This window comes from Pseudomonas sp. RIT-PI-S (assembly GCF_025642975.1).
In the GTDB taxonomy this organism is placed as follows: Bacteria; Pseudomonadota; Gammaproteobacteria; order Pseudomonadales; family Pseudomonadaceae; genus Aquipseudomonas.
The window spans coordinates 1-57,671 of sequence record NZ_JANZKJ010000011.1 but is presented as its reverse complement, the minus strand read 5'-3'; the positions used below and the strand labels follow the sequence as shown (position 1 = coordinate 57,671).

Here is a 57,671-nt window from a genome sequence, read left to right as displayed (position 1 = left end):
CCTACCGGTGCGGCGTCGATGACCGTCGAGCGAACCCTGGATATCGAGATCCGGCTGCTGATCGAGGCGATTTACCTTAAGTACAGCTACGACTTTCGTGATTATTCCGGCGCGTCCATCAAGCGCCGGGTGCTTCATGCGGTACGTCAGTTCGAGTGCCGGAACGTGTCTGCCTTGCAGGAGCGCGTTCTCCACGAGCCGGGGATCTTTACCGAGTTGCTGCAGTGCCTGACGATTCCGGTCAGTGAAATGTTCCGGGACCCGGAGCATTTCCTCGCCATTCGCCGGGACGTGGTGCCGTTGCTGAAAACCTACCCGTCGCTGAAGTTATGGATCGCCGGCTGCAGCACCGGGGAAGAGGTGTACTCCCTGGCGATCCTGCTGCGTGAGGAAGGGCTACTGGAGCGCACGCTTATCTATGCGACCGATATCAACCCGACCTCACTGGAGCGCGCCAAGCAGGGGATCTATTCGCTGGAAGCCATCCGTACCTATACGGAGAACTACCACCGGGCCGGCGGCAAACGCAGCTTCTCCGACTACTACACCGCCGCGTACGACCACGCGATCCTCGACAGCACCCTGCGCGAGAACGTGACCTTTGCCGACCATAGCCTGGCCACGGACAGCGTGTTTTCCGAGACGCACATGATCACCTGCCGCAACGTATTGATTTACTTCAATAAAAACCTGCAGGATCGGGCCTTTGGGCTGTTCCATGAATCGCTTTGCCACCGCGGTTTCCTGATGCTTGGGGCGAAGGAAACCATGGACTTTTCTGCTTATGCCGACCGCTTTGAAACGCTGTCCCGGCAGGAGCGGATCTATCGAAAACTATGAAAGGGCCGCGGCCATGAGGCATGCCTGTGAAGCAGTGGTGCTCGGTGCGTCAGCCGGAGGGGTCGAGGCCTTGCTAACGGTATTCAGCGCCCTGCCGGCTGCCTTCAGCCTGCCGGTGGTTGCCATTCTGCACCTGCCTGAAGGGCGCCAGAGCGAACTCTCGACGGTGTTCGAGCGTCGGCTGCGGCGCCCGGTGCGCGAGGCTCAGGACAAGGCCGTGATGGAGCGCGGGATCATCTATGTAGCGGGGCCCAGCTATCACCTGTCCATCGAGCGCGACCATAGTTTTTCACTGAGCCTGGAGCCGCGCGTGCACTTTTCCCGGCCGTCGATCGACGTATTGTTCGACTCTGCCGCCGACGCCTATGGCGCGGGGCTGGCCGGTGTGCTGATGACCGGGGCCAGCCAGGATGGCGCCAGTGGCTTGGCCGCGATCCAGCAGGCCGGTGGCCTGACGGTGGTGCAAGACCCGGCCGAGGCCAAGGTTGCCACCATGCCCCAGGCGGCCCTCGAATTGCTGCAGCCCGATCATATCCTTACCTTGCATGGCATCGGCGAGCTGCTCGCTGATCTGGAAACTGGCAAATGTTAAGTCAAAGCCCCGCCAAGCTGCTCATCGTCGACGACCTGCCGGAAAACCTCCTGGCACTGGAGGCGTTGATCAGCCGAGGCGATCGCGAAGTGTATAAAGCGCTCTCCGCGGACGAAGCGCTGTCATTGTTGCTGCAACACGAATTCGCCCTGGCCATCCTCGACGTCCAGATGCCCGGCATGAACGGGTTCGAACTGGCCGAGCTGATGCGCAGCACGGAAAAAACCAAACACATTCCGATCGTGTTCGTGTCCGCCGCCGGCCGCGAACTCAATTACGCCTTCAAGGGCTATGAAACCGGGGCGGTGGACTTTCTGCAAAAGCCGCTGGATACCCTGGCGGTGAAGAGCAAGGTCACCGTGTTCGTGGACCTCTACCGCCAGCGCAAAACCCTCAATGAGCAGCTTGAAGCGCTGGAGCGTAGCCGCAAGCAGCAAGAAGCCTTGCTCGAACGTCTGCAGGCCACCCAGCACGAACTCGAGCACGCCGTGCGCATGCGCGACGACTTCATGTCCGTGGTGTCCCATGAGGTCCGCACGCCCCTCAACGGCTTGATCCTAGAAACCCAGCTGCGCAAGATGCACGTCGCCAAGGGCAACGCCAGCGCCTTCACGCTGGACAAGATGCGCGGGATGGTCGAGCGCGACGAGCGGCAGATCCAAAGCCTGATCCGCTTGATCGAAGACATGCTCGACGTCTCCCGCATCCGTACCGGCAAGCTGTCGATTCGCCCCGGCCGCTTTGACCTGACGCAACTGGTCGGCAACGTGGTCGACCGCTTCATGCCTCAGGCGGCCAATGCCGGCATGTCCATCGAATTCAGCGCCGGGGAGCCGGTGGCGGGAGACTGGGACGAGTTTCGCATCGAGCAGGTGGTCGCCAACCTGCTAACCAACGCGCTGCGCTATGGCGGCAAAGGCGCTATCGAGGTATCCGTGGAGGCGGGGCCAGAGTGGGCGTGCGTGCATGTGCGCGATCACGGCGTGGGCATCAGCGAGGAAGATCAGCGACGGATCTTCCTGCAGTTCGAGCGTGCATCGAACCGCCATGGCATCGCGGGCCTTGGGCTGGGCTTGTTCATTTCCGAGCAGATCGTCTCGGCCCATGGCGGGCGCATAACCGTACAAAGCCAGCTGGGAGAGGGGGCGCTGTTCAGCGTTCATCTACCTCGCCGGGCATGCCCCGCTCAATGACGCAACCTCTTCCGGCGCCCGAGGTCACATGGGCAGCCCAACAAAATACGGTATAGGCAACAAGATGAGCGGAGACGCGCAAGACGTAGTGCTGATCGTCGAGGACGACGACATTATCCGGCAGCTGCTGCATGACCACTTGCAGGACCAGGGTTACCACGTGCTGGAGGCAGAGAACGGGGTCAAGGCCTTCGAAATCCTGGCGACCAAGCCGCACCTGGACCTGATGATCACAGATTTTCAGCTGCAAGGGCCGTTCTCGGGCGTGGACATCGCCGAGCCCGCGGTGAAGCTGCGGCCAGACCTGAAGGTCATCTTTATCAGCGGTTACCCGATGGAAATCCGCGAATGCATTCATCCCATCGCGAAAACCGCAACCATCGTGGCAAAGCCATTCCTGTTCGATGACCTGAACAAGGCCATTCTGCGAGAGCTCGTTTAAGGCGGGCTCAAGCCCGGGGGAAGTACATTTCCACGCGGCTGCCACGCCCTGTTTCGCTGCGCAGCGTGACGTGCCCGCCCGATTGGCGCGCAAACCCATAGACCATGGATAACCCGAGGCCCGTGCCAAGGCCCACGGGTTTAGTGGTGAAGAAGGGGTCAAACGCGCGTTCCAGGGTGTCATGGCTCATGCCGCAACCGTCGTCCTGTACTGCGATAACGACATAGTCCCCAGCTGCCAACGCCAGGCTCAGCCCGGGCTCGTCGTCTTCGATCGTGCGGTTGGCCGTTTCAATCAACAGCCGGCCACCATTAGGCATCGCATCCCCTGCGTTGATCACCAGGTTGAGCAGCGCGCTTTCGAGTTGGCTCGGATCCAGGCAGGCAAGCCAGAGTTCACCGGCCGGGCGGAACTGCAGTGCAATCTTGCCATTGAGGCTGCGCCCCAGCAGCCCGAGCGCCGCTTCTATCAGGCCGTTGACGTCCAGCACGCGGGCGTCGAGGGTTTGCCGGCGGGCGAACGCCAGCAAGCGGTGTGTGAGCTGGGAGGCGCGCTGGGTCGAATTCACGGCTACATCCAGCAAGCTATCGAGCCTGGCATGTTGGCCGTTGGCAACGCGACGCCGAATCATCTCGAGGCCGCCCATGATGCCGGTGAGCAGGTTGTTGAAGTCCTGGGCGATACCGCCGGTTAGGCGGCCAACCGCTTCCAGGCGGGTGGGCGATTCGCAACAGTCGCCTTGCCCGGCCGTGCCTTCAGGGCACTGGGCGCGCAGCTTGTCGCGAAGGGCATACTGCTTGAGCCGGCTGTTGAGGCTTGATTCGATCAACACTTCCAGCGAGGCAGGGTGGTAGGGCCGCTGCAGCAGGCGCACGTTCCCAAAGGCCAGCAATGAGGGAGGGGGTGGCAAGCGTCGACCGCCAGTCGCTGCAGTCAGTACCAGAACGGGCAGGTCCGACCAATGGGGTTGGGTTTCAAGCCAAGCCTGCATCGGCGCGAGGTCGCCGCAGGCCAGCGTCTCGCTGGTGGTGATAACCAGGTCGGCCCCGCGTTCCAGTGCAGGGTAAAGTTCTCCCGGCTCGATCAACTGGTAATCGCGACCCTGGCCGCTGTCAAGCAACGCGCAGAGTTGCTCGCGGTCCAGGCCAGGTAACGCACAGACCACAATGCCGGTTGCGCCAGCGGCAAACGCCCCAACGCCGTCGAGTGGTCGCGGGCCCTGGGTTTCGCGCCAGGCGCGGCCGCTCTGTGGTTTTGCTGTCATCACCGTTGCCGTCCCCATCCGTGCGTCGACTCACCACGCCGCGGCTTTGCCACGGCATTCAAGCTCACTCCCGTAGCTACTGGACCACGCGCGGCGCTCAGGGTTCAGCCAGCAGCGTGTTGTCCATCCCTTTACAAGCCTTGCTGCAAAGCGGGGTCGTCAGGGTTCTGCTGTTCAAGCTCCGCCAGCAGCACCTGAACGTTTTGCAACTGCCCGGCTTCTTTCCAGTACTCGATCAGCCGCAACCTGGCTTGGCGGTTCGCCGGCTGACGCCTTACCAGTTGGTCCAACTGAGCCTGGGCGGCCTCCGGTTGCTCCAGGCTATGCAGGCTGGTGGCGAGGTCGAAACGATAGCCCGCGGCGTCTGGTGCCAGCTCCACTGCACGGGCCAGGGCGAGCAGGGCGTATTCTTCCTGCCCATGGGCCAGCAGCCAGATGCCCAGTTCGTGCTGCAGAAAGGCGTCGTCAGGGTGCTCTCGCAGCGGCTCGGCCAGGGCTTCCCGAGCCTCGTCCGGCTGCCCCAGCCGATCCAGCGCCTGGGCCAGCAGCACCCTGGCTTGCAGGGCGTTCGGGCGTAGCTGCAGCACACGTTGGGCCGCCGTTGCCGCCTGCCGCGCGGCTCCTTCATGCAAACGCAAGCGGGCGAGCTCGAGCTGGGCGGTGTAGTCGCCAGGAGTGTCCTCGAGCCGCTGACTGTACGCCCCCAGCACTTCGTGGAGCCTGGCGAAATACACGCCCACGTCATCCGGGTTCAGCTCGAGCAGTGCCCGCGCGGCATGAGTGCGTATCGCCTCATCGGCGTCGTCCAGCAGCGGCCCGAGCAGCTCGGCTCGCGCCGCCCCCTCTGTCATGCCCGTCAAGGCGTCCATTGCCCCATGCCGCACAGCAGGCTCGGCGTTGTGGAGGTCGGCGGTCGCAAACCCCAGCGCACGGGCGCTAGGGTAATCGGGCAGCGACGGGTACAAGGCAGCACGGCTGGTGGCGGGCAGATCGTCCCGGGCGAGCTGTTGGTAGAGCAAGCGAGCCGCGCCAGGCGCGCCCGCCTGAGCCGCGCTCAACGCCTGCTGATAGCTGTGCTCGGGCAACGTGGGGGCGGCGGGCGGCAAGGGGCGGCTGAAATACCATGCCGCGGCGCCTAGCAAGAGGATGAAACAGGCGATCAACAGTGGGCGTAATGCGCGGGTCATGCGAATGTCCGCAAATGCAGGGCGCACAGCTTCGGGTACAAGCCTCGGCGAGTCAAACCGAGGCTGCCCCAGCAAGCTTCAGAAAATGTAATCGGTGCTGAGAAAGCCCGAGCTACGGGCCTGGATGATCTCGCTGACCAGCGCCTTGTTGGCTTCGTTGAAGCGCGTGGCCACCAGTGTGCGAATGGAAAAACTGCGAAGCGCATCGTGGACCGACAGCGTGCCCTCGGCCGAATCCTTGCGGCCGTTGAACGGGTACTGGTCCGGGCCCCGCTGACACTGGGCATTGAGGTTGATCCGCCCAACCTGGTTGGCGAAGGTATCGACCAGCCGGCCGAGCAGCAGCGGATCCTTGCCGAACAGGCTCAGTTGCTGCCCGTAGTTGGCATCGAGGACGTACTCGATGACCTGCTCGATATCGCTGAACGGCACCACCGGCACCAGGGGGCCGAATTGTTCTTCGTCGTAGACCCGCATGCCGGCGGCAACCGGATACAACACGGCAGGGTAGAAGAACGATGCCCGAACTGTCCCCCCGCCTGGGTTGACCACCTGGGCACCCTGAGCGAGCGCATCGGTGACCAGCCCCGACAGGTAGTCAACCTTACCCGGCTCCGGCAGCGGTGTGAGCGATACACCCGGTTCCCACGGCATGCCCGGTGCCAGGCCGGCCAGGCGCTCGTTGAAGCGGGCCAGGAAGGCATCGGCGATGCTTTGATGGACGAAGAGAATCTTCAGGGCCGTGCAGCGCTGCCCGTTGAACGACAGCGTACCGGTGATGCATTCGTTCACGGCGTTTTCCAGGTCGGCATCGGCCAGCACGATCCCTGGGTTCTTCGCGTCCAGGCCCAGGGCCGAGCGCAAGCGGTGGGGCTTGGGATGGAGCTTTTTCAGTTCGCTGGCTGCTTTGTGCGTGCCGATGAAGGCGAAGATATCCACCTTGCCGCTCGCCATCAGTGCACTGACCGTTTCCCGGCCACTGCCGTAGATCACGTTGATGACGCCGGGCGGGAAGCTGTCACGGAAGGCCGTCAGCAACGGGCGGATCAACAGCACTCCGAACTTCGCCGGCTTGAACACCACGGTGTTGCCCATGATCAGCGCGGGAATCAGCGTGGTGAAGGTTTCGTTGAGCGGGTAGTTGTAAGGGCCCATGCACAATGCCACGCCCAGCGGTACCCGGCGGATTTGCCCGAGGGTGTCCTGCTCGAGCTCGAAGCGGCTGGAGCGCCGGTCCAGTGCCTTGAGGGCATTGATGGTGTCGACGATGTAGTCGCAGGTGCGGTCGAACTCCTTCTCGGAGTCCTTCAGGTTCTTGCCGATTTCCCACATCAGTAGCTTGACCACCGCCCCGCGCTGCTCGCGCATGCGCTGCAGGAAGCCCTCCACGTGACGGATACGCTCGGCGACCCGCATCATCGGCCAGGCGCCACGGCCTTTGTCATAGGCGCGCACCGCTGCATCCAGTGCCTGCATGGCAGCGTCTGCACTCAAGCGTGGCGTGCTCCCCAGCTCGACCGGCTGATCGCCTTGCGCAGTGGCGAAGCATATTGGGCTCAGCACCTTGGCCAGTGGCCCGCCCCACTGTTCGAAGCGGCCATCGACCAGATACTCCTTTTGCACCTGCGGCTCGCCGAACCGCCAGGCTTCAGGAACCTCCTCAGGCGTGGGGAAAAGCCGCGGCAGCAAATGGGCCTCGCTCATGGATACCTCCGATCAGGGCAAAAAGCAGACTGTAGCAGCCCTGGCCGGGCTCGCCAGCCGAGCCGAGATAGAGGTGTTCACTGGCCGGCTAATGCCGTGCCGCCAATAACCGGCCCAGCGCACTCTGCCCACCGCGCCAGCCTTGAGCGGCGGCGATCACCACCACCACCAGGCAGGCGGCCGTGCCCAGGGCGAAGGCCAGCCAGGCGCGGCCACCGGCGACCAGGTAAAGCCCCACCCCGGTGGCCAACGCCTCGGCCAGGGCCCAGGTCAGCGTCAGCACTGCCATGGCGAAAGCCGGCCGGCCGGGGAAAATACTGAGGGCCATGACCTGATACAGCGGCCCGAAGATCATCTCGGCCAGGGTAAGCAACAGCACCGCCATTAGCGCGGCGGTAGGAGCGGCACCTGCGTGGAACAACGCCAATACCCCGGCGGCCATCGCGGCGTTAGCGCCGGCCACCAGCCAGCCGCGGCGCATGCCACCGAGCAACCGGGTCAAGGGCAACTGCAAGATCACGATCAAGCCGCTGCTGAGGGCGAACCACAGGCCGATGGCCTCTGGGTCCAGCCGTTCCCTGGCATGCAGCGGAAACACGTTATAGAACTGGCTGAAGGCGAAGAACGACAGCGCATTGACCAGTAGAAACAGCGCCACCGTCACTGGCCTGGCGTGCGCTGCTGCCTGGGCGCGCTTAGGCCGGCCCGCCTCGGCTTCGGCCGGGCCGAGTAGCACACACAACGCTGCCGTGGCCAGGCAATAAAGAAGGGGAAACGCCAGGTAGTGTTCCGGCAGATGCTTGAGTACCAGTGCCGACGCATAGGGGGTTATGCCCGCGCTGAGGTTCAGCGCAACGTTTTCCAGTGAGAAGGCTTTTACCTGATCGGTGCCCGCATGGCCGGCCGCGATATACGTAAGCTGCGCCAGCGACGCCAACGAATGCCCTAGGCCGAACAGGCAAACCAGGGGCAGCCAGGCGGCCATTGCATACTCCCCTTGGCGGTGTAGCAGGTATAACCCGGCCACCGACAGCGCGATCAGCCCCTGGGTGGCCCACAGCAGCAGGCGAAAGTCTGCCCGGCCCACCCAGCGCACGAACAGCAGCGAGCCGGCCCGATTGGTCAAGGCGATGCTGGCACCCAATACACTGATCGCGCCCGCCGAAAACGGTGCCTGGCCATCCAGCCAGACCGCGAAGAATGAAAACAGCAGGCTCCAGCTGCCCCAGGTGGTGAAGCGGATGAGGTAAATAGCCATCAATGGATCAGTCCAGGCTGTAAGCGGGGAGGGCGGGGCCGCGGTCCGTATGCAGGCGAAGCGCGCGCAAGCCGTCCAGCACATCCGCCTCGCGCCCGCTGAACATGCCGACCCAGGCGTAATCAGACGTGCCTATTGGCGGCACGACGGCGCCATCCCGGGCGAAGCGGGTATGCCGGGCCAGGTGCGGGCCCAATTCGATGCCGGTCAATACCGCCTGTTCGGCCAGCCCGTACCAAACGCCCAGCGTGGGCGTGAGGTCGTGACAGCAGGCCGACAATCGTGGGCAAAAGCCCGGCAGCGGCAGCAATAGCACATGGGCCAGTAGCTCTGCGGGAAGCACGCCGCAGGCCAGTGCTATCTGCTCCAGCACGGTCGCCCCGCCGATGCGCCCGGCATTGGTATCGATCAGGTGAATGCCGGCGGGGCCCACGATGCACTCACAGTGGAACCAACCGTCGCGATAGCCGCCGCGGCTGAACAGTTGCTCGATGCCGCTCCACCCCTGCGCCAGATGTTCGGGGGCAATGCCCTGGGCAGGAAATCGATTGGCTACCTCGGTGAGCCCGATCCGCGAGCGCCGGGACACCCCCATCCGGTGCAGTGCGCCCCCCTGCATAAAGCCTTCGAAGCTGACCAGCAGGCCCTCGAGGCAAGGCTGCATCAGCCACTGCTCGGCATTGATATGAAAGTACCGCGCCAGGTGGACCCTTACACGGCCCACCGCACCGGGGCCGCTGGCAATGCGGCCCACGGCTTCGCCACCGGAACAGCACGCGGGCTTGATTACCCAGTCGCTACCCGGGTGTTCGAGCACCTCGGCCAGGCTGTCCGGATTGCACGCGGTAAAGGGATAGCTCGGCGGCGACAACGCCTGCGCGCAAGTGGCGGCCGTGCCCTTATCGCTCAAGCGAACCGCGGCGGGCCCTGGGTAGTCCCAGCCGTGCTCCAGGGCCAGGGCTTGAACCAGGGGCATCAACTCGTCGAACAGGGTAGTGACCGCGCAAATTTCCTCGCGCAGCTGGGCGTGGTCGTTGAGATAGCGACTGACCGCCTGGCGCTCAAGCGCCACGCTGTGAAAACGCGCGGGCGAATAGGTGGCCCAGGTGTCGCCGGGGCGGCTGCGCTTGTCGCCCATCACCACAGGCTCCAATCCAAAGGGCGCCAAGGCTTGTTCCAGGTATTTGAGAGCGACGTTGCCGATGCCCAGGATCAGCAATTTGTTGTTGGCCATCTGTCAGTTTGACTCCTGTGAGCGAAACAGCACGCCGCTGACCTGCGGGGTAAAGAGCTCGGGTTGCAGCGACACCCGGGCAATCACCAGATGCTCGTTGAGCAGGCCCAGGTAGATGCACGCGCCTTGGGCGAGCAACCGGTCACGCAGGGTTTCACCGGCCTGTGGGCTGCTCAGTGCAAGGGTCATGAAGTTGGTGGCGCAAGCAAAGAAGGGCACGCCCGCCGCTTGTGCCAGTTCGGCAAAGCGGCCCCGCAGGGCCTGGTTCGCGGCGATCATCAAGCGCTGGTGGGCCGTGTCCTCCAAGGCTTCCCGCGCCAACTGCTGGGCGACCGTACCCACTGAGTAATGCACCCGTGCTTGGTTGGCGACGGCCAGCAACGACGGCGGCGCGATCGCATAACCGACGCGCAAGCCGGCCAGCCCGAACCCTTTGGAGAAGCTGCGCAGCCGGACCACATTCGGCAGCGGTTGGGCGCAGTGATGGCCGCCGAATGCCTCATAGGCCTCGTCGAGAATCAGCAAGGTGCCGGCGGGCAGCGAGCGGGCGAAGGCTGCCACCGCCTGCGCGGAATGCTCACTGCCGGTGGGGTTGTCCGGGTTGGCCAGGTAGACCACGCGCGCCCGATACACCCGGGCCTGGGCCGCCAGGGCGGCAAGGTCCGCGCGGGGAATGCCGCCTTCCAGGGAGTAGTTGACCGGCCGCAAGCGCAGCCCCAGGGAACGGGCAAAGTAGCCGGCGGTAGGGTAGGTGCCCGCCGACGCCAGCACTACGCTTCCAGGGTCGCTGAAAGCCCTGAGAAACAGAAAGATCAACGCGTCGGCACCGGCATCGACCAGAATGTCCTCGACGTTCAGCCCGTGGCGGGCGGCTATGGCCTGCCGCAGCTCGAAGGCGCAGGGGTCGGGGTAACGCCGGGCGTGTTCGAGCAGTGGTTGGCCATACCGCTCCGTAAGGGCTTCGCTGTAGAGCGGCATGGCCTCGTTGGCACTTAGCCGCGCGGTGATAGCCGTGCCCGTGCTTCTTTCCAGTGCGGCGATACCGGGAAATGGATTGCCGTGCTCCAGCTGACGCAGTTGGCGGGCTGGGCGAGGGGTTGGGTGAGTCATAACAGGTTCCGGTGCTGGCCGCTGATCAGAAGGGTTTTGAGGCAGCTGGCGGCTTTCCTGCGCAGTTCTGGCAGGGCCTTGTCCGAATAAAACGCCACGTGAGGAGACCACAGCACCTCCGGTGCGAGCATGGCCGGTGGCGGAGGGGCGGTTTCGTCGGCATAGACGTCCAGTGCCACACCGGCCAGTTGCCCGGCGGCTACGGCGGCGGCCAAGGCGTGTGGTTCGATCAGCCCGCCGCGAGCCGTGTTCACCAGGTACTTACCCGCTAGCCGGCGCAGTTCGGCCTGGCCGAGCAGGTGGGTGGTACGCAGCGTGAGCGGCAGGTGCAGGCTGACCAGGTCAGCTTCGTCGAGCAGCGCATCGAGGGTCTCGCACCGGCCCGTGCCCAGGCTTTTCTCCCAACCGCTGTCGCGGTAAGGGTCGTAGAACACGACCCGGCAACCAAAGGCCAGGAATCGCCTGGCCACTGCCGCGCCTATCCGGCCCAGGCCGATCAGGCCTATGGTCAGGTCGCTGAGCCGCGGCAATGGGCCGAGGTCGCGCCAATCCCAGCTACCCCCACGCACCGCCGCATCGGCGCGAGGCAGGCGGCGCAGCAGCGCCAGTGCCAGGGCAAGGGTATGGTCGGCGACTTCTTCGGTGCCGTAGTCCGGGACGTTGGCTATTGCGATCCGGTGCAGCCGGGCGGCGATCAGGTCGATGTTGTCGACCCCGACCGCTGCGCGAACGATGGCGCGGCAGCGGTTGAACCGGGCCAGGGCATGGGCAGGGAGGTCGACCAAATGCCAGCAGATCACCCCATCGCACGCCAGCGCCGAGGCGGGCAACGCCGCCACGGAGTCGGCATGCACAAGCGTAACCTCGATCCCAGGGCCGAAAACCTCGGCCTCGATGTCGGGCGCGGTCACATAGCTGTTGCGAGAGGAGTCGAGCACGAGGATCTTCGCGCCGTTCAGCTTGCCGGGCGTCACTGCGGGAACACGCATGCTTGGCCCTTCCAGTTGGTGAAATGGATGGCTTCGTTGCCCTCGGCGTCGGTCTCGATGCGGGTGGGCGGGCCACCCAGCTCCAGGGGCAGCGTGTGCTTGCCGGTCACGTGGGGGATGACGAACTCGGGCACCGCGAGGTTGGAAATGCGGCGTTTGAGTTGCCGCAGCAAACTGATCGCTTCGCTGGCCGGAGCGGCATAACGGGAATGACCGGGTGAGAACGGCATGAACTGATACAGGTAGTGAGGGGTGACTCCGCCCCGGTATAGCCCCATGCAAAGGTCCCGCAGGGTCTGCAGGTGGTTATTCACCCCCGCCAGGAACGGGATGTTGGCGAAGAGCAAGGGAACGGCGCGCTGTAATGCGCGCACGGCGGTAAAAAAGGCGTCGGTCAGCTCTCGCGGGTGCGCCACGTGCAGGCCGACCGCGGTGACCTGATGGCGGGCCAGGGTGCTGGCCAAGGCTTGGGTGATCCGGAACGGGTTGAACGTCAGCGCCCGGGTGTGCAAGCGGATGACGATGTCGGGGCGTACCGCGCGAATGCTTTGCAGCATCGCGTCCAGGCGTGCGTCGGAGAGCATCAGCGGCTCGCCGCCACTGAGAATGACCTCCTCCACCTCGGGGTGCGCCTCCAGATAATCGAGCGTCGCTTGCCACTCGCTCTTTTTCAGGCCTGGCTTTGGCGAGCGGATTTCCAGCGTGCGCAAGGCTTCGTAGCAAAACTGGCAATAGGCATGGCACACATTGGCCGCTCGCACGATCACCCGGTTGTCGTATTTGTGCTGGCAAATACCGGTGACCATTTCGTGGTCCAGCTCCCAGTTTTCGGTAGTGCCGTCGTACTCGAACGGGCTTGGGGCCGCGAACTCCGGAATCAACTGGGCCCAGAGCGGATCCTGTTCGAGGGGGCGCTGGGCGGCATCCGTTTGGATCAGCCCCAGGCTGTATGGCGTGAGCGATACCCGGCGGGTGTCCAGCGCGTTGCGCAAGGCTTCGAGGCGGCTGCTGCAGGCAAGGCCCGGAAACGCGCCCACCAGCTCCTCTAGCGTGGTTACGCTGTTTTGCTGCTGCCACTTCCAGTCGGACCAGCAGGGTAAACGGGTGACTTCGCTCATCTCGCCTCCTTGAGTGTCCAAGCGTGCCCCGCAGGGCATGGGGCGATCATAGGGGGCTGGTCCGGTCGTGGGCCTCACGGTGGCCGGGATAGACGCGCTAACTGTTAGCGCCCGTGGCCTAACACTGAGGGGTAGGGACCTTTTTCCCCGGCAAGGGGTTATGGTCGCGGCGATGGGGCGCTACAGTCCGGTGGCGTCCAGCAAGCGAAACGGCGAGGCAATGGTCCCTATAGGTAGTCGCGAGGGCCCCGCGCAGCGGGCCTTTCGAGAAATCAGCAAGGCGCTGGCGAACGGCACGGTACGGCCCGGCGAGCAGTTGCCTTCCATCCGCCAGTGGGCGGCACGCCCCGGCCTGAGCTTCCACGGCGTGGTGCGCGCCTATGAACGGCTCGAGGCCCTTGGCCTGGTCGTGGCGAACCCAGGGCGGGGGTATTTCGCGGTGGCCCAGGCGCAGCCGCCAGTGGCGCCCGTGGCGGTGCCCAAGCCTGCGCGGGTGAAGCGGCCAAGTACCGAACTGGACCCGTTCTGGGCGTTCTTCCAGGCCCCCGGCGAGTCGATGAAGCTGGGCTGTGGTTGGTTGCCAGCCGACTGGACCGATACTCACTCGCTGGCCCGGGTCATTCGCCGTACGGCCAACTTCGCCCGCAGTTCACTGGTGGAGTATGGGGACCCTGCCGGTTATCTGCCGCTGCGCGAGGCGCTGGCCCGCCACCTTTGCGGGCGTTTGGGCGTACCGGTGGCCCCGGCGAACATCCTCACCACGCTGGGCGCGACCCAGGCCCTGGACTTGCTGATCAGGCTGTTGGTCCAGCCGGGCGACCGGGTACTGGTGGACGACCCCTGTAACAGCAGCCTGGTGCAACTGCTTCGCCTGCGCGGGGCGCAGGTGTTGGGTGTGCCACGCCTGGGCGAGGGGCCTGACATCGAAGCGGTAGGCAGCCATTTGCGCGCAGGCCCGGTGCGGGCCTTCTTTATCAACGCGCGGCTACATAACCCTACCGGGACCTCGCTCGGCCCGCGGCAGGCGTGCGCCTTGCTCAAGTTGAGTGCTGACCACGGCATGCTGATCATCGAGGATGATGTTTACGGGGATTTTTCTTCCGAAGGTGGTCATCGCCTGGCCAGCCTCGAAGGCATGGCGAACGTGATTTACGTGGGCAGCTTTTCCAAGACCCTGTCGGCGAACCTGCGGGTTGGTTATGTGGTGGCGCAGGCCGAGTGCGTGGCCCGGCTCGCCGACCTGAAACTGCTCACCTGCGTGGCCGTGCCCAGCTTCTGCGAGCGATTTCTCGGCGCCATCCTGGCCGATGGTAGCTATGAGCGGCACTTGCGCCAGGTCCGCCGCCGCTTGCAAACCGCCCAGGCGCAGGCGCAACAGGCGCTGCAAGGGTGGGGCTGGGAGCTCTATCACCTCCCGTGCGAAGGCATGTTCCTCTGGGTTCGGCATTCCCGCTTGCCGACCACGGCGGCGTTTATCGAAGCGGCGGCGCAGCAGCGCGTGCTGTTGGCTCCCGGCAGGCTGTTCAGTGCAAGCGGGGCAGATACACCCTGGCTGCGGATCAACGTGGCCCATTTCGACCCCGTTCGGGCCCGAGCGCTGTTTGGCCTGGCGGGATGTTCGTCGCAATCCAGCGCTAAAACGCACAAGCTGGTTTAACCTTCCAGACACGCCAGCGGGCCCGGCCGCCCCAGGCTGTCATGGAGGTGGTGATGGATGAGACCCAAGCTTGTGAGGCGCTATCGGCCCTCTGCCAGCGGCTCGCCAGGGAACCGGTGCTCGCCCTGACCGGTGCCGGCATCAGTACGGCGTCGGGTATTCCCGATTACCGCGACACCGAAGGCGTTCGGCGTGGCAACGCCCCGATGATGCATCAGGAATTCGTCAATTCACTTTCTGCGCGCAAACGGTACTGGGCACGGGCGATGGTCGGTTGGCACGGGGTCGACGATGCGCTCCCGAACCCGGCTCACCAGGCGTTGGCACGGCTGCAGGCGGCTGGGCTGATCACGTCAGTGATCACGCAGAACGTCGATGGCCTGCACGAGCGTGCCGGCAGCACCGAGGTCATCGAGCTGCACGGCAATCTGCACCGAGTGGTGTGCCTGGATTGCGCTAAAACGCTGCCGCGCGCCACCATGCAAGCCGCCCTGGAAGCGGCCAACCCGTCTTTGCAGGAGGTACGCGCGGTGCTGGCACCCGATGGCGACGCCCATTTGGCGGCGACCTTCCTCGAGCAGTTCAACCTGCCGCGCTGCCCGGTGTGCGGCGGCGACCGGCTCAAGCCGGATGTGGTGTTCTTCGGTGACGGGGTTGCTCCGCCCACTGCCCGCGCCGCCTGGGAGGCGACCGAGCGGGCCGCCGCGATGCTGGTGGTGGGATCGTCACTGATGGCCTATTCGAGTTATCGTTTGTGTCTGGAAATGTCTCGCCAGGGCAAGCCTCTGTTGGCCATCAACCTGGGGCGAACCCGGGCTGACGCCTTGCTCGCCCTGAAGGTGCGCCAGCCCTGCGAGGGCGCCTTGCCCTGGCTCGCCGATCAGCTGGGCGTCGCCTGAGCTTCCCGGAGCCGCGGCTCGGCTTCGATAGGAATGACCCCATCCTTCATCCCCAGCAGAACCGCCACCTTATGGGCCTCGCCGCGTCGCCCCTTCTTGCGGCCAGACAACACCTGGTAGGTGGTTGCGGCGTCGACGCCATGCTCCCGAGCGAATTGTTGAACCGATTTCCCCTGACGATCCAGCCAAGCTCTTGCTTGTGCGGCAGTCCGTATACCGTGCATAGTTCAAGTCCGTTTCGTTTGATTTAACAGTGTTGGAGTCAACACCCCTTTGGGTGTTTCGGGAAGGATTATACATTCAAATGACTGGAATTGGTTCTCGCATCCGCGAGGAGCGCGAGCGCATGAAACTGACCCAGCGGGCTTTTGGGGAGATTGGCGGGGTGGAACCCAATGCCCAGGGCAAATATGAAAGCGGCGAGCGCTGGCCCAAGGCAGACTATCTCGCCGCGGTAGCGCAAAAGGGTGTCGACGTGCTGTATGTATTGACCGGCGAGCGCATGGCACAGCCCGCCGATCAGCTCGGCGCGGACGAGGCCCAGCTACTGGCCAGCTATCGGGCATTGCCTCAGGCCGCTCGCCAGGCCTTTGCCGGCATGGCCGACGCGGTGGCGGCCATCGCCCCGGTGAAGATGCCCGACGGCAAGCGCCGCCGTTAAATGCTGGCCGCTGTTTTCGTTTAACCCTAGGTTCGTGCCACCGAACTTTGTTAATGTACCGTCCTGAATGTAAAGCGTAACGAGAGGTGTCTGCTTGATTAGGGTGCTAGTGGTCGACGATCACGATCTGGTACGCACAGGCATTACTCGAATGCTGTCTGATATCGACGGGCTTCAAGTGGTTGGCCAGGCGGAATCCGGGGAAGAAGCGCTAAAGGCGGCGCGGGATCTCAAGCCCGACGTAGTCCTGATGGACGTGAAAATGCCCGGCATCGGAGGCCTGGAGGCCACCCGCAAGATGCTGCGCAGCCATCCGGACGTAAAAGTGGTGGTGGTGACGGTTTGCGAGGAGGACCCGTTCCCCACGCGCCTGTTGCAGGCCGGGGCAGCGGGCTACCTGACCAAGGGCGCCGGGTTGACCGAAATGGTCCAGGCCATACGGCTGGTGTTCGCCGGGCAGCGGTACATCAGCCCGCAGATTGCCCAGCAGCTGGCGCTCAAGTCCTTCCAGCCGCAAACCACGGCGTCCCCCTTCGATCTGTTGTCCGAGCGGGAAATCCAGATCGCGCTCATGATCGTTGGCTGCCAGAAGGTGCAGAATATTTCCGATCGGCTTTGCCTGTCGCCCAAGACGGTCAATACCTACCGGTATCGCATCTTCGAAAAGCTTTCCATCACCAGTGACGTCGAGCTGACCTTACTGGCCGTTCGCCACGGCATGGTTGACGCTAACGCGTAAAAATGACCCAGATTTTCGATCCGGCCGCCTTTCTCGCGACCTGCAGCGGCCACCCCGGCGTCTATCGGATGTTCGACGAGGGCGGCCGCCTGTTGTACGTGGGCAAGGCCCGCAACCTGAAAAAACGCCTTGCCAGCTACTTTCGCAAAACCGGCCTGGCGCCGAAGACGGCTGCCCTGGTAGGGCATATCGCCCAGGTCGAAACCACCATCACGGGCAACGAAACCGAGGCCCTGCTGCTCGAGCAGACCCTGATCAAAGAGTGGCGGCCGCCGTACAACATCCTGTTGCGCGACGACAAATCCTACCCGTATGTGTACCTCTCGGACGCCGAGTTTCCCCGGTTGAGCATTCATCGCGGGGCGAAGAAGGGCAAAGGCCGGTATTTCGGCCCTTATCCCAGCGCGGGTGCCATCCGTGAGAGCCTGAGCCTGTTGCAGAAAACCTTCCAGGTGCGCCAGTGCGAGGATAGTTATTTCAAGAACCGTACCCGGCCGTGCCTGCAGTATCAGATCAAGCGCTGCAAGGCGCCCTGCGTGCGCGCGGTGGAAACCCCTGAATACGCCGAAGACGTGCGCCATTCGATCATGTTCCTGGAAGGGCGCAGCCATCAGCTCACCAACGAGCTGTCGCAGACCATGGAGCGCGCGGCCATGGACCTGGACTTCGAGAAAGCGGCGGAGCTGCGCGACCAGATCGGTGTGCTGCGGCGGGTCCAGGACCAGCAGAGCATGGAAGGCGGCACCGGCGACGTGGACGTCATTGCCGCCTTCGTCAATCCAGGCGGCGCCTGCGTTCACCTGATCAGCGTGCGCGGCGGTCGGGTATTGGGTAGTAAGAATTTCTTTCCACAGGTAGGTATCGAGGAAGAACTCGACGAGGTCATGTCGGCGTTTCTGTCCCAGTACTACCTGGGTAGCTCCGAGCGCGAGCTGCCGACGGAGATCATTGTCAACACCTTGCCCGAGGACATCGAAGCGCTGGTGGATGCGGTAGACACCTTGCGTGGGCGGGAGCTTGCGGTCAGCCATCGCGTTCGCGGCACGCGCGCGCGCTGGCAACAGCTGGCGGTGACTAACGCCGAGCAGGCGCTGGCTGCGCGCTTGGCCAACCGCCAGCATGTGACGGCTCGTTTCGACGCCCTTGCCGACGTGCTTGGCCTGGACGAGCCACCCCAGCGGCTGGAGTGCTATGACATCAGCCATTCCAGCGGCGAGGCGACGGTCGCCTCCTGTGTGGTGTTTGGCCCCGAAGGGCCGATCAAGTCCGATTACCGCCGCTATAACATCGAAGGGGTAACCGCCGGCGACGACTATGCCGCCATGCATCAGGCGCTGACCCGCCGTTTCGGCAAGATCAAGAACGGCGAGGGCAAGCTGCCGGACGTGCTGCTGGTGGACGGCGGCAAGGGGCAACTGAACATGGCCCGCGAGGTGCTGCAAACCCTCGAGGTGCCGGAGCTGATCCTGATCGGCGTGGCCAAGGGGGTGACCCGCAAGGCCGGTTTCGAAACCCTGTACCTCAACGACGCCAGCAACGAGTTCACCCTCAAGGCAGACTCGCCCGCGTTGCACCTGATTCAGCAGATTCGCGACGAGGCGCACCGTTTCGCCATCACCGGGCACCGTGCGCGGCGCGGCAAGGCGCGGAAAACCTCCACGCTCGAGGGGATCGACGGGGTAGGGCCGAAGCGCCGCCGCGACCTGCTCAAGCACTTTGGTGGCCTGCAGGAACTCGCCAGGGCGAGCGTCGACGAAATCGCCAAGGCGCCCGGGATCAGCAAAAAGCTGGCCGAGTCGATTTATGCGAACCTGCACAGCGAGTAGAATGGCCGTTCAACCTGCTGCCAGTCGTGCCGATGAATATTCCTAATATCCTTACCGTCCTACGCGTCGCGCTGATTCCGATCTTCATCCTGCTGTTTTATCTTCCCTATCACTGGAGCTATCTGGCGGCCAGCAGCGTATTTGCCGTGGCGGCCGCAACGGACTGGCTGGATGGCTACCTGGCGCGGCGCCTGGAGCAGAGCACTCCCTTCGGCGCCTTCCTGGACCCGGTTGCCGACAAGCTGATGGTGGCGGTCGCGCTGGTGCTGCTGGTGCAGGCTCACGCCAACATGTGGCTGACCCTCCCCGCCGCAGTGATCATCGGCCGCGAAATCGTGGTCTCCGCGTTGCGGGAATGGATGGCCGAACTCGGCGCTCGGGCGCAAGTGGCCGTCTCCAGCCTGGGTAAGTGGAAAACCGCCGCCCAGATGGTTGCGCTGATCATCCTGCTGGGCAATCCACCGGCCCTTACTTTCATCGTGCTGGTTGGCTACGCCTTGTTGCTGATCTCTGCGGCGCTTACCCTCTGGTCGATGGTCAATTACCTGCGCGCCGCGCTACCTCACCTGAGCACTAATGTTAAAAAATAAAAGGTTTTTTGAATCAAAGGCTTGACGAGCCTTGCCGATTAGATAGAATGGCGCCCGTCAACACGACGCGGGAATAGCTCAGTTGGTAGAGCACGACCTTGCCAAGGTCGGGGTCGCGAGTTCGAGTCTCGTTTCCCGCTCCAGTTTTAACACTGGGCAGTTGTTTGCCAGGTGTTTTGAGGCCGAGTAGCAAAGTGGTTATGCTGCGGATTGCAAATCCGCCTACGCCGGTTCGATTCCGACCTCGGCCTCCATTATTGAAGCCCCGTAAATCAGCGATTTACGGGGCTTTTCTTATTCAGGCTTGCGAGAAATCATTTCCGCAATTCGAAAGCGGTTCCGCATCCCCCTCGTTATCAGAAGCCCCACGGATCAATGGTCTGCGGTTTTTTTGTTTTCCTGATCGGCGCAAGGCGCCTGTGCAGCCCATGGGCATAGGCGGTGCTATTTGCCCCCAACGGTACTGGGCGATGGCGGGGCACGACGCAAGGGGAGTTTGCGTTTAAAGGTGCGATGGGTGGAATGCCTGCGGCTCACCTATCCGGCGCCAAATCCACCGGCAATACCAACTGCTCCCCTTGGTTTCGCGCGTTTCCAACCGCTCCGCCCACTGGGAACCAGGTAAACGCCTCGCTGGCCGTGCCCAACTCTCCGGCAATCACCTCGGCTCGTTGCTGGGTGGTCGCGGGGTTCACCCATTCCCGAGCCAGGTCAGGATCGAGCACGATCGGACGCCGGTCATGGATGTCGAGTAGGCCGCCCATGGCATCGGCCGTCAGGATCACGAATCCTTCACCTTCGAGGCCGATCCCGGCGAAGAACATCGGCTCTCCGGACTTCAAGCGGATGAAATAAGGCTGCTTACGTTTCGGCGACGCGGGCTCCACCACCCACTCATACCAGCCTGCCGCAGGCACCAGCAGCCGGTTTGGCCAGGCATCGCGAAAGAAACCGCCAGAAGATACCGTCTCCACCCGCGCGTTGATCGCAGGTGGCCGTTTGCCCTGGGCCCAAAACGGCTGCCATCCCCATTCCAACGCCGAAATCAGTATTCCCTCGCCAGTGCCTCGGAAGACGTTAACCATCGCCGTTGGGGCGATGTTGTAGCGCTCCAGAGGCACGCCATCGTAGCCGCTGGCGGGCGTGACCCCGAGCCAGTCGACATAATCCGCCAGGCTTCGATCTTGTACAAACCTTCCACACACGGCTGCCACCTACCGTTTTGCCAGCATTGCCTTATTGACCATCGACTCGCCAAAAAGGTTAACAATGTGTAAATGCAGGTAGGCAGTGTTGCCCCTATGTTTACCCTCCTAGGCCACTGTTTGCGGGTTCTGCTCGTTTGCCGGCGTATGCCTTTCGCGGGCCGGCTGCTTTTCCCTCCCTGGCGACCGACCATCTCGAGCCACCTCGAGCAAGCCGGTTCCTTGGACGAGTTGTTCAAGTTACGCCTGCCGCACATCTATCTGGTGCGCATCGAGGGCGGCAGGTCGGTGCGGGCATCTTCAGCGCGGACCTGGTGATCACGGACCGCGGGCCGGAACTGGCTCATGGGCGAATCGTGATCGCGACCAAATGGCGAGCCGGTGGGCAGGCGGCTGCACCGGCGGGCAGGAACCTCGCATTGCCCTGCGAGAACCGCCGGTTCCTGCCGCGCTATGTCTTCGATGGCGATGAGTTGCGGTTCCGGGGCGTGGTGGCGCTCAGTGCGCGCAGCCATGACCCAAAAAGCTTGAGCCCATCTTCGCACTGATCGATTGGAACGGCTCTACGCCAGCCGCGGGCGGGTATTCCGCTCGCAGCTGGCGCATACGCGTATGGTGGCGCTGAGCAACAACGATCTGAGTGGAAGCCGACTGTTAGTAACACTCAACGTTCGGCCTCAGGTCAGCATGAGCGATTCGACCAGCGGCAACCGGGTCGGGATGCGGCCTGTCACTACCGGCTACCGACGATCCCATAGCGGCCCCTTAGCATTGGGATTGCCCAGAAGCGGCCAGACTATTCACCTTGTGAAAGCGGACACACCTTTTACAACCTAGGCGCTCGCTCAACGCGAACGCTCCAGAGTGAGCTAAGGGGCCCTACGCCCCCAGCAATGTCAGCTCATGACTGGCGTCGGCGAATACAAACTGGTTCGTGCTCAGGTCGTTACTGTGGTCACCGCTTAAGGCAATTTCGAAGCGTTGGCCGCTACGGGTGGGGGTGAAATCCTTGACATAGGTGCGGTCGGCCGCGGCACTGTAGCTGACCTTGAGCGTGCCGTCGTGACCGTTGCCAAGGCCGGTGTAACCCAGGGCCGAGACATCGATCAGGTCCCGATCGGCGGAGAAGTCGGTGATCAGGTCGCTGGCGCCGCGCAGGCTGTCGGTGCTGCTGGTAAAGCGGAAGGTATCCGCGCCCGAGCCTCCGGTGAGCTGGTCCACTCCCGCGCCCCCCGTGAGCCTATCGTCCCCGGCACCGCCGCTAAGCAGGTCATTGCCGGTGCCGCCGGCCAAGGTATCGTTGCCGCTGCCGCCGTCCAGCGAATCGGCACCGGCATCACCGGCCAGGGTATCGTTACCCGCCTCGCCGCGCAGGGTGTCGTTGCCCGCCAGGCCGTTGATGCGGTCGTCGCTGAAATACCCGACGATAAGGTCGCCTCCGGTGGTCGGCGGGTCGAGGTAATAATCGTCGTAGCTGGCAGGTTGCTCATTGAAATGGGTGGCTACTGGATCGCCAAAGCGGATAGCCGAATCATTGATATAACTCACGTGTTCGAGCAGCAGCTTGAAGTAATTGCCATGGGCGTCGGGGTCCAGCGACTGCGGCAGCATGTTGCCCGTGGCGCCCAGTTGCGTGGCCTGGAGGGGGCCCTCATGCCCGGTGCCCAGCGAAGTGAAGCCCAGCGCTGAAAGGTCCAGCACGTCCTGGCGATAGTCGAAATCCGTGACCGTGTCAATGAAAATCCACGCCACGCGTATCGTTGGCGTAGCTGTCGCGCAGTGCGCTGATCACGAAGGGTGTCCGAACCCGCGCCACCGGTGGTCGGCACCGGCGCCGCCAATCAGGTAGTCGTCGCCGCCGGCGGCGGTCAGGGTGTCGGCCCCACCATGCATCGCCGGCGTGGCCTGGATGAGTGTAAGAGAATCGATACAAAGTAGTTCAGGTTGCCCGGTTCGGGGACTTTTTTGGATCCCCGGAGCAACTTGAGCCCCAACCGCGCGGCTGACTCTTCGCGAGTTCTTCCCGATCGGCGTCTGGGAAGGTAGAAAGCGCAGGTGCTTTTAAGCACTTCCATAGCCCGTCTTGCACCGCCTCGTTTGAAGGCTGGCCCAGCTTCTGGGTATTGATCCAGCAATCCTTCTTGATCACGCAGCCCCCCAGCATCGGAGTGGCTGATGGCGCTGCTGGACGAGATCAACGCCCAATGGGGTAGGGGACGGTGGGCACGGCGTAGATGCCGCTCGAGCCGGAGTGGGGCATGCGCAGGGAGGCAATGAGCCAGAGTTATACGACTGGCCTGGGCCCCTTGATGTCTACCGGGACGGCGGGCGACGACGTATTAACGGTACCTACTGGGCTGATCATTTATTCGGCGGCGCCGGGAACGACACCCTGGATGGCAAGAGCGGCAGCGACACATTGGTAGGCGGCGCTGGAGTAGATACCCTCACAGGCGGCGAAGTCTACGGATACGGGGTGAAATTCGTGTTCATGGCGCCGCTGACTTCATCACAAGTTTTGATGTGGCCCATGACAAGATCGGTATATCGGCCCTCGGTTATACCGGGCTCGGCGATGGCACGGATGGGACTTTGAAGTTGGTGTATGACAAAGACCTGCACCGTACCTATCTCAAGGACTACGACCTGAACGCTGATGGCCAGCGCTTCGAGATCGGCTTGCAAGGTGCGTTCACCAAGACCTTCACTGCCGATAACCTTGTCGTTGCGAGCACAGGTTCAGCAGCTGAGCATTCATCCGATGCGGCAATCGAAACAATAGGTGTTGCGCCGAATGATGCCCACCTCGTGGGGTGAGTATTAATACAGCGGCAGGATTTCGAAGCTGCACGAACAGCGAAGTTTCGGCCGAAAGCTCCATGCCCCAGTGCTTTCAGAAATCGGCAGCAAGCCTTGGCCGCGGCCTGCTACACCGCTGTGGTGATTCAGGTCGCGGCCAAGGTTGGCTTGTTCGTGTATGCCTGCATCTAAATGACCGGCTTCAAGGCACACCCGTTACGTCTCAAACGTGCGAAACACTCGCGTCGCCATGCCCTAGCAGGTCAACCGTTACGTCCTGATGAGCGAAGGCGACGTTGAAGCGTGAATCCGAGAGCGCCGCGACCTGGTCGCCGGGGAAGGTTACCTGGAATGAACGCCCTTGATTGTCAACGGTGAAGTTGCGCAAAAACGTTTTATCCAGCGCGGCGTCATAGCTCAGGTTAAGTGTATCTCCGTTACCATCGCCCAAGCCGATAAACCCTAGCGCTCGCACATCGATAGTGTCCCAGTAGTGGCTGAAATCGGTGATGAGGTCGGAGTGGTCGGCCGTGCTGGTGCGGAAACTGTCCTGTAAGCTCGTAAAGGTGAAGGTGTCGGAACCACTACCGCCCGTGAGCCGGTCGGCGCCTAGCCCCCCCGTCAGGAAATCCGTGCCGGCACTCCCGTCAAGTTGGTCGTTGCCTGCCCCTCCGTTGATCACGTCAACGCTATTGCTGCCTTTGAGCACATCAGCGCCTGCCCCACCCGTGAGGTAGTTGGTCTGGAATATTTCGCTGTCCACCACGCTGGTGCCAGAGGGAAAGGCGAAGTCAATGCCGCCCAGTTTCAATCCCGCTACCTGATCGCCGCTCAGGGCTACTTCAAAGTGCCCGCCTTGAGCATTGTGCTCACGCGAATACAGCCGGGTCAGGTCATGCGCGCTGTCGTAGGCGAGTGCCAGCGAAGTCCCTGACCCATCGCCCAGGCCCGTGAAGCCCAGCGCGCTGACGTCAAGGCGATCCGAGCCATTGATGTCGAAATCGATGATCAGGTCGCGCCCCGAAGTGCTGCCCGTGCCGGTGACCACGCTGTCGCCCAGGGCTTTGAACACGAACGTGTCGGCGCCATTGCCGCCGCTTAGCCGATCGCCGCCCGCCCCACCATCAATACGGTCGTCGCTGCCCAGGCCGTACAGGTGATCGCGCCCTGCGCCACCTATCAGCGTCTCTTCACCGTGGGTAGTGCCCTTGAGGGTATCCGCCCCCTCCGTGCCGGCGATCAATGTTTGGAAGTGCGATGCGTTGAGTTGGCCGCGATAGTCGCCCAGCAATTTGACCTCGAAGCGGCGGCCTTGGTCATCCACATCGTAGCTCTTGAGGTAGGTTATGTAGGCTTCGGCATTGTAGATCAGCGCCAAGGTGCCATTGTGGCCATCACCCAAACCTGTGATACCCAACTGCGCGAAATCGAACTTATCGTTGTGCGTATCGAAGTTAACGACGAGGTCGGCATGGCCCTTGGTCGCGGTGCGATAGCTGTCTTCCAAGGTGTCGTAACGCAGGACCGTCGTGGCAGCGTCGAACGCGTAAGAGCCATAGAGCTCATCGGCCCCGCGACCTCCGATCAGCACTTGTTGGCCATTTGCGGCGAGGAGAACATCATCGCCGTCGCCGCCATAGATCACCCTGTCCGTGGCGTCGCCCTCGTCGTAGTTGATGTGGTCGTTGCCAGCGGTGCCATGGGTATAAATCACGGAAACGTTAGCCAATTGTGCGCTATTGGGGCCAACAAATACCGGGGGGGTTAGGCGCGCGCTCATTTGGTTAGCTTCCACCAGCGTGCCGTCGCTTCGACCGGTTTCAAGGATCGTTGGCGGCCCTCCCGCCGTTCCATAGAACTCGTTGCCGCGAATCAAGGTATTAGTACTGTCGTGCAGGATCACCTCCGGCGAAGCGTTATTCATGGAGAAGTAACTGCTGAGCAATTGCGTCCCATGAGCGTCCACCGCTTCCATCGAAGCGCCCCCTAGGTGGCTGCTAAGACTGATGTACTCCAGGTGTGCGTCACGCGTACCTTCCAGGCGGAGGTTATTCTGGCCGCTCGTGGTTATGTCCGCGCCGATCAAGGTCGCCGTGACACCATCGACCCCACCCCGAAGCAACACACCATTGCCGTCGTTCGACCAACAGGTAATGTCCTGGATGGTCAGCGCGCCCGTGACCGCCAAGCCATTGCCATGGTTGTCACGAAAGAAGACATCGGTAATTCGGCTATCGACCAGGCCGGAAGCGATAATGCCATCCGATCCATTGTTCCGAACAAAGCCGCCGGAGACGTCTACCTGGCCACCATTGCCTCTTAAGTCGATACCGTATCCTGAGGCTTGAGTGACGTTTACGTGGTCCAGGGTCACATCATGGCTGCTGCCATTCACCCAGCCGCTGGTCTCGCCAGTAGTGTGGCTGCTGTTGCCGTCCAACGTCAGGAAGCGAGCACCCGTGTGGTCGCCCACGCTGCGCACCAGGGCATCCGTGGAAGCTGCGCCATCGGCCAGTTTCAGCGTGGTCGTGGAGGCGTCATTACCGGGGCCTGCCAGTATTACATTGTCCTTGAGCAGCAATGCCGCGCCACCCTGGGTTGCACTGATGATGTAAGTGCCCGCGGCAAGGTGCACGGTGCCTCCGCCTGCGGCCGCGGCGGCATCGATAGCCGCCTGTAGCGCCTGGGTGTCATTGGAATGACCGTCACCCAAGGCCCCGAAGTCCGTTGCGTTGAAGTCTTTCATGTGTAGCCCCGTAGGGTAAGCGAATGAGCCTTGTTGGACCCGGGGCGTGGAGAATGGATCCTAAAATTTATTGGCAGCAAGATGCCGGGCATTGCTCATGAATGTTGGCGCTAGCGCCCTATACGCTGGTCGGCTTGACGAGGCAGGCGGCAGGGCAACTTCACAAAGCAGGGTGAGAGCGGGAAACGACCGCCCCAAATCTCATAGGCCTCGGCGGCCTTTACCTGGTCGACCTGCTTGAGCAGACCTGTACCCAGGCCGGTTGGGCGCGCCGCGGTGGAATGCAACGTTGGGCGTCAGAAAGGCCAGGGCCAACGCCGTTAGCCTAGGGCGGTTATAACGCTCTCGGTCGAGTTGGTGTGTATGAGTGGCCTGACCAAGACGGCGAGGCGGCCGGCGGGAGGTGCCGGGCGATAGGAATTGCGGCAAAACATCAGGATTGCGGCAATTCGCTAGGGGCATTCTTGACTGGCTGAGTAGCCAAAAACCCCTATGAATGCTGTGGTGCCCGAACCCGGGGTCGAACCGGGACGCCCAGGGGGCGAGGGATTTTAAGTCCCTTGCGTCTACCAATTTCGCCATTCGGGCGGTAGCGCTGCAGTGCAAAGCTCGCTGATAAGCCCTTGAAGCAAAAGCACAATCGGCGAAAGGCCACGAATATATACACCCACTGCTCGCTAGGCAAGGGCAAAAGGCGCGATGTTTAGCTCGTGCAGGGGCCGCGGCGCGGGCGAGGGGACTGAACCGCTGCCTTCAAACCGTGGTCGCAATTGCAGTAACCGACCACGGGAGAGCCCTCATGAAGCAATACCCTACGCCGCCTTTTCCCAAGCAGCCTCAGGCCGTTCCGGGAAGCCAGGCCAAGATGGACCCCACCCCCGACTGCGGCGAAACCAGCTACAAAGGGTCCGGCCGCTTGCAAGGCAAGGTCGCGCTGATCACCGGGGCCGATAGTGGCATCGGCCGCGCGGTCGCCATTGCCTATGCCCGGGAGGGCGCTGATGTGGTGCTCGCCTACTTGAATGAGCACGAGGACGCCAACGACACGGCCTCTTATGTCGAGGCTGCTGGGCGCAAATGCGTGCTGGTACCGGGGGACCTTTCCAAAAGGGAAACCTGCCTCGAGCTGGTGAAGAAGGCCGTGGCCGAATTCGGCCGGATTGACATACTGGTCAATAACGCCGCATTCCAGATGACCCACCAGAGCCTTGAAGACATTCCCGACGATGAGTGGGTCCACACCTTCGATGTGAACATCACTGCGATTTTCCGCATTTGCCAGGCTGCTGTGCCGCATATGAAGCCGGGCTCCTCGATCATCAACACCTCCTCGGTGAACTCGGACAACCCCACTCCGCAGCTGCTGGCGTACGCCACCACCAAGGGCGCGATCGCCAACTTCAGCGCGGGCCTGGCGCAAATGCTCGGGCCGAAGAACATCCGGGTGAACAGCGTGGCGCCGGGGCCGATCTGGACGCCGTTGATCGTCGCCACCATGCCGGAGGACCAGGTCGCCGAGTTCGGCTCGCAGACGCCGCTAGGGCGGCCAGGGCAGCCGGTGGAGGTGGCACCGATCTACGTGCTGCTCGGCTCGGACGAGTCCAGTTACATTTCCGGCACCCGCTATGGGGTGACCGGCGGCAAGCCCATTTTGTAGGTGCGCACATGGCCGCGGTGCTGAGCTTCGGGATCAATCGGGACGGCCGGGACTTCGTCGTTGGCGACGTTCACGGCTGCTTCGACCGCTTGCAGGCACTGCTGGCCAAGGTGGGTTTCGACTATGGCCATGATCGGCTGTTTTGTGTCGGCGACCTTATCGATCACGGCCCGTTGTCCCACGAGGTGCTGGATTGGCTGGGCGAACCCTGGATGTTCTCGGTGCGAGGCAATCATGAGCAGCAACTGGTGGAAGCCTTTACCCGCAACGAAGCGGACTGGGGGCTGCTAAGCGAGCATTTCGCCTGGCTGCTCGGCCGGCCGGTGCACCAGCAGTTTGAATTCGCCTTGCAGCTGGCCGCGCTTCCCTTGGCGATAGAAATTTCCACTGCCGCGGGCGTGGCGGCGATCGTCCATTCCGGTTGTGTAGGGGGCGATTGGTGGACGTTCCGCGAAGCGCTGCGCCGGGGCGACGCCGCTGCGGTGCGTTCGGCGCTGTACCAGCGTGCACCGCAGCGGGCGGCATCGGTGGCGGGGTTACAGGCGCTGCTGGTAGGGCACACGCCAGTCAAGCGGGTGCGTCATCTAGGCAATATCTGGTATCTGGACACGGCGGCGGCCAAGGGTGGGCAGCTGAGCGCGGCGTGCCTGGCCGACGGCAGCGTGCACAGCGTACCGGGCCGGCACTAGGCCGCTCAGGGTACCTCTCGAAAACCCACATCCGTCACCCCGCACTGTTCAGCGAACAGCCGCACCGCTCGGGCGCTGTTGCGAATGGCCGCTACCCCATACAGCTGGACGGTGCCCGCATGCAGAGAAGCGTAGTACCAGGCATCCGCGCTGGACATGCGCGAATCCCGCTGCGCAAAGCTGCGCACCTGGCCCTTGTAGTGATAACGGATCACGTAATGCTTATGCAGTGCCATTATTTTGCCTCTTCCTTGATCGTCGGTTCGACCGGCGCTGTATCCATGAGTTCCTAGGGCCAAGAGCCTAGCTCATCCGATGGTTTTTACTACCTGCCGATATGCCACGGCGCCGGGATGTCCCGCCGCTTCGGGCGCCTCGACGGCATGGTCGGCTTGCGGCACTCTAGGGCGCCCATCACCGCGTTCGGTCAACCGCTATGTCGCTCAATAACCTCGCGCGCCGCCTGGACCTGGTCACCCTGCAAGTCTTCGTGGCCGTGCACGAGGAGGGCACCCTGACCCGCGCCGCCGCGCGCGAGGCCATCGCCGTCTCGGCCGCCAGCAAGCGCCTGCAGGAACTCGAGGATGCCCTGGGCGTGGTGCTGTTCGCCCGCCAGGCGCGGGGCATGAGCCTGACCCCGGCCGGCGAGACCTTGCTCCATCACGCCCGGCGCATGCTCTACGACGTGCAGAAGATCGGCCTGGAGATCGGCGAGCACGTGGAAGGCATGCGCGGCCACGTGCGCATGCTTGCCAACCTGTCAGCGATCATCGAATTTCTCCCGGAAGACCTCAGCCGGTTCATCGCCGCGCACGCGCGGGTGAAGATCGATCTCGAGGAGCGCCCCAGCGACGGCGTGGTCCAGGGGGTGCTCGATGGCCGGGCGGACCTGGGCATCTGCTCGGTGGACTGCGACGTGCGGGGGCTGACCGCCGTCACCTACAAACGCGATCAGCTGGTGCTGGTGATGCCGTCCGACCACCCGTTGCGGGAACAGGCCACGGTGGCGTTCGCCGCCACCCTTGGCGAGGACTACATCGGCTTGCACTCGCAAAGCTCCATTTACCGCCGGACCCAAGCCGCGGCGCGCAGTGCCGGGCAGGTGTTGCGCTTGCGTATCCACGTGCCCAGCTTCGACGCCGTTTGCCGCATGGTCCAGGCGCGCATGGGCATTGGTGTGCTGCCACGGCGGGCTTATGAACTGTTCGGCCAACCGCTGGGGCTGAGCGCGGTGCTGCTCAGCGATGCCTGGGCGCAGCGGGAACTGCTGGTGGTCACACGCGGGCTGGACACCTTGTCCCCGGTGAGCCAGCTGTTCTATGACCACCTCATGGCGGGGTGAGCGTTCGCCATCGGCGAAGGGTCATCGCGAAAGTACGGCTGGCTTGCCCGCGCGCTCGGGCCTAGGCTGCGGGAAAGTCCAAGAACAATGAGGAACAGCGCCCATGTCCGCCCCCCTCGAAGGGATCCGCGTGTTGGAAATCGGCACGTTGATTGCCGCTCCGTTCGCCGCACGCCTGTTCGCCGAATTCGGCGCCAACGTGATCAAGATCGAATCCGTCGGCCAAGGTGACCCGCTTCGCAAGTGGCGAAAACTCCATGAGGGTACTTCCCTGTGGTGGTATTTGCAGTCGCGCAACAAGCAGTCCCTGGCGCTGAACCTGAAGGCCGCCGAGGGCATCGACATCATCAAGCGCCTGGTTGCCGACACCGACGTACTAATCGAAAACCTGCGCCCCGGCGCCCTGGAAAAACTCGGGCTGGGCTGGGACGTGCTGCAGGCCATCAACCCTAAGCTGACCTTGGTGCGCATTTCCGGCTACGGCCAAACGGGCCCGTACCGGGACCGCCCCGGGTTCGGCGCCATCGGCGAGGCCATGGGTGGCTTGCGCTATACCACCGGCCACCCGGGCTCGGCCCCGGCGCGGGTGGGCGTGAGCATCGGCGATTCGCTGGCTTCGCTGCACGCGGTGATCGGCGCGCTGATGTCGCTGCTGCGGGTAAAGACAGGGCAGGGCGGCGGCCAGATCGTCGATGTGTCCCTGGCGGAAAGCGTGTTCAACCTGATGGAAAGCCTGATTCCCGAATACGACCTGCTTGGCCATGTGCGTGAGCGCAGCGGCGGGGCGTTGCCGGGGATCGCGCCGTCGAACACCTACCGTACCGCCGACGGCGCCTATGTGGTGATCGCCGGCAACAGTGACCCGATTTTCAAGCGCCTGATGCAGGCCATCGAGCGGCCGGACCTGGCCGACGATCCGGCTTTCGCCCACAACGACGGGCGCGCCGCACAGAGCGCGATGCTCGATGGCGCCATCGAAACCTGGACCCGCCACCATTCTATAGAGCAGGTATTGGCCACCCTGCAGGCCGCGCAAGTGCCGGCAGGCCGCATCTATTCAGTGGCCGATATCGTCGCCGACCCCCATTACCAGGCCCGCGAGATGCTGTTGGACGCCACCCTGCCGGACGGCACCGCGGTGAAGATGCCAGGCATCGTGCCGAAGCTGTCCCACACCCCTGGTGAAGTGAAATGGCAAGGGCCCAGCCTTGGCGAGCACACCGACCGGGTGCTGCGCGAAGCCGGCCTGGATGACGCCGCCATTGCCCGCCTGCGGGCCGAAGGGGTGGTGCAATGATCCGCGATTACAGTGCGCGGCTGATCGTGCAGGAGGTTTCCCCGCGCGACGGCCTGCAGATCGAGCCGACCTGGGTTCCTACCCAAGACAAGATCGCCCTGGTTAACGGCCTTTCCCAAGCGGGCTTCAGCCGCATCGAGGCGGGGTCGTTCGTTTCGCCCAGGGCCATCCCGGCGCTGCGGGATGCGGACGAAGTGTTCCGCGGCATCCTGCGCCAGCCAGGGGTGGTGTATGTGGCCTTGGTGCCCAACCTCAAAGGGGCGCAGCGAGCGGTGGCCGCCGGGGCTGGCGAATTGAACCTGGTGATGTCGGCCAGCGAAACCCACAACCGCGCCAACATGCGGATGCGCAAGGCACAATCGCTGGAGGGCTTTGCCGCCATCGTCGAGGCGTTGGCCGGCGCGCCCGTGCTGCTCAACGCCACCGTAGCCACGGCCTTCGGTTGCCCGTTCGAGGGGCGTATCGACGAGGACGAAGTACTGCGTATCGTCGAGGCTTACCTGGAAATGGGCATTGCCGGGGTGACCCTGGCCGACACGACGGGCATGGCCAACCCCCGACAAGTGGCCGGGCTGGTCGAGCGGGTGCTGCGGCGGTTGCCGGCTTCTGCGCTCACCCTGCATTTTCACAACACCCGCGGCCTGGGCCTGTGCAATGTGCTGGCAGCGTATGAGCAAGGTGCTCGGCGCTTCGATGCCGCGCTGGGCGGGCTCGGCGGTTGCCCGTTCGCCCCTGGCGCCTCGGGCAACATCTGCACCGAGGACCTGGTCAACCTGTGTGACGAGGTCGGCATTCCCACCGGCATCGACCTGCCGCACCTGCTGAACCTGTCCCGCGCCTTGCCGGGCCTGTTGGGGCACGAGGTGCCCGGGCAGCTGGCCAAGGCCGGGCGCAACCGCGACCTGCACCCGGTGCCCCCCGACCTGCCGGGCTGACCGCCTCCCGAACGAAGCTTCCGGGCTTCTGACCAGACACAACAAAAACAATCGGGCCTGCCTCGGCATGGCCTGTCTGGAGACTGCTATGTCCTCGCAATTGCTGCACACCGCTGCCGGTGAAACGAGCACGCTCACCGAAACCGCTTTGGTCCGCAAGGTCGCCTGGCGCCTGATGCCGCTGATCATGCTGTGTTATCTGTTCGCATTCTTCGACCGCATCAACATCAGCTTCGCCAAGTTCCAGTTGCAGACCGACCTGGGCTTCAGCGACACCGCCTATGGGCTAGGCGCGAGCCTGTTCGTGATCGGCTATGTGCTGTTCGAAGTGCCGAGCAACCTGATGCTCTACAAGGTCGGCGCGCGCCGCTGGATCGCCCGCATCATGATGTCCTGGGGGCTGGCCACGGCGGCCATGGTGTTCGTTAACACCGAGTGGCAGTTCTACGCCCTGCGCTTCGTGATTGGCGCCATGGAAGCGGGGTTCGCCCCGGGCATCCTTTATTACCTGACCCTGTGGTTCCCGCAGAGCCATCGCGGCCGCATCACCTCGATGCTGTTCCTGGCCTCGGCGTTTTCCGGGCTGGTGGGCGCGCCCCTGTCGGGGCTGGTGCTTGGGCATCTGGACGGGGTGATGGGCATCCGCGGCTGGCACTGGCTGTTCCTCCTGGGCGGCCTCCCATGCATCGGCCTGGGCTTGCTAGTGCTAACCCGCCTCAAGGACCGGGTGCAGGACGCGCCTTGGCTCAGCGACGAAGAAAAGGGTTACCTGAGCCTGCGCATCAGCGCCCATGAAGGGCATAAAGGCCATGGCTCGCTGTTGGCGGCGATCCGCATTCCGGGCTTTTTGACCCTGGGCTTGATTTACTTCCTGATCCAGGTGGCGTCGTACGGGTTGAATTTCTGGGCGCCGCAGCTGATCCGGAGTGCCGGCACCGAGAGCCCGACGCTGATCGGCCTGCTGACCGCGATCCCGTACGTGTGCGGCGCTATCTGCATGGTGGTGGTAGGGCGCCTGTCGGACGCTAGCGGGGAACGGCGCAAATATGCCGCCGGGCTGGTGGTGATCGGGGCGGTGGGGTTCTTCCTGGCCGGGCTGTTCGCCACTCATACGCCGCTGCTGGTCGTGTCGCTGGGCCTTCTAGGGGCAGGGGTGGTGGCGTCGATCCCGGCCTTCTGGGCGCTGCCGTCCAGGCTCCTGGCCGGCGCGGGGGCCGGGGCGGCTGGAGGGATCGCGTTGATCAACACCCTAGGGCAGCTGGGCGGCATCGTCAGCCCGATCATGGTCGGACGCATCAAGGACCTCACCGGTAGCACCACTCCAGCCTTGTACATCATTGCGCTCGCCAGCCTGGCCACAGCCGCCTTGCTGTGGTGGGGCTTGCCGCACCGGCTGAGGGAACGCGAGCTCAAAACCGAATGATGTAGCCATGCGGGAACGCCAGTCACGCTGGGCACCTGTCGGATAGCGGTGAGGAAATAGCGCCTCCCCCTGTGCAGATTTTTGTACAAGTCTGGTAATGTGTGTCCAATTATTAAGTGCGTTCCCGGGAGCATGCAGTGACCACGACGGATTCGGAACAGGCCCTTGCCGCCGCTGTTGAGCAATGTGCACGGGAACCGATCCAAATCCCAGGCAGCATTCAGCCACATGGCTTCATGCTGGTGCTGGACCCGGTGAATCACAAGGTGCTCCAGGCCAGTGAAAACACCCAGGCCTGGCTCGGAATTAGCCCGGCGGCGCTGGCCGGGCGGCCCCTGGCGGATTTCGTCGCCGCGCCCGAGGTACTGGCGCAGCGGCTGCGGACCATGCCCACCGCTGACCCTCACCCGTTTCACCTGGGCGACATGGTGTTCCAGGCGCCAGCAGCGCAGGGCACCTATGCGATGCTCGCGCACCATTGGGACTCGGTACTGATTGCAGAATTCGAACCGGCTTCCGATGTGGTCGCGGTATACGGGCAGTTGTATCCGCTGGTGCGCGCGTTCGTCGCCGAGCTGCAGGACATCCAGAGCGTCGCCCAGCTGTGTCACCGCGCCGTCGGCGAACTCAAGCGCATCACCGGTTTCGGCCGGGTAAAGGCCTATCGCTTCGACGCCGCGGGCAACGGCACGGTCCTGGCCGAAGATGCCGACCCGGGCTACCCCACTTACCTGGGCATGTGCTTTCCGGCCAGCGATATTCCACCGCAGGCGCGGGCCCTGTATTGCGCGAACCGGATTCGGGTGATCGAGGACGCAAACTATCAGCCCTCGCCATTGGTGCCCGCCCACAACCCGGCCACCGCGCAGCCGCTGGACCTGAGCTACAGCGCGCTGCGTAGCGTGTCGCCGGTGCATCTGCAATACATGCGCAACATGGGCACGCTGGCGTCCATGTCGATCTCGATCGTGGTGCGCGGCCAGCTCTGGGGCCTGGTGTCCTGCCACAACGACTCGCCTCGCGAAGTGGGTTTCCAGGTCCGCACCGCCTGCGAGCTGTTGGGCAGTGTGTTGTCCCTGCAGATCGAAGCCCGTGAAGCCCATGCCGACACCCAGCGCCTGCTCGGCTTGCGCCAGCACGTGGTGCAGCTGTTGTCGGCCATGGCCGACCGGGACAGTGTCACCGATGGCCTGCTCACCGTGCCGCGCACGTTCATGGGCTTCGCCGCGGCCACCGGCGCCGCCATCATCAGCGAGGGCCGGTGCGAAGTCGTCGGCCACACGCCGCCGCAGGCCGCCATCGAAGCGCTGGTGCATTGGCTCGGCCGCGACGGTGCCGACGATGTGTTCCATACCGACAACGTTGGCCGCGACGTGCCTGCCCGTTGTGGCATCGCCGAACATGCCGCGGGCGTGCTGGCAGTGGCCATTTCGAAAATCCACAACCACTACCTGCTGTGGTTCCGCCCCGAGCAGGCGCGGACCGTCACTTGGGCCGGGCGCCCGGAAAAAGCCGTGGCACCCGGAGGGGGGTTGAGCCCACGGCACAGCTTCGAGCAGTGGCAGGAAGTGGTGCAGGGCTACTCCAGCCCCTGGGACCCGCTGGAAGTCGACGCAGTGATCGAGCTGCGCACGGCGGTGCTCGGCATCGTATTACGCAAGGCCGAAGAGCTGGCGCTGATGGCCGGCGAATTGAAGAAGTCGAACAAGGAGCTGGAAGCCTTCTCCTATAGCGTGTCCCATGACCTGCGCGCGCCGCTGCGGCATATCGCAGGCTACGCCGAACTGCTGACCGACTTCGATGGCGACAAGCTGTCCGACCGGGGCCTGCGCTTTCTCGAGCACATCGGCGACTCGGCGCGCTTCGCCGGCACCCTGGTAGACAACCTGCTGAGCTTTTCCCAGATGGGCCGCGCCGCCTTGCGCCATTCCGACGTCAACCTCGGCGCGCTGGTGGATTCGATCCGCGAAGAAATGCTGCCCGACTACGAAGGGCGCAACGTGGTCTGGAAGGTCGCCGAACTGCCAAGCGTGATGGGCGATGCCGCCTTCCTGCACCTGGCGTTGCGCAACCTGCTGTCCAACGCGCTCAAGTACAGCCGCGAGCGGGACCCGGCGGTGATCGAGGTAGGCTCGTTGCGCCGGGAGCAGGCGGGCGAAACCGTAGTATTCGTGAAAGACAACGGCGTGGGCTTCGACATGGCCTACGCCGGCAAGCTGTTTGGGGTGTTCCAGCGCTTGCACCGCATGGAAGAGTTCGAAGGCACCGGCATTGGCTTGGCCAGCGTGCGCAGGATCATCGAGCGTCACCAGGGACGGGTTTGGGCCGAAGGCCTGCTGGGCCAGGGCGCGACCTTTTACTTCGCCCTGCCAGACCAGCAGTAACGGCTCCCGTATCTATTCGAGAGGTATTCATGCTTAAACCCATCCTTCTGGTGGAAGATAATCCCGGCGACCTGGAGCTGACCCTGCTCGCCTTGGAAAGAAGCCAGCTGGCCAATGAAGTGATCGTTCACCGGGACGGCGCCGAAGCGTTGGAATACCTGTTCCGCCGGGGCGTGCACGCCAGCCGGCCGGAAGGCAACCCGGCGGTGCTGCTGCTTGACCTCAAGCTGCCCAAGGTCGACGGCCTCGAAGTGCTCAAGGCGGTACGCACCAGCGAAGAGCTGCGCAGCATCCCCATTGTGATGCTTACATCCTCGCGTGAAGAGCCGGATCTACAGCGCGCCTATGCGCTAGGGGTGAACGCCTACGTGGTAAAGCCGGTCGAATTCAAGGAATTCGTGGCCGCGATCTCCGACCTCGGGATCTTCTGGGCGGTGCTCAATGAGCCTCCACCCGGTTCGCTGCGGCTGCAACGGCGCCCTAACAACTGACCTATCGCCTTACCCGTCGAGATACCTTGCCCGTGCCCACCCTTGCGCCACTGAAGCTGTTACTGATCGAAGACAGTAATCGCGACGTCGAACTCACGCTCTTTGCCCTGGAGCGTAGCGGCCTGCAGCTCGATCCCCACCTGGCGCACCACCATGCTGAGGTGGCGGCCATGCTGGAGGCGCACAGCTTCGATCTCATCCTGAGCGACGTGGTGCTGCCGGGCTCGTCGGGCGAGCAAGTGCTGGGCATCGCTCGGGAAAAGGCGCCGCAAACGCCGTTCATCTTCATCTCCGGCGTGTTCGGTGAAGAGCACGCGGTCAAGATGATGCGCCAAGGCGCGACAGACTACGTGCTCAAGCAAAGCCTGCCCTTGCTGCCCGCCGCCGTGAAGCGAGCGATGGCCGAGGTGCATGAGCGGCGCCAGCGTGAACTGGCCGAGCTTAACCTGCACGAGGCGGAATCCCGCGCGCGCATCGCGATCGAAGCGGCGCGCATGGGCACCTGGGAACTCAACCTGGTCAGTGGCGTGCTGAGTTGGGACGAACGCATGCGGGTGATGTACGAACTGCCCGCCGATGCCCCGGTAGACCTGGACCTGTTCTATTCGAGCATCCACCCCCAGGACCTTCCCCTGGTTCGCCAGCGGGTGGAGGCCGCCCTGGCGGACGAGCACGACCACTCCTACCAGGTGGACTACCGCGTGCGCTTGCCCAGTGGTACCGAGCGCTGGTTCTCCAGCAGCGGGCGCTCGAGCGTGCTCGGCGGCCGCTGCGTTCGCTTCAGCGGTGTTCTGCAAGACATCACCACGAAAAAAGAAGCGACCGAGTCCCTCGAACGGCTCAATGACTTGCTCGGCGATCGCGTACAGAAGCGCACCCGCGAGCGGGACCGCACCTGGGAGCTGTCCCGGGAACTGCTTGCAGTGCTGCATTTCGACATGCAGCCCGCGGCGCTGAACCCGGCCTGGGAAACTACCTTGGGCTGGCCTCGGGCGGCGCTGTCGCAAATGGGCCTGTGGGGGCTGGTGCACGCCGATGACCTGGCGGCGACCACCCGCGAAGTGGAGAACGTCGCCGAAGGCATCGTTTCCAGCCGCTTCGTCAACCGCATGCGCCACGCCGACGGCGGCTATCGCTGGCTGTCCTGGACCATCGTTCCGGACGAAGGAATGATGTACGCCGTGGCGCGGGACATCACCAGCGAGCGCGCGGTGCTCGATGAGCTGGCGGCGACCAACGAGCGGCTGCGCGAGCAGATCCGCGAGCGCGAACGCATCGAGGCAGCGCTGCAGCAGATGCAGCGGCTCGAAGCGGTAGGCCAGTTGACTGCCGGCGTGGCCCATGACTTCAACAACCTGCTCACGGTCATCCTCGCCAGCGCCAACTTCCTGATCCGTGACCTGGCCCGAGGCAATCACACCCGCTTCGACAGCCGGCTGCACAGTATCCAGGAGGCGGCGGAGCGCGGCGCCCGGCTGACCAGCCAGTTGCTCGCCTTCTCGCGCCGGCAGCGCCTGGAGCCTGCGGCGGTGAGCCTCAACGACACTGTGTCTGGAATGCTCGACCTGTTGCAGCGCACCCTCGGTGGCAGCATCTGGATCGAAACCGAGAAAGACCCGGCCCTGTGGAATGCCCTGGTCGACGCTACCCAGACGGAAATGATCATTCTCAACCTGGCGATCAATGCCCGCGATGCCATGCCCAACGGCGGCACTCTGCGCCTGGTGACTGCCAACGAAACGGTCACCGCCCGCCCCAGCCGCCCGGAAGACCCCGAGCCTGGGGACTACGTTGTGCTGACCATTCGCGATTCAGGCAGCGGCATGGCGGCCGAGGTGCTGGCCAAAGCCTTCGAGCCGTTCTTCACCACCAAGGATGTGGGCAAGGGCTCTGGCCTAGGCCTGGCCCAGGTCTTCGGCTTCGCCAAGCAGTCCGGTGGCGGGGTAGCCATCGAAACGGTGGTGGGCGAGGGTACGGCGGTCAAGGTGTACCTGCCTGGGGTACGCACGCCGAGCCTGACGCTGACCGAGGCAGGCCCCACCGAGGCGTTGTTGCCTCCAGATGGCCTGCGCCACCGGATCTTGCTGGTCGACGATGACCCTAACGTACGGCAGGTAACCGCCTTGTTGCTCGACGCCCTGGGGTTTGCCGTGGTGGAAGCCGATGGCGCCGCGCAGGCGCTGGAGCGCCTCGATGATGAGGTGGATCTGCTGCTGACCGACTACGCCATGCCCGGCGCGACCGGCGCCGAACTGGTGCAGGAGGCCCGTCGGCGGTACCCCCGCTTGCCCGTGGTGTTCATCACCGGTTACGCCGAAGTGGGCGGCCTGGACGATGGCCAGTACCTGATCGTGCAGAAGCCGTTCCGCGAAGAGGAGCTGATCCAGAAGATCCGTCTGGCGCTGGCGGCGCCGGCGCCGGTCAGCCTACCTGAGTGAACCAAAGGCTCCCGCGGGCGGTCCTTTCTTTATACCGACCGAAACCCAGGTAATAGGGGGAGCCCCACATGGAACACAAAGCGGGACACGAAGATTGGGTAGGGACTGACCACTCGCCCAAGGAACATAAAGAAACGCTGGGCAATGGCGCGGTTATCCATGTCATCGTCCGGCAGCTCGCGGCGGAGAAATACGAAGCCGACATGACAGTATTGGACGGCAATGGCGCCGCGCTGTATCACGCTGTCAAAACCCGCGACAAGGATCCAGGGCCTGCGTCGGAGGTGCTCAAATTCGCGGTCGACGAAGCCAAGCGACATGCCGCCGGCCATCGTGGCGCGCCCCTGGACAATCATCACCAGAAAACCCCCATCTGAGGGTTGCCGGCTACCCCTGGCAGCGCAGCTGCGCCCGAGAGGCGCAGCACCCTTCGAAGGCCGACCGCGCTAACGCGGTCGGCCAGCTTCGCTGCTAGGGCGATTCACGCTTTCTTCGCCACGCTCACCGCGTCGCAATGTTTTGCGATGCAGGCACCGGTCCTCCTCCCAGCGCTTTGTAGATCGCCACTATCCCGTGATAGAGGTCCACTTCTCCCTGCGCCTGGGCATCCTCGGCGGCCAGGCGTTCGCGTTCGGCATCCAGCAATACCAGATAATCCGAGCTGCCTTCGCGGTAGCGAACTCGCGCCAGGTCGGCTGCCGTGCGGCTGGCCTCGCTTTGCCGAATCAGCGACACCAGCCGTTGCTGGCGACGGGCGTAGTCGCTGAAGGCGTTTTCAGACTCCTCGAGGGCCAGCAGCACCTGCTGCTCGTAGGTCGCCAGGGCGCCTTCGGCGTCCGCGTTGGCGCCACGAATGCGCGCCCGCACGCTGCCCAGGTCAAACGCTGCCCAATTGATGCTCGGCCCCAGGCTCCACGCCTGAGCGGCGGCCGAGCCGATCTGCGACCCCCGCCCGGCGGTAAAGCCGAGGAACCCGCTCAGGCTGACCCGTGGAAACAAGTCGGCCGTCGCCACGCCGACGTTTGCGGTCGCTGCCGCCAATTGGCGTTCGGCGGCCTGGATATCCGGCCGACGGCGCAGCAGCTCGCCGGGGTCACCGATCGGCAGTGCCTTGGCAATGGCGGGCAGTGGCCGAGGGGACAGGTCCACGCTCAGCGCCTCAGGCCGTTGCCCCAACAGGGTCGCGATACGGTGCCGGGCCCGCGCCTGTTCGGCTTGCAGCACCGGGATGCTCGCTTCAACCCCGGCCAGCCGGCCATCGGCGCGCACCACGTCGAACGCATCGCCCACGCCCAGCTCGTTCAACTGCGCGGTGATCCCCCGCGAGGCCTGCTGGTTGGCGAGGTTGTCGCGGGCGATACGCTCGCGCAGTTGCGCCCCACGCAGTTGGCCGTACGCGTCCACCAGGTCGGCGATCATGCTCACCTGCAAGGATTGCAGCTGCGCCGCGGCGGCGCCTGCCTGAGCGTCGCTGGCTTCAAGCTGGCGCTGGATGCGGCCGAACAGGTCCACTTCCCAGGCCATGTCCAGGCCCAGGTCGTAGCGTTCAAGGTTGACCCGGTGGTCGGTCTGCCCAGGCACCTGGGCGCGGCCAACTTCACTGCTGGCACGGCTGGTCACCACGGGCAGGTCATCGTTGGCCACGTCGTCGCGGATGGCCCGGGCCGATTTCACCCGGGCGAAGGCCACGCGCAGATCGCGGTTACCTTCGAGGGCCTGCTGCACCAGCTGGTTGAGGGCGGGGTCATCGAACTGCTGCCACCATAGGCTTTCGAAGCGCGACCTGTCGTACTTGGCATTGCCTTGGTCCTGGGCCTCGGCCAGGGCCGCGGGCGCCGGTTGGGGGGCGTGGTAATCCGGGCCCACCACGCAGCCGGCCAAGGCCAGGGTCAGCAGCGCCGGGGCGAAACGAAGCAGGGCGGTCATGGCTGCACCTCCAGCTGTGCAGGGTTGTGCGGCGCGGCGCGGGCTGCCTGGCGGCGCTCCACGAAGCGGCGGATCAGGAAGAAGAACACCGGGGTCAACAGCAGGCCGAAGAAGGTCACCCCAAGCATGCCGGAGAACACCGCCACGCCCATGGCATGGCGCATTTCCGCACCCGCGCCGGTAGAGGTCACCAGCGGTACCACGCCCATGATGAACGCGAAGGACGTCATCAGGATCGGCCGCAACCGCAAGCGACAGGCTTCGAGCACCGCGGCGAGCGGGTCCAGGCCTTCCTGCTGTTTGTCCTTGGCGAACTCAACGATCAGGATGGCGTTCTTGCACGCCAGGCCCACCAGTACGATCAAACCGATCTGGGTGAAGATGTTGTTGTCGCTGCCGGCAATGATCACCCCGGCAACGGCCGACAGCAGCGTCATCGGCACGATCAGGATCACTGCCAACGGCAGGCTCCAGCTCTCGTATTGCGCAGCCAGCACCAGGAAGGCCAGCAGCACGCACAGCGGGAACACGAACAGCGCGGTATTGCCCGAAAGGATCTGCTGGTACGTCAGCTCGGTCCATTCGTAGGTCATGCCGTTGGGTAGCTCGTCGTGCAGCAGTTTCTCCATCGCCGCCTGGGCTTGCCCAGAGCTATAGCCCGGCGCGGCGGCACCGTTGATTTCCGCGGTGACGAAGCCGTTGTAGTGCATCACCCGGTCCGGCCCAGAGGTGTCCTGGACCTTGATCAAGGTCGCCAGCGGGATCATCTCGCCGCGGTCGTTACGCACCTTCAACTGGCCAATCTGATCGGCATCGAGGCGGAAGCGTTGGTCAGCCTGCACGTTCACTTGGTAGGTGCGGCCGAAGCGGTTGAAGTCGTTGGCATACAGCGAGCCCAGGTACACCTGCAGGGTGTCGAAGATGTCGCTGATCGCCACGCCATGGGTCTTGGCCTTGTCACGGTCGATGTTGGCGTCCACCTGCGGCACGTTCACCGTGTAACTGGTGAAGAGCGCGGCCAGTTCGGGCACGCTGCGGCTTTTGGCGATGACGTTCTGGGTTTCCTTGTACAGCTCGTCGTAGCCCAGGTTGCCCCGGTCTTCGATCTGCACCCGGAAGCCGCCGATGGTCCCCAGCCCCTGCACGGGTGGTGGCGGGAAGATGGCGATATAGGCGTCCTGGATGCTGCTGAACTTGCCGTTGAGCGCGCCAGCGATGGCCCCCGCGGCTTCGCTGGGGTCGGTACGCTCGTCGAACGGCTTGAGGGTCACGAACACGATGCCGCTGTTGGGGCTGTTGGTGAAGCCGTTGATGGACAGGCCCGGGAAGGCCACGGAGCTGTCGACGCCGGGTTGCTTGAGGGCGATGTCCGACATCCGCCGGATCACGTCTTCTGTGCGGTCCAGGCTGGCCGCGTCGGGCAGCTGGGCGAAGGCCACCAGGTACTGTTTGTCTTGCTGGGGCACGAAGCCGGTGGGGGTGTTGGCGAAGCCGAAGTACGTCAGCGCGATGAACCCTGCATACACCACCAGCGCGATACCACTGAAGCGGATGACCCGGCGCACCGTGCCGACGTAGCCGTGGCTGGCCTTCTCGAACACCCGGTTGAACGGGCGGAACAACCAGCCGCCGAACAGCCGGTCGAGGATCCGTGAGAAGCGGTCCTTGGGCGCATCGTGCCCCTTGAGCAGCACGGCGGCCAAGGCTGGGGACAGGGTCAGCGAGTTGAACGCCGAGATCACCGTGGAAATGGCGATGGTCAGGGCGAATTGCTTGTAGAACTGCCCGGTAAGGCCGGAAATGAACGCTGCCGGCACGAACACCGCGCACAGCACCAAGGCGGTTGCGATGATCGGCCCGGTCACTTCGGCCATGGCGCGCTGGGTGGCAGCCATCGGCTCGAGGCCCAGCTCGATGTTGCGCTCCACGTTCTCCACCACCACGATGGCGTCGTCCACCACGATGCCGATCGCCAGCACCAGGCCGAACAGCGACAGCGCGTTGAGCGAGAAGCCGAACATGTGCATCACCGCGAAGGTGCCGATCAGCGACACCGGCACCGCGGCCAGGGGGATGATCGAGGCGCGCCAGGTTTGCAGGAACAGCACCACCACCAGCACCACCAGGATCAAGGCCTCGAACAGCGTGTGCACGACCGCCTCGATGGAGCCGCGGACGAAGATCGTCGGGTCATAGACGATGCTGTAGTCCATCCCTTCGGGGAAGTCCTTCTTGAGCTCGTCCATGCGCGCATGCACTTCGTTGGAGATGTCGATGGCGTTGGAGCCGGGGCGCTGGAAGATCGGGATCGCCACGGCGGGCTGGTTGTTGAGCAGCGAGCGCAGGGCGTATTGGTTCGAGCCCAGTTCGATCCGGGCTATGTCACGCAGGCGGGTGATCTGCCCATCGGAACCTGCGCGGATGATGATGTTCTCGAACTCTTCCTCAGTGACCAGCCGGCCCTGGGTGTTGATCGACAGCTGGAAGCTGCTGGCGCTCGGCGCTGGCGGCGCGCCCAACTGGCCAGCGGCGACCTGGCGGTTCTGTTCGCGGATGGCATTCACCACATCGGTGGCCGTGAGGTTGCGCGAGGCGGTCTTGTTCGGGTCCAGCCATACCCGCAAGGAATAGTCGCCCATGCCGAACAGCTGCACGTCGCCCACGCCGTTCAGGCGCGCCAGCTCATCCTTGATGTTGAGCACGGCGTAGTTGGACAGGTACAGCATGTCGTAGCGCTGGTCGGGGGAGGTGAGGTGCACCACCATGGTCAGGTCGGGGGAGGCCTTGTCCACGGTGATCCCGATGCGCGTGACCTCTTCGGGCAGCTTGGGCTCAGTGCGGGTGACGCGGTTTTGCACCTGCACCTGGGCGGTGTCCAGGTTGGTACCGAGGGCGAAGGTGATGGTCAGGGTGAGCTTGCCGTCCGCCGTGGCCTGGGAGGACATGTACAGCATGTTCTCCACGCCGGTGATCGCTTGCTCCAGCGGCGAGGCAACGGTTTCGCCGATCACCTTGGGGTTGGCGCCGGGGAAGTTGGCGCGCACCACCACGGTCGGCGGTACTACTTCGGGGTATTCGCTGATCGGCAGCTGGAACAGCGAGATGGCGCCGCCGATCAGGATCAGCAGCGACAGCACAGCGGCGAAAATCGGCCGCTTGATAAAGAACCGGGAAAAATTCATGACGCTGATCCTTTAGCCGCGTGGGGTAGCGGTGCTTGCCAGCTTCTGCTGGGTAGGCGTGGCGGGCGGGTTACTGGCTTCGAGTGCCTGGCGCTGGCTCGCCAACGCGGCAAGGGTTTCGGGGCTGGCCATGGGCACGGCTTGCGGGTCCACGGTGGAACCCGGGCGTACCCGTTGCAGGCCGTTGACCACGATGCGGTCGTCCTTGGCCAGGCCGTTGCGCACGATGCGCAGGCCTTCGATCTTCGGCCCCAGCTCTACATTGCGATACGTGGCCTTGTTGTCCTTGTCCATCACCAGCACGAACTTCTTGCCCAGGTCCGTGCCCACGGCCTCGTCCTTGATCAGCACGGCGTTGTAAACGCCACTACCCACCAGCTTGAGCCGCGCATACAGCCCCGGGGTGTATTCGCCGTTGCGGTTGTCGAACACCGCGCGGCCGCGGATGGTGCCGGTCTGCGGGTTCACCTGGTTATCGAGGAAGTTGAGCTGACCCTGGTGGCTGTTGCCGTCTTCGTTGGAAAGCCCCATGTATACCGGGGCTGCGGCGCCCACACGGCCTTCTCGAGTGAGCTGGCTGTATTTGAGGAACGCGCGCTCGTCGGCATCGAAGTAGGCGTACACCTTGTCGGTGGACACCACGCTGGTGAGCAGGCTGCTGTCGGCGGTCACCAGGTTGCCGGCGGTGATCTCGGCACGGCCCACACGCCCGCTGATGGGGGACACCACTCGGGTGAAGCTCAGGTTCAGGCGGGCCAGGTCCAGCTGCGCCTGGATCGCCGCCACGCCGGCCCTGGCAGCCTGGGCGGCGCTGTTGCGCGAATCGGCCAGCTCGGCCGAAATGGCATTGGCGCTGCGCAGGCGTTCGCCGCGGTTGGCTTCGCTATCACTGTTGGTGGCGTTGGCCCGGGCTTGTTGCAGCTGCGCCTCGAGGCGATGGACCTCGGCCTGGAAGGGGCGGGGGTCGATCTGGAACAGCAGATCGCCTTTTTTCACCAGGGCACCTTCGCTGAAGGCCACCTGGTCGATCTGCCCAGACACGCGAGGGCGGATCTGCACGGTTTCTGGCGCTTCCAGGCGCCCGGTGAATTCGTCCCATTCGTTGACCGGCTGCTCCAGCACCTGGGCAACGTTGACCTTCGGCGCTTGCGGCGCCTGGGCGGTCGCTGGGGGTTTGCCGCACGCGGCGAGCACGGCGAGCGCCAGCACGGCAATGGGGTAATGCAAGGGTTTGAGTGACTGTTCCATAGTTGGCCCGCCCATTTATTGATCTGGAATAGACGGATTCTGGCGACGCGCGCGACCATCGACGAATCGAATGGTTCGAAGGTAACTATCAGTGCCAGTGATTCGAGGCGATCGGTCCCTTCGGGCATCTGCTGGAATCGGCGCCAGCCTGAGGGCCCCTGGCTTCATCTGTTAGCGGACCTTGCCCACTCCCCGGGTGGCCATGTTCGCCATGAGTCCCTGGGCGTGCCCCTACGAACCGGGCTGCGCCGCCATCTCCAGCGCCCAGTCCATGAACATACGCACCGCTGGCAGGCGCTCGCGGCCGGGCAGGCAACTGAGCCGATAGGTGGCGGCGGGCAGGCGCAGGTGGGGCAGGTAGGGGCGCAGCAACCCCTTGCTCACGCTGTCGGCCACCAGCACGTCGCTGGCGAGCACCAGGCCGTGGCCGGAAATGGCCGCGAGCAGCCCGTGCTGCTCGTCTGCGTACACGCGCCGACCCGGGCGTGCCAGCCAGTGTTGGTGGTTGGCCAGTGCGCACCACTGCGGCCAGTCTGGGGTGCCCGGTATGCTCTTGGCCCAAGGCATGTCGATCAACACCGGGGCTTGTGCCACCGACGGCGACCAGCCATGGGGCGTGTAGACGCCAAAATGCTCTTCGAGCAGCGAGATCTGGTACAGGTCTGGCTCGGCCCTGAAGGTCGCGCGCACGGCCAGGTGCACCGAGGCATCGCGGGCCAGGTCCACCAGCTCCTCGCCAGTTTCCACCCGCACGTTCAGGTGAGGGCAGCGGGCATAGAAGTCCGCCAGGCGGGGGATCAGCCACAGGCTGGCGAAGGCCGGCGTGGTGTTGATCACCAGCGTGTTGGTCGCTTCATCGGGCAGCAGCGGCGCCACCGCCGCGTTCAGCCCGAGGAACGCCTGATGCAGGCCCGCCTGCAAGCGCTTGCCCGCGTCGCTCAGGCGTACGCCCTGGCCGGTGCGCTCGAACAGCAAGGCGCCGAGCCATTGCTCCAGTGCCTTGACCTGATGGGAAATGGCGGCGGGGGTGACCCCCAGTTCTTCGCCGGCGGCGGCGAAGCTGCCAAGCCGGGCGGCGGATTCGAAACCACGCAGGGCGGTAAGGGGAAGCTGGGCGAACACTGGCGTTAGCCTCGTTTGGGGTGGGCCAAATCTACTTTGTTGCGCCCAGGCGCTCAACCATCGATGCTCGCTGCGTCGTTGAAGGAGCTCTCCACATGCAAGGCGTATCACGCAAGATCGTTCAGGCCGTGCTCTATGAAGCCGGTGCGCTGGTGTTCGTAGCGCCAGCCCTGGCTTTGGCATTCGACCAGGGCATGGGCCACTCCACCGCGTTGTCGGTGCTGATCAGCGCTATCGCACTGGGTTGGAACGTCATATTCAACCACGGCTTCGAGGCATTCGAACGGCGCCGCGGCTGGCGCGAGCGAACCCCAGGCAGGCGCTTGTTGCATGCGATCGGCTTCGAGGGCGGTCTGACCGCGATACTCACCCCGGTCATGGCCCAGGGCCTTGGCGTAACCCCCGCCGTCGCCTTCGTTACCAACCTGGGGCTGTTCGCGTTTTTCTTCATTTATGCCTACGGCTTTCAATGGGCCTTCGACAAAGCCTTCGGCCTGCCTCGGCAGAGCCCTGTGGCGGTGCGCAGTTGTCCTACGGCAGATTGACCTAAGGCCTACCACTGCGTAGGCTTGCCCGTTCGAGGTGCTCCCAAGGCCAAGGCCTGTGCGGAGTGAAAAGGGAATGCGGTTACAAGCCGCGGCTGCCCCCGCAACTGTGAACGGTAAAGCCTGGTCGATGCCACTGCGCGCTGCGCGGGAAGGCGCCGGGCCGCTGCTGGCTAACCCCACGGCGCCGTGAGCCAGGAGACCTGCCTCGTTCGAATTCTTTCTTTCAACCGGGCGGGGTGATCCGGTGCGAACATGCCCGCAGGCGTGCCTGTGGCGCCTGCTTGCCTGCCCGCCACAGTGCCAGGGGCACCCGATGAAAACGCTCAGCAAGCTTCCCGTCACCATCGTCACCGGCTTCCTTGGCTCCGGCAAAACCACTCTGCTGCGGCACATTCTCGATAACGCCGAGGGCCGCCGAATCGCCGTGATCGTCAATGAGTTCGGCGAGCTGGGCATCGACGGCGACCTGCTCAAGCAATGCAGCATCGGCTGCAGCGAAGAAGAAGCGGCCGGCCGTGTGTTCGAGCTGGCCAACGGCTGCCTCTGCTGCACGGTGCAGGAAGAGTTCTTCCCGGTGATGCGCGAGCTGGTGGCCCGCCGAGACACCCTGGACCACATCCTCATCGAAACCAGCGGCCTGGCCCTGCCCAAGCCTCTGGTTCAGGCCTTCCAGTGGCCAGAGATCCGCAACGCCTGCACCGTGGACGCGGTGATCACCGTGGTGGACAGCCCGGCGGTCGCTGCCGGTACCTTCGCCGCGTTCCCGGATCAGGTCGATGCGCAGCGCCGGCAGGACCCGAACCTGGACCACGAATCGCCGCTGCACGAGTTGTTCGAAGACCAGTTGGCCAGCGCCGACCTGGTGGTGTTGAACAAAGTCGACCTGATCGACGCTGCTGGCCTGGAGCGGGTGCGCGCCGAGGTCAGCGAAGAGTTGCCAGCCGCGGTCAAGGTGATCGAGGCCAGCGCTGGCAAGCTGCCGCTGGCCGTGCTGCTGGGCCTGGGCGCCGAATCCGAGGCGCACATCGACGGCCGCCCGACTCATCACGACCAGCACCACGACGGCGAAGAAGCCGACCACGATCACGACGCTTTCGACTCGATCTGGGTGCAACTGCCCGAAGCGCCAGAGGCGGCTCTGCTCAGCGCCCTGGAAGGCGTGGTGCAGCGCCATGGCGTGCTGCGGGTGAAGGGCTTCGCCGCTATTCCCGGCAAGCCCATGCGCCTGCTGGTGCAAGGGGTGGGCAGCCGTTTCGACCGCCACTTCGACCGCCCCTGGGGCGCGGGCGAGGAGCGTGTGAGCCGCCTGGTGCTGATCGGCCAGGCGCTGGACGAAGCCGCCTTGCGTGAAGAATTGAACCACGCGCTGCGCGGCTGACCGGTGCACCTGCTACGCACCCAGCCCGGCGGCTTCGTACCGGACGACAACATTGCCGACCTGGGGCAAAGCCCGGCCGAGCTGATCATCCTGTGCAGTGGCGATTCGCACCTGGCACTGCTTGCCGAGGCCGCGAACGGGCTGCCGGAGGATTACCCCAGCCTGCGCCTGGCCAACCCGATGCAGGTACAGAACCACGCTTCGGTGGACCTCTACGTGGACCAGGTGCTGCGCCATGCCAAGCTGATCGTGCTGTCGCTGCACGGTGGCGTGGGTTACTGGCGCTATGGGGTGGAACAGCTGGTTCGGTTGGCCGAGCAGGGGGTGCGCCTGGTGCTGGTGCCGGGTGACGACCGCCCCGATCCGGAACTGGCAGCGCTGGGCACCGAGGCACCGGCCATGGCGGCCAACGTGTGGCAGTACCTGCGCCAGGGCGGGCTGGATAACGCCCGCTCGCTGTATGCCTACCTGGCCGCTGAAGCCTTCCCGGCTGCGCTGACGTCGCCCTTGCCCTGGCAGCCGCCCGCGGCGCTACCCAGGGTCAGCCTGTATCACCCGCAACACGGCACCGCCCGGCTCGATCAATGGCAGGCCGATTGGCAGCCGGGAGCGCCGGTGGTGCCGCTGGTGTTTTACCGGTCCCACCTGCAGGCGGCCAACACCGCTTTCGTCGATACCTTCTGCCAGGCACTCAGCGCCGCCGGGCTCAACCCGCTGCCCGTGGCTGTCGCCAGCCTCAAGGAAGCCCCTTGCCTGGCGCAGCTGGAAGCGTGGATGGAGCAGACGGAAACGGCGTTGGTCATCAACACCACAGGCTTTGCCCTGGCCAGCCCGGATGCGCCCAGGCAGCGCCCGCTGAGCCGAGACGTGCCGGTGATCCAGGCGATCTGCGCCCAGGATAACCAGCCCACCTGGGAGGCCAGCGCGCAAGGGCTGGGCCCACGCGACCTGGCCATGCATGTGGCGTTGCCGGAGCTGGACGGGCGGATCATCAGCCGCGCGGTCAGCTTCAAGAGCCTGGCCTGGCGCAGCGAGCGCAGCCAGAGCGATGTAGTGTGCTATGCCGCCCATCCCGAGCGCATGGCGTTCGTGGCCCAGCTGGCGTGCAACTGGATCGCCCTGGCACGCACCCCGGCCGGGCACAAGCGGATCGCCCTGATCCTGGCCAACTACCCCACCCGCGACGGCCGTATCGGCAACGGGGTAGGGCTGGACACCCCGGCGGCGGCGTTGAACATCCTCCATGCCATGGCGGCAGAGGGTTACCCGGTAGGCGACTTGCCACAGAGCGGCACCGCGTTGATCCAGGCGCTGCTCGGGGGCGTCAGCAACGATCTCGACCACCTCGACGCCCGGCCCTGCGCCCAGAGCCTCGGGCTGGATGCCTATACCGAAGCGTTCCAGGCGTTGCCGCTGGCGTGCCAGCACGCGGTGATCGAACGCTGGGGGCCGCCGCAAGCGGACCCGATGCACCGCGCCGGGCGCTTGATGATCGCCGGCCTGCGCTTGGGCGAAACCTTCGTGGGCATTCAACCGGCGCGTGGCTATCAACTGGACCCCAGCGCCGTTTACCACGACCCAGACCTGGTGCCTCCGCACGGCTACCTGGCGTTCTATTTCTGGCTGCGCCTGCACTACGGCGCGCATGCGCTGATCCATGTAGGCAAGCACGGTAACCTGGAATGGCTGCCGGGCAAGGGCGTAGGGCTGTCCGCCAGTTGCTGGCCGGATGCGCTTCTCGGCCCGCTGCCCAACATTTACCCCTTTATCGTCAATGACCCTGGGGAAGGCGCCCAGGCGAAACGGCGCACCCAGGCGGTGATCATCGACCACCTGATGCCGCCGCTTACCCGAGCGGAGAGCTACGGGCCGCTGCGCGACCTGGAGCGGCTGGCGGACGAGTACTACGACGCTCAGTTGCTTGACCGCCGCCGCGCGCTGGAGCTGCAAGGGGAAATCCTTGGCTTGGTGCGCGCCACCGAGCTGGACCGCGAGCTGGGCTTGGGCGACGCCGCGCTGGGCGATGCGGACACTTGGCTGCCGCGGCTGGACACCTACCTGTGCGACCTGAAAGAGTCGCAGATCCGTGATGGCTTGCATGTGTTTGGCGAGTCGCCGGCGGGGCGGTTGCGCATCGACACGCTGGCAGCCCTGCTGCGGGTGCCCCGGGGCGCGGGCAAGGGCGGCGACGCCAGCTTGCCGCGAGCGCTCGCCACGGCGCTGAAGCTGGGCTTCGATCCGCTCGATTGCGTGTTCGGCGACCCTTGGCAGGGGCCGCGGCCGGCCCTGCTCGCCGCCCTGGACCCAAGCCCGTGGCGCACCCACGGCGATACCCGGGAGCGGCTGGAACTGCTCGGCAACCTGGTCATTGCAGGCGCGCTGGACGGCACGTGGCAGTGCCCCGCACCCCAGGAGTGGGAGGGCGTGCGGGCTATCCTGCAAAGCCTGACCCTGCAGGTTGCGCCGACACTGGATGCCTGCGGCCCAGCGGAAACCGCCAACTTGCTCGCCGCCCTGGAGGGCCGTTTCGTTCCGCCTGGCCCCAGTGGCGCGCCAAGCCGTGGCCGGTTGGACGTGCTGCCTACGGGGCGCAACTTCTATAGCGTGGACGTGCGCAACCTGCCCACGCCCACGGCTTGGCGGCTGGGGTTCGCTTCAGCCAACCTGGTGCTCGAGCGCCACTTGCAGGACCACGGCGACCACCTGCGCCACTTGGGCCTGTCGGTATGGGGCACGGCCACCATGCGCACCGGTGGCGACGATATCGCCCAAGCCATGGCCCTGCTTGGCGTGCGCCCCGTGTGGGCCACGGGCAGCCAGCGGGTGGACGATTTCGAGATCCTGCCCCTGAGCCTGCTTGACCGGCCCCGGGTGGACGTCACCCTGCGGGTGTCCGGGTTCTTCCGTGATGCGTTCGGCAACTTGATCCGGCTGTTCGACGCCGCCGTTCAAGCGGTCGCAGAACTGGACGAGCCAGCTGAAATGAACCCGCTGGCCGCGCGAGTGCGGGCCGAGCAGGCACAGTTGGAGGCCGGCGGCGCCAGCCGCGAAGAGGCTCGGCGCCAGGCCGGCTGGCGGATCTTCGGCGCCAAGCCCGGCGCCTATGGGGCGGGCGTGCAAGGCGTGGTGGAGTCTCGGCAATGGGCCGAGCGGAGCGACCTCGCCGAGGCCTACCTGAACCATTCGGGCTATGCCTATGGCGGCAGCGACGAGGGCGCCCCGGCCCGCGCCGAGCTGGCGCGGCGGCTGGGGCAGGTCGAGGCAGTGCTGCAGAACCAGGACAACCACGAACACGACCTGCTCGATTCCAACGACTACTACCAGTTCCAGGGCGGCATGCTGGCGGCGGTGCGGCAACAGAGCGGTCGTGAGGCGGCGAGCTATCACGGCGACCACAGCCAGGCCGACGTACCGCGCATTCGCACCCTCAAAGAGGCACTCAATCGGGTGGTGCGCGCCCGCGCGGCCAACCCGAAATGGATCGAAGGGGCTCGCCGCCATGGCTACAAGGGCGCCTTCGAGATGGCGGCGACCCTGGACAACCTGTTTGGCTTCGACGCGGCCACCGGGCTGATCGACGATCACCAATATGCGTTGCTCGCCGATGCTTACCTGCTCGACGCGCAGAATCGCGAGTTCCTTCGCCAGCACAATCCCCATGCCTTGCGCGATATGGCCGAGCGCCTGCTGGAGGCCCAGCAGCGGGGCCTCTGGCAGCAGCCTGGCGCCTACCGGCAGGCGCTTGAAGACCTGCTGCTCGACAGCGAAGAAGAGGGCTGACATGTCGTTTCATTATCCGCTGGCTGCGGTCGTTGGCGCCGACCGGCTCAAGTTGGCCCTATGCCTGGCGGCGATCGACCCGAAAATCGGTGGCGTGCTGATCGAAGGCCCCCGGGGCATGGCCAAGAGCACCCTGGCGCGGGGCCTGGCCGATCTGCTTGAAGGTGCGCCCTTCGTGACCCTGCCGCTGGGCGCTAGTGAAGACCGCGTTGCCGGCACCCTGGACCTCGACGCCGCCCTCGGCCAGGGCCAGGTCCGGTTCTCGCCAGGCGTGCTGGCCAAGGCCGATGGTGGGGTGCTGTACGTGGACGAAGTGAACCTGCTGCCGGACCCCTTGGTGGACCTGCTCCTGGACGTCGCCGCCAGTGGCGTTAACCGGGTGGAGCGTGACGGTATTTCCCATGAGCATCCGTCGCGTTTCGTGCTGATCGGCACGATGAACCCAGAGGAAGGTGAGCTACGGCCGCAATTGCTCGACCGCTTCGGCCTCAATGTGGCGCTGGAGCAGCGCCCGGCCCCTGAAGAACGCCAGGCCATCATCCGCCGCCGCTTGATGTTCGACGCCGAGCCCGGCGCTTTCTGCGCGCAATGGCAGGCCGAACAAGCTGCGTTGAGCGAGCGCTGCCGGCACGCTCGGGACCGTTTGACCCAGGTTCCGCTGGACGACCAGGCACTGCAAAGCATCAGCCAGGCCTGCCACCAGGCGGGCGTCGACGGCTTGCGCGCGGACCTGGTCTGGCTGCGTGCGGCGCGCGCGCATGCGGCTTGGCGCGGGGCGGCTCGGATCAGCCCAGAAGACATCGACAGCGTGGCTGATTTCGCCTTGCGGCACCGGCGCCAAACGCCGCCGCAGCCTACGCCGCCTGGCCAGCAAGCAACGCCGCCGCAAGTTGGGGAAAGTGTTCGGAGTAGCGGTAACTGGGGCCAACTGCCCGCGCAACCGGTGCCGACTGGCCCGCGAACGGGCTTGCCGAGCTGGCCAAAAAAGCCCTGAGCCCTCACCCGCAACGGGCGGGGGCGAAACGAACGCAACTGCTGGCGCGCCAGCGCAACGGCGCGGGCGCCAGTGGCAGCGGTAAGCGAATAGCCTGGGTGGCCACGCTGGCCAAGGGGCGGCCGCGCAGCCGCGCTGCCCTGCAGTGGCATCAGGGCCTGGCGCCGGTAACGCCGCTATGGTTGGTGCTGGTCGATGCCTCGGCCTCCACCCGACGCAACGGCTCGCTGGCTCGGGCGAAAGGTTTTTTACAAGCATTGTTCGATCAGGCCTACCGCCAACGCGCCCGCCTGGCATTACTGACCGCCAGCGGCACCGGGGCGCAATGGCAGCGCCACGGGCTCAAGGCTTCGGCTGCATTGACGCCCTGGCTCGATGGACTGGGCGCGGGCGGCGGCACGCCTTTGCTTGAGGCGCTGGAGGAGGCGCGTGGCTGGCTGGCCCGGCAACGCCGCTCGCGGCCTGGGCAAGCACAGCGCTGTGTAGTGGTGACCGATGGCCGGCTCAAATCCTTGCAGGGGTTGCACGCCCTGGGATGCGAGACCCTGCTGCTGGACATCGAGCTGGGTAGCGTCCGCCTGGGTAAAGGCAGGCAATTGGCGCAGGCGCTGGCGGCGGACTATCAGCACCTCGAGGGCTTGCCGGAGCGTTGACAGAGGCTTGCGCCTAGGTTGAGCGCGCCAATGCTTGTGGGGGCGGGCAAAGCCCGCGAACCCCGGATCTCAGTGCGCGAACACCGGCATGGTCCATGGCTGCAGGCTATAGCCATGACGCGACAGGCCAGCGCGCACTTCTTCGAGGGCAGTGGCCAGCTTTTGCGGGTCCGAGTAAGCGCTCAGCGGCAACTGAGCGCGGCACAGGCTGTGGCTGGTGTGGTCGTCTATCACGGTGAGGCTAAGCGCGCCGTCACCGTCTTGCTGCGTCCAGGCGACGCAGTGGAAGGGTTCGAAAGCGTGGCCGGCGATCAGAAGGGCTTCGTTGACACGCAGCGTTGCGTCCATGAGTTTTTGCTCTCTTAAGGCTTGGCTTGACAAGCGCCGCGTCAAATGGAGGCGGCAGTTAGGATACTGATGCCTTGACGCGACCGGCGAGTCACAACCGCTACAACTATTTCTCAACGCTTTGGATAGAAGGCGGCCCACACTCACTGCCCGTAAGAGCATCTGGGCGAAGGGAAATTCCCCTCGGCCGACGATCGGCCTCTGTTTTCTGCGTTGTGCCTAAGCCCCGAAAAACCTGGAAATAGCCGCTTCTGCCTGGGCTTGACGTTCCGCCCAGCCGCCGCCGACCACGACGTAGTGCTGCCCTTTGTCTTCGAGCCATTCGCAGCAGGCAGTAAAAAATGCGCGACGATCGGTCGCATCCGGCTGGCAGCGTTGGCCATCAGCCACCCAGGGCACGCCGTCCGGTTCCAGCAGCAGGTGAAGGTCGTAGCGGCGGTGCAGCAGCGCTTCGTTGAGCCAGGCTGGGCTGCTGCCAAAGAGCACGTCGCTCCATAGGATGTTGCTCAGCAAGTGAGTATCGAGCCATAGCCACTCTGGATCGAGCGCCCGCGCGCAATCTTCTCGCGCCAACTGCCCCCGGGCGATGGCGGGGATATCGGCAAGGGTGGTGTCGCGCTGCTGTTCGTCAATGAAGTCACGTACGTACTCGCCACACAGCAGGCCGCCGTGCAGGCGTTGCAGATGAACGGCGAGCGCGCTCTTGCCGACCGACTCCGGCCCGGTGAGTACTACCACCTTCATGAGAGGCTCCTTCGTGAAAATGTTGACATATTAACCCGCAGCCTCGATATCGCGCCCTACCGCGCTGGCGTTGCCCTTGAGCTTCGGTCAGAATCGCCCCGCCGGAGGTGGATGCAAAAAAAAACGCTCGGCGCTTCAATCACTTCCGACGCATCACCAAAGTGGACCGAAACACATATTAGAAGGCCGTCATCGAACGGCCTCGCGGGGGGAATTGAATGGACATGTGGACGGCCGCTTCGGCTATCGTCCTGGGCATCGTCGAGGGGCTCACCGAGTTCCTACCGATCTCCAGTACAGGTCACCAGATCATCGTGGCAGACCTGCTGCGGTTCGGCGGCGAACGGGCGATGGCCTTCAATATCATTATCCAGTTGGGCGCGATCCTCGCCGTAGTGTGGGCTTTCAAGGGTAAGATCCTCACCGTGGTGAGCGGCCTTGGCACCCAACCGAGCGCACGGCGCTTTACCGCCAACCTGGTGATCGCCTTTCTGCCAGCGGTGGTGCTGGGCGTGCTGTTTTCCGATGCGATCCATCAGTACCTGTTCAACCCTGTGACTGTCGCGGTGGCGCTGATCCTTGGTGGTTTGGTGATGCTCTGGGTGGAGAAACGCGAGCATACGGTGCGCATCCACGAGGTCGACGATATGCACTGGACCGACGCCCTCAAAATTGGCTGCGCCCAGTGCCTGGCGATGATTCCAGGGACCTCGCGCTCCGGCTCGACCATCATCGGCGGCTTGCTGTTCGGCCTGTCGCGCACCGCGGCGACGGAGTTCTCGTTCTTTCTCGCGATGCCCACCATGGTGGGTGCGGCCGTGTACTCCGGTTACAAGTACCGGCATCTGTTCCAGCCGTCCGATTTACCGGTGTTCGCCTTGGGCTTCGTAGTCTCCTTCCTATTCGCGATGCTCGCAGTGCAGGGCTTGCTCAAGTTCATTGCCCACCATAGCTATGCGGTGTTCGCCTGGTATCGGGTGGCCTTTGGCCTGCTGATTCTGTTGAGCTGGCAGTTTCATTGGATTGATTGGTCGACCGCCCAGGGCTGAGGAATTGCGCTGAACCTCCGCCGTGGGCGCCAGTCGATATGCGCTGATGCCCCCCAGGTAACCGAGCGTTATGGCTCGACTACGCCGCAGCTGGCCCGACTTGTGCTTCTACGAGCGTGCCCCCGGTACCTGGCCGGGCGCAAGGCAAAGGGCGCTGCCTGCAAGCGCGCTCGCGGTAGGGTCTGAGGGCGTAGGCATGAAGCGTCTTTGTGCATGTTTGGGTGTGCTGGTGGTACTGAGCCTGTTTTCGGTGCAAATCGAAGCTGCGCCGCATGCCCATTGGGGCGTGGGCTTTCACCGCCTGACTTTCCTCGATCCCCTCGACAACAAGCCCATGCATGCGTACGCGTTCTACCCGTCCGCGGAGGCGGGGCACACCTCGCGGGTGGAGGGTTACCAGGTTGCCGCCACAGAGGAAGCGCCCATCGCCATGGGTCGCTTCCCGATGCTCATGCTTTCCCACGGCAACACCGGAACGCCCCTGGCCTTGCATGACCTGATCACCTCGATCACGCAAAAGGGCTTCGTGGTAGTCGCGGTGCTCCACCCGGGCGATAACTACCTGGACCAGAGCCGCCTGGGTACCCTCAGCAACCTGTATGGCCGGCCGCTGCAAATCTCTGCCGCCATCACCGCCGCGCTCAGCGAGCCGATGCTGTCGCCCTTCGTCAACGCCGCCGAGGTGGGGGTGATCGGCTACTCCGCTGGAGGCGAAACCGCGCTGATATTGTCTGGCGCGCAGCCCGACCTTTCTCGCCTGAAGACCTACTGCATCGAAAGGCCGCATGACATGGACGCCTGCCGGCTGCACGGCGAGCTGGTGGCCGACCGCAGCGACCTCTCGGCCAAGGCAGACCCGCGGGTGCACGCATTGTTGCTGATGGCCCCGCTGAGCCTGATGTTCGGTCGCCATGCCTTGTCGACAGTGCATGTGCCCACCTTGATTTACGCCGGCGACAACGACCAACTGGTCGCGGTCGACAAAAACGCCGAGGCGCTCGCGCGCAAACTGCCGTTGAAGGCGCGCTACCACGCGCTCGCCGGGGCCGGGCACTTCGTCTTCATGGCGCCATGCACCGCGGAGCAGGAACGAGAGCTACCAGCGTTGTGCAAGGATGCCGACGGCGTGGACCGCGCCGGTATCCATCGCAACATGATCGATGAGGCCGGCCGCTTCTTTGTTCAATCCCTGGCGCGGCCGAGCCGGGCCGGTTGGCAGACCGCCGACCAGTAGCCAATGGCCGTCAGCGGGCTGCGCCCTCACGGGACAACCAACCGATGAGGGCCAACCCGACCACCGACAGCCCGGCGGCGCACAGGAAGATCGCCGCGTAGCCGGCGTTGGCAGCCAGCGCCCCCATGATGGGGCCCGCAAGCGCCAGGGCGATATCGAAGAACACGGCGAAGGCGCCCAGGCCCGACCCACGGCTGGCCGGCGGCACCTGCTCGATGGCCAGAACGCCCAGCGCCGGGTACACCAGCGACAAGCCAAAGCCCGCCAGGCTGGCGCCAATCAGCGCGAACACCGGGGATGGCGCCAGCCAAAGGCATAGAAAGCCTACGGTTTCCACGCTGAGGCAGGCAAAGGCCACGGTGAACCCGCCGTAATGGTTGATCGCGTTGATGAACAGCAGACGGGACACGATGAAGCACGCACCGAACGCGGTCAGGCAGAACGCGGCGCCCGCCCAGCCTTGTTCCAGGTAATACAGGGTGATGAAGGTGGTCAGCGTGCCGTAGCCAATCGACGCCAGGCACAGGCCAAGGCCATAAGGCGCCACTCGGCCGAACGCCGACCAGAACGGCAGGCGTTCACCCCGCAGCACCGGCACTGAGGGGCGCTTGCGCAGCATCAACAGCGCGAACGCCGCCAGCGCGAACAACGCTACGCCCAGCGAGTGGAAGCCCAGGTCAGCCGTCATCACCACCCCCAGGGGGGCGCCCACCGCAATGGCCCCGTACGAGGCAATGCCGTTCCAGGAAATCACCT

Annotated in this window: 48 protein-coding genes, 3 tRNA genes and 1 riboswitch; of the genes, 30 read left to right on the top strand and 21 right to left on the bottom strand. The window is 64.4% G+C overall.

The window, feature by feature from the left end:
- Positions 1-18: 18 nt before the first annotated feature.
- The 4 genes from OGL93_RS15815 (at position 19) to OGL93_RS15800 (ending at position 3,067) form a co-directional block, all read left to right on the top strand.
- Complete coding sequence (locus tag OGL93_RS15815) at positions 19-840, top strand: protein-glutamate O-methyltransferase CheR (protein WP_263263850.1); 822 nt, start codon at positions 19-21, stop codon at positions 838-840.
- A gap of 13 nt (positions 841-853) precedes the next feature.
- Complete coding sequence (locus OGL93_RS15810; protein ID WP_263263754.1) at positions 854-1,432, top strand: chemotaxis protein CheB; 579 nt, start codon at positions 854-856, stop codon at positions 1,430-1,432.
- The gene (locus OGL93_RS15805; protein ID WP_263263753.1) at positions 1,426-2,625 is read left to right on the top strand and encodes a hybrid sensor histidine kinase/response regulator; all 1,200 of its coding nucleotides are present in this window, start codon (positions 1,426-1,428) and stop codon (positions 2,623-2,625) included. The genes OGL93_RS15810 and OGL93_RS15805 overlap by 7 nt, the downstream gene beginning before the upstream one ends.
- A 64-nt stretch (positions 2,626-2,689) precedes the next feature.
- Positions 2,690-3,067 (top strand): response regulator, encoded by a 378-nt coding sequence (locus OGL93_RS15800; protein WP_263263752.1) that lies wholly within the window; start codon positions 2,690-2,692, stop codon positions 3,065-3,067.
- A gap of 7 nt (positions 3,068-3,074) precedes the next feature.
- Here OGL93_RS15800 and OGL93_RS15795 read toward each other — a convergent pair whose 3' ends face one another.
- The 8 genes from OGL93_RS15795 to OGL93_RS15760 form a co-directional block, all read right to left on the bottom strand.
- The gene (locus OGL93_RS15795) at positions 3,075-4,331 is read right to left on the bottom strand and encodes an ATP-binding protein (protein ID WP_263263751.1); all 1,257 of its coding nucleotides are present in this window, start codon (positions 4,329-4,331) and stop codon (positions 3,075-3,077) included.
- A gap of 131 nt (positions 4,332-4,462) precedes the next feature.
- On the bottom strand, positions 4,463-5,518 hold the full coding sequence (locus OGL93_RS15790; RefSeq protein ID WP_263263750.1) for a tetratricopeptide repeat protein: 1,056 nt from the start codon (positions 5,516-5,518) through the stop codon (positions 4,463-4,465).
- A 78-nt stretch (positions 5,519-5,596) separates the two neighbouring features.
- The gene (locus OGL93_RS15785; protein WP_263263749.1) at positions 5,597-7,222 is read right to left on the bottom strand and encodes an NADP-dependent glyceraldehyde-3-phosphate dehydrogenase; all 1,626 of its coding nucleotides are present in this window, start codon (positions 7,220-7,222) and stop codon (positions 5,597-5,599) included.
- 88 nt (positions 7,223-7,310) lie between these two features.
- Positions 7,311-8,480 (bottom strand): MFS transporter, encoded by a 1,170-nt coding sequence (locus OGL93_RS15780; protein WP_263263748.1) that lies wholly within the window; start codon positions 8,478-8,480, stop codon positions 7,311-7,313.
- A gap of 7 nt (positions 8,481-8,487) precedes the next feature.
- Positions 8,488-9,714 (bottom strand): hypothetical protein, encoded by a 1,227-nt coding sequence (locus OGL93_RS15775; RefSeq protein WP_263263747.1) that lies wholly within the window; start codon positions 9,712-9,714, stop codon positions 8,488-8,490.
- A gap of 3 nt (positions 9,715-9,717) precedes the next feature.
- Complete coding sequence (locus OGL93_RS15770) at positions 9,718-10,824, bottom strand: aminotransferase class I/II-fold pyridoxal phosphate-dependent enzyme (RefSeq protein ID WP_263263746.1); 1,107 nt, start codon at positions 10,822-10,824, stop codon at positions 9,718-9,720.
- A complete protein-coding gene (locus OGL93_RS15765; protein WP_263263745.1) occupies positions 10,821-11,813 on the bottom strand; it encodes an NAD(P)-dependent oxidoreductase in 993 nt (330 codons plus the stop codon). Before OGL93_RS15765 ends, OGL93_RS15770 begins: the two co-directional genes overlap by 4 nt.
- Positions 11,795-12,931 carry a radical SAM protein gene (locus OGL93_RS15760; RefSeq protein ID WP_263263744.1) on the bottom strand — a complete coding sequence of 379 codons (1,137 nt, stop codon included), beginning with the start codon at positions 12,929-12,931 and terminating at the stop codon, positions 11,795-11,797. Before OGL93_RS15760 ends, OGL93_RS15765 begins: the two co-directional genes overlap by 19 nt.
- Positions 12,932-13,103: 172 nt before the next feature.
- Here OGL93_RS15760 and OGL93_RS15755 point away from each other — a divergent pair, with 172 nt between their 5' ends.
- A complete protein-coding gene (locus OGL93_RS15755) occupies positions 13,104-14,588 on the top strand; it encodes a PLP-dependent aminotransferase family protein (protein WP_263263743.1) in 1,485 nt (494 codons plus the stop codon).
- 53 nt (positions 14,589-14,641) lie between these two features.
- Positions 14,642-15,487, top strand: coding sequence for an NAD-dependent protein deacetylase (locus OGL93_RS15750; protein WP_263263742.1), 846 nt, complete (start codon positions 14,642-14,644; stop codon positions 15,485-15,487).
- Here the strand turns inward: OGL93_RS15750 and OGL93_RS15745 are convergent.
- Positions 15,469-15,711 carry a DNA-binding protein gene (locus OGL93_RS15745; protein WP_263263741.1) on the bottom strand — a complete coding sequence of 81 codons (243 nt, stop codon included), beginning with the start codon at positions 15,709-15,711 and terminating at the stop codon, positions 15,469-15,471. The two genes, OGL93_RS15750 and OGL93_RS15745, sit on opposite strands and share 19 nt — an antisense overlap.
- 80 nt (positions 15,712-15,791) lie before the next feature.
- Between OGL93_RS15745 and OGL93_RS15740 the strand changes: the two genes are divergently transcribed.
- The 6 genes from OGL93_RS15740 to OGL93_RS15715 all read left to right on the top strand — a co-directional run bounded on the left by OGL93_RS15740 (position 15,792) and on the right by OGL93_RS15715 (position 19,557).
- Complete coding sequence (locus OGL93_RS15740) at positions 15,792-16,148, top strand: helix-turn-helix domain-containing protein (protein WP_263263740.1); 357 nt, start codon at positions 15,792-15,794, stop codon at positions 16,146-16,148.
- A 94-nt stretch (positions 16,149-16,242) separates the two neighbouring features.
- Positions 16,243-16,887, top strand: a complete 645-nt coding sequence (gene uvrY, locus OGL93_RS15735; protein WP_263263739.1) for a UvrY/SirA/GacA family response regulator transcription factor — start codon at positions 16,243-16,245, stop codon at positions 16,885-16,887.
- 2 nt (positions 16,888-16,889) lie between these two features.
- A complete protein-coding gene (gene uvrC / locus OGL93_RS15730; RefSeq protein ID WP_263263738.1) occupies positions 16,890-18,713 on the top strand; it encodes an excinuclease ABC subunit UvrC in 1,824 nt (607 codons plus the stop codon).
- Positions 18,714-18,745: 32 nt separating this feature from the next.
- Positions 18,746-19,303 (top strand): CDP-diacylglycerol--glycerol-3-phosphate 3-phosphatidyltransferase, encoded by a 558-nt coding sequence (pgsA, locus tag OGL93_RS15725; RefSeq protein WP_263263737.1) that lies wholly within the window; start codon positions 18,746-18,748, stop codon positions 19,301-19,303.
- 67 nt (positions 19,304-19,370) lie between these two features.
- A tRNA-Gly gene (locus OGL93_RS15720) sits at positions 19,371-19,446 on the top strand.
- Positions 19,447-19,483: 37 nt separating this feature from the next.
- Positions 19,484-19,557 (top strand) — tRNA-Cys (locus OGL93_RS15715).
- A 279-nt stretch (positions 19,558-19,836) separates the two neighbouring features.
- On the opposite strand, the gene OGL93_RS15710 is transcribed toward OGL93_RS15715, so the two are convergent.
- Both OGL93_RS15710 and OGL93_RS15705 read right to left on the bottom strand, forming a co-directional pair.
- Complete coding sequence (locus tag OGL93_RS15710; RefSeq protein ID WP_346659653.1) at positions 19,837-20,517, bottom strand: SOS response-associated peptidase family protein; 681 nt, start codon at positions 20,515-20,517, stop codon at positions 19,837-19,839.
- Between the two features lie 870 nt (positions 20,518-21,387).
- Positions 21,388-22,260 carry a M10 family metallopeptidase C-terminal domain-containing protein gene (locus tag OGL93_RS15705; RefSeq protein WP_263263736.1) on the bottom strand — a complete coding sequence of 291 codons (873 nt, stop codon included), beginning with the start codon at positions 22,258-22,260 and terminating at the stop codon, positions 21,388-21,390.
- 771 nt (positions 22,261-23,031) lie between these two features.
- On the opposite strand from OGL93_RS15705, the gene OGL93_RS15695 reads away from it, so the two are divergent.
- Positions 23,032-23,325 carry a hypothetical protein gene (locus tag OGL93_RS15695; RefSeq protein ID WP_263263735.1) on the top strand — a complete coding sequence of 98 codons (294 nt, stop codon included), beginning with the start codon at positions 23,032-23,034 and terminating at the stop codon, positions 23,323-23,325.
- A gap of 205 nt (positions 23,326-23,530) precedes the next feature.
- On the opposite strand, the gene OGL93_RS15690 is transcribed toward OGL93_RS15695, so the two are convergent.
- Entirely contained in the window at positions 23,531-26,053 is a 2,523-nt protein-coding gene (locus OGL93_RS15690; RefSeq protein WP_263263734.1) for a glycosyl hydrolase family 28-related protein, read from the bottom strand.
- A 502-nt stretch (positions 26,054-26,555) separates the two neighbouring features.
- Positions 26,556-26,641: transfer RNA gene (locus OGL93_RS15685), tRNA-Leu, on the bottom strand.
- 211 nt (positions 26,642-26,852) lie between these two features.
- Between OGL93_RS15685 and OGL93_RS15680 the strand changes: the two genes are divergently transcribed.
- On the top strand, positions 26,853-27,710 hold the full coding sequence (locus tag OGL93_RS15680) for a glucose 1-dehydrogenase (protein WP_263263733.1): 858 nt from the start codon (positions 26,853-26,855) through the stop codon (positions 27,708-27,710).
- 8 nt (positions 27,711-27,718) lie between these two features.
- On the top strand, positions 27,719-28,399 hold the full coding sequence (locus OGL93_RS15675) for a metallophosphoesterase (protein WP_263263732.1): 681 nt from the start codon (positions 27,719-27,721) through the stop codon (positions 28,397-28,399).
- A 5-nt stretch (positions 28,400-28,404) separates the two neighbouring features.
- Here the strand turns inward: OGL93_RS15675 and OGL93_RS15670 are convergent, their stop codons facing one another.
- Entirely contained in the window at positions 28,405-28,635 is a 231-nt protein-coding gene (locus tag OGL93_RS15670) for a DUF6555 family protein (RefSeq protein ID WP_263263731.1), read from the bottom strand.
- Positions 28,636-28,835: 200 nt separating this feature from the next.
- On the opposite strand from OGL93_RS15670, the gene OGL93_RS15665 reads away from it, so the two are divergent.
- The 8 genes from OGL93_RS15665 (at position 28,836) to OGL93_RS15630 (ending at position 39,086) form a co-directional block, all read left to right on the top strand.
- Positions 28,836-29,741 carry a LysR family transcriptional regulator gene (locus OGL93_RS15665; protein WP_263263730.1) on the top strand — a complete coding sequence of 302 codons (906 nt, stop codon included), beginning with the start codon at positions 28,836-28,838 and terminating at the stop codon, positions 29,739-29,741.
- A 103-nt stretch (positions 29,742-29,844) separates the two neighbouring features.
- Positions 29,845-31,038 (top strand): CaiB/BaiF CoA-transferase family protein, encoded by a 1,194-nt coding sequence (locus OGL93_RS15660; protein WP_263263729.1) that lies wholly within the window; start codon positions 29,845-29,847, stop codon positions 31,036-31,038.
- On the top strand, positions 31,035-31,973 hold the full coding sequence (locus tag OGL93_RS15655; protein WP_263263728.1) for a hydroxymethylglutaryl-CoA lyase: 939 nt from the start codon (positions 31,035-31,037) through the stop codon (positions 31,971-31,973). Before OGL93_RS15660 ends, OGL93_RS15655 begins: the two co-directional genes overlap by 4 nt.
- Before the next feature lie 88 nt (positions 31,974-32,061).
- Positions 32,062-33,396, top strand: coding sequence for an MFS transporter (locus OGL93_RS15650; RefSeq protein WP_263263727.1), 1,335 nt, complete (start codon positions 32,062-32,064; stop codon positions 33,394-33,396).
- A 137-nt stretch (positions 33,397-33,533) separates the two neighbouring features.
- Entirely contained in the window at positions 33,534-35,780 is a 2,247-nt protein-coding gene (locus tag OGL93_RS15645) for an ATP-binding protein (protein ID WP_263263726.1), read from the top strand.
- Between the two features lie 29 nt (positions 35,781-35,809).
- Entirely contained in the window at positions 35,810-36,271 is a 462-nt protein-coding gene (locus OGL93_RS15640) for a response regulator (RefSeq protein ID WP_263263725.1), read from the top strand.
- 32 nt (positions 36,272-36,303) lie between these two features.
- Positions 36,304-38,709, top strand: a complete 2,406-nt coding sequence (locus tag OGL93_RS15635; protein WP_263263848.1) for a response regulator — start codon at positions 36,304-36,306, stop codon at positions 38,707-38,709.
- Positions 38,710-38,777: 68 nt separating this feature from the next.
- A complete protein-coding gene (locus tag OGL93_RS15630) occupies positions 38,778-39,086 on the top strand; it encodes a hypothetical protein (protein ID WP_263263724.1) in 309 nt (102 codons plus the stop codon).
- Positions 39,087-39,210: 124 nt separating this feature from the next.
- Here OGL93_RS15630 and OGL93_RS15625 read toward each other — a convergent pair whose 3' ends face one another.
- The 4 genes from OGL93_RS15625 to OGL93_RS15610 all read right to left on the bottom strand — a co-directional run bounded on the left by OGL93_RS15625 (position 39,211) and on the right by OGL93_RS15610 (position 46,187).
- The gene (locus OGL93_RS15625; protein WP_263263723.1) at positions 39,211-40,635 is read right to left on the bottom strand and encodes a TolC family protein; all 1,425 of its coding nucleotides are present in this window, start codon (positions 40,633-40,635) and stop codon (positions 39,211-39,213) included.
- Positions 40,632-43,817, bottom strand: coding sequence for an efflux RND transporter permease subunit (locus OGL93_RS15620; RefSeq protein WP_263263722.1), 3,186 nt, complete (start codon positions 43,815-43,817; stop codon positions 40,632-40,634). The genes OGL93_RS15625 and OGL93_RS15620 overlap by 4 nt, the downstream gene beginning before the upstream one ends.
- A 12-nt stretch (positions 43,818-43,829) precedes the next feature.
- Positions 43,830-45,065, bottom strand: coding sequence for a multidrug efflux RND transporter periplasmic adaptor subunit MexE (gene mexE / locus OGL93_RS15615; protein WP_263263721.1), 1,236 nt, complete (start codon positions 45,063-45,065; stop codon positions 43,830-43,832).
- 231 nt (positions 45,066-45,296) lie between these two features.
- Positions 45,297-46,187, bottom strand: coding sequence for a LysR substrate-binding domain-containing protein (locus OGL93_RS15610; RefSeq protein ID WP_263263720.1), 891 nt, complete (start codon positions 46,185-46,187; stop codon positions 45,297-45,299).
- Between the two features lie 95 nt (positions 46,188-46,282).
- Here OGL93_RS15610 and OGL93_RS15605 point away from each other — a divergent pair, with 95 nt between their 5' ends.
- The 5 genes from OGL93_RS15605 to OGL93_RS15585 all read left to right on the top strand — a co-directional run bounded on the left by OGL93_RS15605 (position 46,283) and on the right by OGL93_RS15585 (position 53,540).
- Entirely contained in the window at positions 46,283-46,732 is a 450-nt protein-coding gene (locus OGL93_RS15605) for a PACE efflux transporter (protein ID WP_263263719.1), read from the top strand.
- Positions 46,733-46,750: 18 nt separating this feature from the next.
- A riboswitch (cobalamin riboswitch) is annotated at positions 46,751-46,958 on the top strand.
- A gap of 90 nt (positions 46,959-47,048) precedes the next feature.
- On the top strand, positions 47,049-48,113 hold the full coding sequence (gene cobW, locus OGL93_RS15600; RefSeq protein ID WP_263263718.1) for a cobalamin biosynthesis protein CobW: 1,065 nt from the start codon (positions 47,049-47,051) through the stop codon (positions 48,111-48,113).
- A gap of 3 nt (positions 48,114-48,116) precedes the next feature.
- Positions 48,117-51,893, top strand: coding sequence for a cobaltochelatase subunit CobN (gene cobN, locus OGL93_RS15595; RefSeq protein WP_263263717.1), 3,777 nt, complete (start codon positions 48,117-48,119; stop codon positions 51,891-51,893).
- A 1-nt stretch (position 51,894) separates the two neighbouring features.
- Positions 51,895-52,887 (top strand): AAA family ATPase, encoded by a 993-nt coding sequence (locus tag OGL93_RS15590; protein WP_263263716.1) that lies wholly within the window; start codon positions 51,895-51,897, stop codon positions 52,885-52,887.
- A gap of 41 nt (positions 52,888-52,928) precedes the next feature.
- Positions 52,929-53,540: a VWA domain-containing protein gene (locus tag OGL93_RS15585; RefSeq protein WP_263263847.1), complete on the top strand. Its 612-nt coding sequence runs from the start codon at positions 52,929-52,931 to the stop codon at positions 53,538-53,540.
- A 69-nt stretch (positions 53,541-53,609) separates the two neighbouring features.
- Here OGL93_RS15585 and OGL93_RS15580 read toward each other — a convergent pair whose 3' ends face one another.
- Positions 53,610-53,888 carry a hypothetical protein gene (locus OGL93_RS15580; RefSeq protein WP_263263715.1) on the bottom strand — a complete coding sequence of 93 codons (279 nt, stop codon included), beginning with the start codon at positions 53,886-53,888 and terminating at the stop codon, positions 53,610-53,612.
- Between the two features lie 219 nt (positions 53,889-54,107).
- Positions 54,108-54,632 carry an AAA family ATPase gene (locus tag OGL93_RS15575; RefSeq protein WP_263263714.1) on the bottom strand — a complete coding sequence of 175 codons (525 nt, stop codon included), beginning with the start codon at positions 54,630-54,632 and terminating at the stop codon, positions 54,108-54,110.
- Positions 54,633-54,850: 218 nt separating this feature from the next.
- Here OGL93_RS15575 and OGL93_RS15570 point away from each other — a divergent pair, with 218 nt between their 5' ends.
- Positions 54,851-55,681 carry an undecaprenyl-diphosphate phosphatase gene (locus OGL93_RS15570; protein ID WP_263263713.1) on the top strand — a complete coding sequence of 277 codons (831 nt, stop codon included), beginning with the start codon at positions 54,851-54,853 and terminating at the stop codon, positions 55,679-55,681.
- Positions 55,682-55,877: 196 nt separating this feature from the next.
- The gene (locus OGL93_RS15565; RefSeq protein WP_263263712.1) at positions 55,878-56,915 is read left to right on the top strand and encodes a dienelactone hydrolase; all 1,038 of its coding nucleotides are present in this window, start codon (positions 55,878-55,880) and stop codon (positions 56,913-56,915) included.
- Positions 56,916-56,925: 10 nt separating this feature from the next.
- Here the strand turns inward: OGL93_RS15565 and OGL93_RS15560 are convergent.
- Positions 56,926-57,671 (bottom strand): MFS transporter (locus OGL93_RS15560; protein ID WP_263263711.1); only part of this gene is annotated, 746 nt, incomplete at its 5' end.

Coding starts and splice junctions, on each gene's coding strand:
- OGL93_RS15815 (WP_263263850.1), top strand. CDS start 19: ATGACCGTCGAGCGAACCCTGGATATCGAGATCCGGCTGCTGATCGAG.
- OGL93_RS15810 (WP_263263754.1), top strand. CDS start 854: ATGAGGCATGCCTGTGAAGCAGTGGTGCTCGGTGCGTCAGCCGGAGGG.
- OGL93_RS15805 (WP_263263753.1), top strand. CDS start 1,426: ATGTTAAGTCAAAGCCCCGCCAAGCTGCTCATCGTCGACGACCTGCCG.
- OGL93_RS15800 (WP_263263752.1), top strand. CDS start 2,690: ATGAGCGGAGACGCGCAAGACGTAGTGCTGATCGTCGAGGACGACGAC.
- OGL93_RS15795 (WP_263263751.1), bottom strand. CDS start 4,331: ATGACAGCAAAACCACAGAGCGGCCGCGCCTGGCGCGAAACCCAGGGC.
- OGL93_RS15790 (WP_263263750.1), bottom strand. CDS start 5,518: ATGACCCGCGCATTACGCCCACTGTTGATCGCCTGTTTCATCCTCTTG.
- OGL93_RS15785 (WP_263263749.1), bottom strand. CDS start 7,222: ATGAGCGAGGCCCATTTGCTGCCGCGGCTTTTCCCCACGCCTGAGGAG.
- OGL93_RS15780 (WP_263263748.1), bottom strand. CDS start 8,480: ATGGCTATTTACCTCATCCGCTTCACCACCTGGGGCAGCTGGAGCCTG.
- OGL93_RS15775 (WP_263263747.1), bottom strand. CDS start 9,714: ATGGCCAACAACAAATTGCTGATCCTGGGCATCGGCAACGTCGCTCTC.
- OGL93_RS15770 (WP_263263746.1), bottom strand. CDS start 10,824: ATGACTCACCCAACCCCTCGCCCAGCCCGCCAACTGCGTCAGCTGGAG.
- OGL93_RS15765 (WP_263263745.1), bottom strand. CDS start 11,813: ATGCGTGTTCCCGCAGTGACGCCCGGCAAGCTGAACGGCGCGAAGATC.
- OGL93_RS15760 (WP_263263744.1), bottom strand. CDS start 12,931: ATGAGCGAAGTCACCCGTTTACCCTGCTGGTCCGACTGGAAGTGGCAG.
- OGL93_RS15755 (WP_263263743.1), top strand. CDS start 13,104: ATGGGGCGCTACAGTCCGGTGGCGTCCAGCAAGCGAAACGGCGAGGCA.
- OGL93_RS15750 (WP_263263742.1), top strand. CDS start 14,642: ATGGATGAGACCCAAGCTTGTGAGGCGCTATCGGCCCTCTGCCAGCGG.
- OGL93_RS15745 (WP_263263741.1), bottom strand. CDS start 15,711: ATGCACGGTATACGGACTGCCGCACAAGCAAGAGCTTGGCTGGATCGT.
- OGL93_RS15740 (WP_263263740.1), top strand. CDS start 15,792: ATGACTGGAATTGGTTCTCGCATCCGCGAGGAGCGCGAGCGCATGAAA.
- uvrC (WP_263263738.1), top strand. CDS start 16,890: ATGACCCAGATTTTCGATCCGGCCGCCTTTCTCGCGACCTGCAGCGGC.
- pgsA (WP_263263737.1), top strand. CDS start 18,746: ATGAATATTCCTAATATCCTTACCGTCCTACGCGTCGCGCTGATTCCG.
- OGL93_RS15690 (WP_263263734.1), bottom strand. CDS start 26,053: ATGAAAGACTTCAACGCAACGGACTTCGGGGCCTTGGGTGACGGTCAT.
- OGL93_RS15680 (WP_263263733.1), top strand. CDS start 26,853: ATGAAGCAATACCCTACGCCGCCTTTTCCCAAGCAGCCTCAGGCCGTT.
- OGL93_RS15675 (WP_263263732.1), top strand. CDS start 27,719: ATGGCCGCGGTGCTGAGCTTCGGGATCAATCGGGACGGCCGGGACTTC.
- OGL93_RS15670 (WP_263263731.1), bottom strand. CDS start 28,635: ATGGCACTGCATAAGCATTACGTGATCCGTTATCACTACAAGGGCCAG.
- OGL93_RS15665 (WP_263263730.1), top strand. CDS start 28,836: ATGTCGCTCAATAACCTCGCGCGCCGCCTGGACCTGGTCACCCTGCAA.
- OGL93_RS15660 (WP_263263729.1), top strand. CDS start 29,845: ATGTCCGCCCCCCTCGAAGGGATCCGCGTGTTGGAAATCGGCACGTTG.
- OGL93_RS15655 (WP_263263728.1), top strand. CDS start 31,035: ATGATCCGCGATTACAGTGCGCGGCTGATCGTGCAGGAGGTTTCCCCG.
- OGL93_RS15650 (WP_263263727.1), top strand. CDS start 32,062: ATGTCCTCGCAATTGCTGCACACCGCTGCCGGTGAAACGAGCACGCTC.
- OGL93_RS15640 (WP_263263725.1), top strand. CDS start 35,810: ATGCTTAAACCCATCCTTCTGGTGGAAGATAATCCCGGCGACCTGGAG.
- OGL93_RS15630 (WP_263263724.1), top strand. CDS start 38,778: ATGGAACACAAAGCGGGACACGAAGATTGGGTAGGGACTGACCACTCG.
- OGL93_RS15625 (WP_263263723.1), bottom strand. CDS start 40,635: ATGACCGCCCTGCTTCGTTTCGCCCCGGCGCTGCTGACCCTGGCCTTG.
- OGL93_RS15620 (WP_263263722.1), bottom strand. CDS start 43,817: ATGAATTTTTCCCGGTTCTTTATCAAGCGGCCGATTTTCGCCGCTGTG.
- mexE (WP_263263721.1), bottom strand. CDS start 45,065: ATGGAACAGTCACTCAAACCCTTGCATTACCCCATTGCCGTGCTGGCG.
- OGL93_RS15605 (WP_263263719.1), top strand. CDS start 46,283: ATGCAAGGCGTATCACGCAAGATCGTTCAGGCCGTGCTCTATGAAGCC.
- cobW (WP_263263718.1), top strand. CDS start 47,049: ATGAAAACGCTCAGCAAGCTTCCCGTCACCATCGTCACCGGCTTCCTT.
- OGL93_RS15590 (WP_263263716.1), top strand. CDS start 51,895: ATGTCGTTTCATTATCCGCTGGCTGCGGTCGTTGGCGCCGACCGGCTC.
- OGL93_RS15580 (WP_263263715.1), bottom strand. CDS start 53,888: ATGGACGCAACGCTGCGTGTCAACGAAGCCCTTCTGATCGCCGGCCAC.
- OGL93_RS15575 (WP_263263714.1), bottom strand. CDS start 54,632: ATGAAGGTGGTAGTACTCACCGGGCCGGAGTCGGTCGGCAAGAGCGCG.
- OGL93_RS15570 (WP_263263713.1), top strand. CDS start 54,851: ATGGACATGTGGACGGCCGCTTCGGCTATCGTCCTGGGCATCGTCGAG.
- OGL93_RS15565 (WP_263263712.1), top strand. CDS start 55,878: ATGAAGCGTCTTTGTGCATGTTTGGGTGTGCTGGTGGTACTGAGCCTG.